Origin of the sequence: uncultured Cohaesibacter sp. (assembly GCF_963556055.3) — a bacterium.
Classification (GTDB): Bacteria; Pseudomonadota; Alphaproteobacteria; order Rhizobiales; family Cohaesibacteraceae; genus Cohaesibacter.
The window spans coordinates 285,887-342,460 of record NZ_CAUVYE020000012.1; the positions used below are offsets into that span (position 1 = coordinate 285,887).

The following is a 56,574-nucleotide window of genomic DNA, read 5'->3' on the forward strand; positions in this document are numbered from 1 at the left end:
CTTTCCTTTGGCTATATCTATTTTTTCCGTGGCACGCCCCTTCTGGCGCAGCTTTTTCTGCTCTATTACGGCTTCGGTCAATTCCGTCCATTCTGGCAGGATGTTGGGCTTTGGTGGCTGTTCCGTGACAGCTGGTCGATCGCTCTTTTGTCCTTCACGCTCAACACCGCGGCCTATCAGGCTGAAATCCTGCGTGGCGCGATCATGAATGTCCCCAAGGGGCAGGTTGAAGGGGCACAAAGCCTTGGCCTTTCAAAGCTGGTTACCTTTTTCAAGGTTGTTCTGCCGCAAGCCATGATCGTCGCTCTCAGACCCTACGGCAACGAAGTCATTCTGATGATCAAGGGGTCTGCCGTGGTCTCAATCATTTCCGTCTATGACTTGATGGGCCATACACGCCGCGCCTTCTCGCAGACCTATGACTTTCAAGCCTATATTTATGCCGCGATCTTCTATCTGCTGTGCGTCGAAATCCTGAGACGTCTCTGGGACATGCTTGAGAAACGGCTGACGCGACATCTCAAACGGGACAATGGCTGAGCGACCTCCGTTTGGCAGCCTCTGATCTGCCCAATGCAGAGAAACCCATTCGATAATCAGACAGAGGAAAGCGGTTGTCTTTCCCCTGTCTTTTCATTTTCCTGCACTGTTTGCGGCCTCTTCTGGCATGAGTGGACGACAAAGATGCGACCGTCGCGTTTGCCTATCTTTTCTGCTCACCTGACACATGGAGCGCAAGAAGACATGCAGATGCGCAACTGATTGTGCGCATTGTGGCGGCATCTCGCCATTTTTCGCATTTTATCAGTGACAAATTCGCCCTGTCTTGTTAGAGCCTTGCCCTGTCTCTTTGGTTTTGCTGTTGGCAACTCATGGAGACATCATGAGAACAGGCCGCATTTGCCTTGATTGAAAAATCGTACAAATTGCGCTAGTTCACAATTCCGAATTGCTATCCGATAAATCCATAGATCGAGACCACCATGCCAGACCTTCTGCTTGAGCTATTTTCCGAAGAAATTCCGGCCCGCATGCAGCGCCGCGCGGCTGACGACTTGAAAAAAATGATCACCGGGGGTCTGGTGGAAGCCGGTTTGACCTATGAGGGCGCAAGAGAATTTGCAACACCGCGGCGACTGGTTCTGGCGATCTCCGGACTTACGGCTTCATCGCCGGACATTTCAGAAGAGCGGAAAGGTCCGCGTGTCGGTGCACCAGAGAAGGCGTTGCAAGGCTTTCTGCGCGGTGCAGGCCTTTCCTCCATCGATGAAGCGACCATTCAGTCAGATCCCAAAAAGGGTGATTTTTACGTCGCCGTGATCAACAAGGCCGGTCGCAAGGCAGAAGACATCATCGCCGATCTCGTGCCAGACGTCGTGCGCAAGTTTCCATGGCCGAAATCCCAGAAATGGGGTCAGGCAGGCGAAGGGGCCCTGCGCTGGGTGCGCCCATTGCATTCCATTCTCTGTACGCTCAGCGACGGCGAAGAGGTCAAGACCGTTCCCTTTGAAGTGGAAGGCATCAAGAGCGGCAATGAAACCCGAGGGCACCGTTTCCATGCCAAGGAAAGCTTTGCAGTCAAACGCTTTGACGACTATGTCGCGGCCCTCAAGGATCGCAAGGTCGTTCTTGATCTTGATGAACGCAAGGAGATCATTCTCAACGACGCCAAGACCCTTGCCTTCGCGCAAGGTCTCGAGCTTGTCGAGGATATGGGCCTTCTTGAAGAAGTCGCAGGGCTCGTTGAATGGCCGGTGGCCTTGATGGGCGAGTTCGAAGAAAGCTTCCTGGACATGCCCGACGAGGTCATTCAGACCTCGATCAGGGAGCATCAGAAATGCTTTGTTCTCAAGGATGGAAAATCCGGTAAACTTGCCAACAAGTTCATTCTTGTGTCCAACCTTTCAGCCCCGGATAAGGGCGAGACGATTGTTGCCGGGAACCAGAAGGTGGTTCGTGCGCGTCTATCAGACGCCAAGTTCTTCTGGGAAACCGACCTTAAGACCGGCCTGGAAACCCGGCTCTACAAACTCGACAGCATGGTCTTTCATGAGAAGCTTGGCACCCAGAGCGAGCGCGTTCAGCGCCTTGTTGCGCTTTCGGAAAATCTTGCTCCGATCGTTGGTGCCGACAAGGCCCTTGCCTCGCGAGCGGCCAGACTGGCCAAGGCCGACCTTGTATCCGACATGGTGTTTGAATTCCCTGAGCTGCAAGGTCTCATGGGACGCTACTATGCATTGGCACAGAATGAAGAGGCTGCGGTCGCCGATGCGATTGAAATGCATTACAAGCCTCAGGGACCAAGCGATGCGGTTCCCACCGAGCCGGTATCGATCGCGGTATCCCTTGCGGACAAACTTGATTTGCTCACAGGCTTCTGGGCCATTGATGAAAAGCCAACCGGCTCGAAAGATCCGTTTGCGCTGCGTCGCGCAGCCCTTGGTGTCATTCGCATTCTTGAAGGCAACTCTATTCGCATGTCACTTCAGGACATTTTCCTCAAGGCACGGCCAGACTTCCAGCAGGCGGATGATCTGCTTTCCTTCTTTGTCGACCGCCTCAGTGTCCATCTCAAGGACAAGGGGGCTCGCCATGACTTGCTCGATGCGGTTTTCGCCCTTGGTGGTCAGGATGACATCGTCATGATTGCCAAACGCGTCGAAGCCCTGGGCAGTTTCCTTGCCAGTGAAGACGGAACCAATCTTCTGGCAGGCTACCGCCGCGCTGCCAATATCCTGCGGGCCGAAGAGAAGAAGTCAGAGACAAGCTTTGAAGGCACCATCGAGGGAGCACATTTGCATGAAGCGGAAGAAGTGGCCCTCGCTTCAGCTATTGAAAAGGCCCGTGTTGCGGCTGAAGAAGCAGTCAAGGCAGAAGGCTTCGAAGCTGCGATGTCTGCCCTTGCCACCTTGCGTGCACCGGTCGATGCCTTCTTTGAAAAGGTTCTGGTCAATGACGAGCGTGAAGAGGTGCGCGAGAACCGCCTGAAAATGCTCAACCAGATCCGCGCAACCACTTTGACGGTTGCGGATTTCTCAAAGATCGCTGGCTGATCAAATATGCGGGGCGGTAGATGAACCGCCCCTTTTCCATTCCGCAGATGTTCTTTTTGCGTTTTCACTTTGAATTAGGGGTATTAGATAATGGCTAAAGTTGCTTTTCTCGGGCTTGGTGTCATGGGCTACCCGATGGCTGCCCATCTCAAAAACAGAGGCGGCCATGAGGTGACGGTCTATAACCGCACTCTGGCCAAAGCTGAAAAATGGGCTGCCGAGCATGGTGGTGCTTTCGCTGAAACCCCGGCAGACGCGGCAAAAGACGCCGATTTCGTTTTCTGCTGCGTTGGCAATGATGATGACTTGCGCGAGGTGACCATTGGTGAAGCCGGTGCCTTGTCAACCATGAAAGCCGGTTCCATTTTTGTCGATAACACAACGGCCAGCGCCAAGGTGTCGCGCGAGCTTTATGAAGTCGCAAAAACGCAGGATGTTGCATTCATCGATGCGCCTGTTTCGGGTGGCCAGGCGGGTGCCGACAACGGAGTGTTGACCGTGATGTGTGGTGGGGATGCCGCCGATTTCGAAAAAGCAAAACCTGTCATCGAATGCTACGCCCGCATGGTTGGCCTGATGGGACCATCCGGTTCAGGCCAGTTGACCAAGATGGTCAATCAGATTTGTATTGCCGGGCTCGTGCAGGCCCTTTCTGAAGGCGTTCATTTTGCCAAACAGGCCGGGCTTGATGTCGAAGCCGTTGTCGATGTGATTTCAAAAGGCGCTGCCGGTTCCTGGCAGATGGAGAACCGCGCCGGTACCATGGCCAAGGGCGAGTTTGATTTTGGCTTTGCCGTGGACTGGATGCGCAAGGACCTCTCGATGGTACTGGATGAAGCACGCAGCAATGGTGCGCGCCTGCCAGTAACCGCAGCGGTCGATCAGTTTTACGCGCAGATTCAGGCCATGGGAGGCAATCGCTGGGATACCTCCTCGCTCGTTGCTCTGCTGGAAAGAGACAAGTAAGCGCCACTGCACAATGAGCTTGTAAAGCGGGGCAGCACGGTATCAAGCCCGCCACCATGGCTCTCACAAAGAAAATGACAAAGCCCGCACCTGAACGGATGCGGGCTTTTCAATTTGCAAATGGAAAGGGCGGCTCATTCGCCGCCCGCGTTTCGAACGCCTATCTTGCTTCTTTGTCCGGCAGATAGTTCAAGGGCAGTGCCGTGGTGTATTTGATCTGCTCCATGGCAAAGGTCGTTGAAATGTCCCCCACCTCGATCCGGGAAATCAGTCGCTTGTAGAAGTTGTCATAGGCATCGATATCAGGCACGGCGACCCGCAGCAGATAGTCAACCTGACCCGCCATGCGATAGAACTCAACCACTTCGGGAAACTCGCGGATGACATCGGCAAAGCGCTTGAGCCAGTCGGACGAATGTTCGTTGGTTGTGACCGCAACAAAGGCCGTTACCTTGGCATTCACCTTGTTTGGATCGAGCAACACAACGCGTCCGGTTATGACGCCCTCCTCCTCCATTTTCTGAATGCGTCGCCAGCAGGGCGTTGTTGAAAGCCCGACCCTTCTGCCTATCTCGGCCACTGGCATGGTCGCGTCTTCCTGCAAGATTTGCAAGATGCGTCTATCCAATCGATCCAACATGGAAGCCTCCCTTCGCTCATTCGTGATCCCGTCTTGTTGAGCAAGACAAATTTTTCTTCCAGATTGCAATTTCACCAATAATAACGAAAGAAATTTCTAAGCACAATGGCAATTATAGGCAAAAAACCCTCATCCTTTGGTTTAGACCGGAAAGTTGAGCAATTTATTTTATACAATTCAATCCAGTTTTCGAGCCACTTCCTGACGTAACAATGGCAGGATTTTTTCTGCAAACCAGGGATTGGTTTTCATCCAGGCCGTGTTACGCCATGAAGGGTGTGGCAGAGGAAAATATCTGGGACACGAGCTGGCTTTGTATATGCTTTCCGCGTTTGAAACGGTTTGTGTGAGGGTGGATTGACGCAGCTTTCCCAAGTGATATTTCTGCGCATATTGGCCAATGACAAGGATCAGCTCCAACTGGGGCATCGCGGCAAATATGCGATCATGCCAGTGCCGCAGACATTCCTTTCTCGGAGGCAAATCGCCTCCCTTGTCGTCATTGCCGGGAAAGCAGAAGCCCATCGGCACAATCGCAATCCGGGTCTTGTCGTAGAAAATGTCACGACCGATTCCCATCCAGTCCCGAAGGCGATCCCCTGAAGGATCATCGAAGGGCAAGCCGCTGAGATGAACACGACGACCGGGTGCCTGCCCTGCAATGCAAATCTTCGCCGTGCCAGACAAATGAAGAACAGGACGCGGCTCATGAGGCAAGGGAGCCTTGTCCGGCGTATCAACACACATCCGGCAAAGGGCTATAGCCTGCTCAAGTGCAACAAGGGTCTCGTTCATATTCGCGCTTTTGAAACTGTCTTCAGATGCATTTCGTCATCCTTGAGCATGACACACAAACTCTATTTATAACAACACCTTATAGAGACAAACAAACAGTCGCAATGACCGGACGCAATTCGCACATCAAGACTTCATTAACCATTTTTCTCAGCATGATTTTAAGACAAATAAGGGATGATGCTCCTTGAAGCAATTTGCATAAAATGAAGGGCGTCATTCATGGCGGGTGTCTCGAACACTCAACGTTCAAGCGCGAACAACCGTGATATCAACAGTGCACGTGCAGCCAAGCGCCGCGCGGTGCTTCGTACTGTGCATGACGTCCGTGAGCAACTCAACAACAAGAATGGCTATCGTCCCTCGTTTCGTCACGAGCTGATGATGATGTATGCAAAAAACAGGGCTTCGGCCATTTTTGCCATTCCCGTTCTGTTGCTGATCTCCGGTGCGATCTCTACGCTATGGGCGGAGCCTCTTCATTCGCTGATCTGGATATCAGTGACCTTTGCGGTTCATCTGATAAAGAGTTTCCTTGTTCATCGGTTTGAACATGCTTCGGGTGAAGAAATCGACCTCGGGGCATGGCAACGCAGATTCATTTTCTGGGAAGTTGTTGGCGGGCTTGCCTGGGCGGCCATTCTGCTTTTGCCGACGACGAAGGAACTGAGCTATCTCGAGGAGTATCAATTCGCGATCATGCTGGTCGTGGTCGCCCTCACAACAATGCTGAATTTCCCCATTCCATCGACGGTCTGGGCGGGGTCGTTGCCTATTGCGCTCGTCATAAACTACACGATCCTGATTCATGCTTCGCAGGTAGACACAACTCTGTCGCTGATGTCGATTGGTGCGATTTTCTTCTTCTTTCTTCTGTCCAAGCAGCTCTATAGTTCTACACTTGCGATGCTCAATTTCCGTGTTGAGAAAGACTTTCTCATCACCGAACTGGAACAGGCAAAAGCGATATCTGACGAGTCGCGTCGACAGGCAGAAGAGGCCAATACGGCCAAAAGCCGTTTTCTGGCGACCATGAGCCATGAGCTGCGGACCCCGCTCAACGCGATCCTCGGTTTCTCGGAAATGATGAAGAATGAGGTCTTTGGCCCCCTCCCCAATGACAAATATCGAGAATATTCAAACGATATTCATGCTTCGGGGTCTCACCTTCTCAACCTCATCAACGAGATCCTTGATCTCTCCCGCATCGAGGCCGGACGCTACAAGCTGAATGAGGAAGCGGTTTCCCTGTCGCTCATTGCAGAAGACTGCGAAAATCTCTTGCGTATTCGCGCCAGCGCCAAGGATATAGCAATCGTGCTCGATCTGGATCAGACCATGCCCAAGCTCTGGGCCGATGAGCGGGCGATTCGACAGATCATCCTCAACATCCTGACCAACGCCGTGAAGTTCACACCCAACGGCGGCAAGATTACGCTTTCCGCCAAATCCACTGAAGATGGTGGCCAGATGGTCACTGTACTGGATACAGGCATGGGCATTCCGGAAAATGAAATCGAGACCGTGCTAAGTGCGTTCGGACAAGGCTCTGCGGCTATTCAGATGGCCGAGGAAGGATCGGGTCTTGGTCTTTCCATCGTTCAGGCACTGGTCAACATGCATGATGGCAAGTTTGACCTGCAATCGGAACTGAGGAAGGGAACCAAAGTTTCGGCGATCTTCCCCCCGAGCCGCGTCATGGATGTCATTAAGCCGAAGAAGAACCGTATCCTGCTCAAACGGGCTGTCTGAAGAGGCCTTGTCGCTCACGCATCATAGCCGCGAGCGACGCGGTCGTTTCAGCTTCGGTCTTCACGAGATCCTCATGAGGTCGCCAAAACCGACACCCCTGCCAGGATGACGAGAGCCAAGGCAAGGCGTCTGCCAAGCTGCCCCTCCCCCAGTACAAGACTACCCAGCAAGACCGACAAGACGACGCTGATCTCACGGATCGGAGCGACGTAACTGACCGGAGTGAAGGTCATGGCGACAAGCACCAGAATGTAGGCAAGCGGGTTAAAAAGTGCAATCACGAAGACCGGGCCCTTATGCTCCCGCCAAAGCCTTTTCACGTCGGTTTTTCTCTTTGCTGCAATCGGCGCAAGCAGCATGACCCGCCCCAGACTCGATGCATAATCGAGCAATAGAGGGGGCACCATCAGCACGGATACAGTATAGGCATCCCAGACCGTGTAGCTGCCGATCATCAGCCCCGCTCCGATACCGAACCGCAGGGACTGGGCTGCATTTCCCTTCATGGTGCCGATCCCGCCAGAGAGCATGAAGACACCAAAGATGATCACCAGGCCGCCGGCGACTCCTTGCAAACTTGCATGGTCGTTCAAGAACGCTATGGAAAACAGCGTCGACAGCATCGGCCCCGTCGCTCGAGCCGTCGGGTAGACAATGGAAAGCTCGCCTTTGCGATAGCCCTGTTGCAGGAGAAGAAAATAGCCAAGATGAATGAGACAACTGGCGAAGATGAAGCCAAGGGCTGTCGGATCGAGCGCAGGGCCCTGCCAAAGAAACCAGGCCGCCAGAGGGCTATAGATCACGATTGTCAGAAGGGAGAAAAGCCAGACGAGTTCCGGACCAGCATTGATCTGTTTGACAAAGAAATTCCAGACGGCATGGCAAGCGGCTGCCGCAAGAACAAGAAGAAAACCAAGAGAGGTCATCATACACCTTCAAAAGACATTTGGATTGGACACAAAGGTTCGTGCCTTGTCCATCCCCCCTAGTCTTTTGGTCTGTAAGGTGTCTGCCCTACCGGGCTCATAGCAGCGCTCGGTCCTGACCTGTCGGAGACAGCGGAACCCTAGCTGAACATGGATAAGCCATTGAGAAATACCATCCCGAGAGCAGATTGTAAATCACATGCGTGGCATGGCTGCGCAAGGATGGTGCAAGACAGAAAAGCCGGCACAGATGCCGGCTTCTCCGCAAAGTGTCTGATGTCATTGCCAAATACCGAGCCGGTAAAAGGCGAGATGGCCTTAAAGGCCGACGTCGGCGAAGGTCGCCATGCCATTATGTGCCTGGCAGGCTGCCTTGACGATGCCGGCAGCAACAGCAGCACCGGTCCCTTCACCCAAACGCATACCAAGATCAAGCAATGCGGTTTTGCCCATATGATCAAGCGCCTTGCGGTGCGCCCCTTCGGCGGAGCAATGGGAGAAAATGCAATGGTCGAGAGCGGCAGGGTTCAGTTTGTGCAAAACAGCAACCGCCGCTGTTGTGTTGAAGCCGTCAACGATCACCGGAACCTTGTTCAGGCGCGCGGCAAGAACGGCACCGGCCATCGCGGCAAATTCACGTCCACCGAGACGCGCCAGGATTTCCATGAGGATTGTCGAGATAGTCCTTGTGGGTTTCAAGCGCCTGATTGACGAGATCGATCTTGAGCTGAACACCTTCGTCATTCACGCCAGACCCACGGCCACACCACTCGCTGGCATCCCCACCGAATAGCGCCGCAAACAGAGCAGCAGAAATCGTGGTGTTGCCGATGCCCATTTCGCCCAGGCACAACAGATCGGTGCCGCCAGCGATTGACTCCATGCCATAGGCCATGGTCGCGACACAGTCCTTTTCGGTCAAGGCGGGCTCAACGGAAATATCACCGGTCGGATATTCAATCGCAAGATCAAAGACTTTCAAGCCCAGATCGTTTGCCGTGCAAAGCTGGTTGATCGCGGCTCCGCCATCACTGAAATTCTTGACCATGATCTGGTTCAGTTCCTGAGGGAACGCGGAAACGCCACGGCTGGCAATGCCGTGCTGGCAAGCAAACACGGCAACCAGTGGCCGATTGATCTGCGGTGTTTCGGTGCGCTGCCAAACGGCAACCCACTCAGCCAATTCTTCGAGCTTGCCAAGCGAGCCTTGCGGCTTGGTAAGCACTGCTTCTCTTTCTCTGACCTTGGCACGCACGTCTTCGTCGGCGGCCGGCATTTGCTCGATCAGAGCAAGAATGTCGTCAAACGGATGTTCGGAATCAGATAGTGTCATTTTCAAACCTTCTTAAAATTTAATGGTCCGAGCGCACACAATGTAGGTGGCCCAGAAAGAGAATGCTTTGGAAATCAGCACTTGGAGCGCACCGCTCACAAAAGGCCTGTTGCAAAGTCACAAATCGCTTGCCTTCCGTGATCGAATTTGCTCATTTCAAATCACTCCATCACAGAGATATACTGAGCGGCGTTTGCCTGAGCAACAAGCAAATTTTCGCTATCTCACCAAAAGGGGGATTTTATGGCTGATAACATGACCTCGAGTGAATCCCAGACAAAAATGCAACGGCTTGTTCGCTCGATTACCAATTGGCATCAAGACTTTATCGATTGCCTCGCCTTCTTTACCCGCATGCCGGTTCCTGCCATTTTCGGGTCGCGCAAATGAAGGCATGCCGACCATGTATCGCACTGCTCGGGCCCTTCCGCTCGTAGGGCTTTTTGTAGCTTTCATTGCACTCGTACCCGCTACGGTTTTCGACGTTCTTGCCCTCACTTCGCCCTTGCCGTCCTACATGCTTGCGGCGCTCACGATCTCCATGACAGTCATCCTGACCGGAGGCCTTCACGAAGATGGCCTTGCTGACGTGGCGGACGGCTTTTGGGGGGGGCATTCGATCACGCGCAAGCTGGAGATCATGAAAGATAGCCGCCTTGGCAGCTATGGCGCCCTTGCCCTGATGCTCAGTCTGTTTTTGCGGATCAGCATTCTTGGCTATCTCGTTCGAGAATTATGGCGTCAGCACCGGTGGGCTCGCCTTTCTCGCCTCGGCGCTTGCGTCGCGTGTTGCAATTCTTCATGTCTGGCACACTCTGCCCGCCGCGCGCGTCTGAATGGGTTGTCAGCCAGCATAGGCCAGCCCTCGACGCTTACCTATGCGATCGGCATTGCCATGGGTGCCCTTGTAACCGCGCTTATAGTCGTTCCTGTTTTCGGCCTTCTTTCGGGTGTTTCGGCTTTTTGGCATGATGGCCCTTTCAAGCTTGCTTGTGGTTTATCTCGCGAAATACCACATCAAGGGGCAGACAGGCGATGTGTTGGGGGCATCACAGCAGATTGGCGACATCTTCTTCATGATCGGCCTCTTGCTCTTTGCATCTGTTGGCTAAGTCTTCCCCAATTTCATCTTTTACCAGAGATTGAAAACACGTCCCTTTTTCGGCCGCAGGAAGCGACAGTTGCCGGTGTTGCCTGCTGGTCCATGGATTTGACACATTGCTGCCCCTATATCTCCATGAGTGAGTTTGTCTGTCTGGAGATATTTCATCGTGTTCTATGTCTTGATCGGAATTGTCGTCACCACAGTCGCGCTGCTGGTGTTCAACCATGACGCCGGAGAGGTCTTCGGTTATCCGATCGAAACAGTGGGGAGTGTCGCCCTCCTTTCCACGCTTCTGCTGTTCCTGCTCAGCGGACGGAACCAGCGCAAGGGAACGATCCTCAAATCCGTGAAATATCTTTTCATGTGGCTACTGGTCGGCCTTGCCCTCATGCTTGGCTACAGTTTCAAGGATGAGGCCAAAATTCTCGTCAATCGTGTGGCCAGCGAGCTGTTACCCGGTTCGGGCGTTGTTGCCAACAATGGCGAGGTTTCCTTTCGCCGCACGCTGGACGGACATTTTCAGGTCCAGGCAGACATCAACGGTTCGACCATCCCCCATGATGGTCGATAGCGGGGCGAGTTCTGTGGTTCTGACCCACGAAGATGCGCTCACCATTGGCATAGACACAGCCAATCTGAACTATGCCTCTCCCGTCAACACCGCCAACGGCAAGGCCTACACGGCCAGAATTTGGCTCAACAAGATATCGGTTGGCGGGATTGAGGCCAAAACACGTGCCAGCAATGGTCGCGCAGGAACAGGCCCCTCAGCGAGAGCCTTCTGGGCATGAGTTATCTCGACCGTCTGCAAAGCTGGACCGTTTCGGGCGACAAGCTGACAATGAAGCCGTGAGGCCCTTTTGATGCCAGCGGATCAACGAACAGCGTCAAGGGCCTCTTTGATCAAGGCTGATGTCGCTTCGGGCTTGACGGAATCAACCGTCAGGATTTGTCGCCATCTGCGTGCGCCGGGGCGGTTCTGAAACAGCCCGAGCATGTGACGGGTGATCTGGTTGACACGCCCCGCCTTTTGTAACATGGGGCATCGATATAGGGGATCATCTGTTCGGCAACGGAAAAGAGATCCGTCACCTCTTCCTTCACCATAGAGCGCGCTGTCTACGTCTGCCAGAATGGCCGGGGACTGGTAGGCCGCGCGGCCGAGCATCACACCATCAAGATGCTCGAAATGCTCTTTGGCGTCGGCAATCGTCTTGATACCGCCATTGATGCTGATGTGTGTCTGAGGCAGGTCGCCGTTTCAACCGATAGACCCGATCATAGTTGAGCGGTGGAATATCGCGGTTTTCCCTTCGGGCTCAGGCCATCAAGCCAGGCCTTTCTTGCATGCACCGTCAGAGCATCGCAGCCGACGCCAAGCACCTGATCAACCAAATCATCAAGCGCCTCTTCCTCATTCTGGTCGTCGATCCCGATCCGGCATTTCACGGTGACCGGCAGATGGGTGGCGGCTTTCATCGCCTCGATGCAGCGCGCCACCAGATCGGGTTCAGCCATGAGACAGGCCCCGAACTTGCCAGACTGGACACGATCGGACGGACAGCCGACATTGAGATTGATTTCATCATAGCCTCGATCCGTGCAGATGCGGGTCGCTTCGGCCAGCTGATCCGGCTCTGACCCGCCCAGTTGCAGCGCCACAGGGTGTTCCTGCCCGTTGAAACCGATAAGCCGGTCCCGATCCCCATGAATGACCGCCGGCGCGGTGACCATTTCGGTATAAAGCAGGGCTCTTCTGGACAGCAAACGATGAAAATACCGGCAATGCCTGTCCGTCCACTCCATCATGGGCGCGACGGAGAAGAATTTTGTCCCGGAGATGTATTGGTCTTTCAGAGTTTCCAATGACATGCCGTGCCTTTTGTTAGTTGTTGGTGTGTTTGCCGCTTATGGGAATCGCTCTCTTCTAGCGGCAATTTCGGCTCCCGGCCAGTCCGATTTGACAAATAGCGACATGACAGGATCTGATTTGTCTCATTTCCCGCTATGGAGACAAGGCCAGATCAATCGGTCAGGCTTGGGGATGCTGCAAAGCTCTAGTCAGGCGTCTTGGTCATGCCTTCGGAGGCTATCTCAAGCAGGCCATCGACATCAAGGAATTGGGCAAGGTGATCGGCCAATGCGTCAAGGGTGTCCTCGACCATCTGGTGATAATTGTGCCCGCCGGTTGATGCGCCAAGCCGTTTCAGGAAGGCAGACCGGAAAGCGTCGCTGTTGAACAGCCCATGGATATAGCAGCCCATGATCCGGCCATCGGGTGATATTGCGCCCTCGTCCTTGCCCTCGATGTGGAACAGGGGCCGGACACAGTCCGGGCCTTCGCTGCGTCCGACATGAATTTCATAGCCGGACATCTCCAAACCGCTGTCGACATGCGTGCCCGAAACCTGCACGGTCCGTTTTTCGCCTGCCATCACGGTTTCCAGATCCAGCAGCCCGAGGCCATCGCAGACCGAGCCTTTTACCGTCTCGACACCCTCGGGGTCGGCGATCTTTTTGCCAAGCATCTGGTAGCCGCCACACAGGCCAAGCACAAAGCCACCGCGCCTTGCATGGGCCAGAATATCGACATCCCACCCTTCGGACCGCAATGCATTCAGATCGGCGATTGTTGACTTCGAACCCGGAATGATCACCAGATCGGTGTCAGCCGGAATGGGCGTTCCCCGCTCGATCATTTGCAGGGTTACACCGGGTTCGGATTTCAGCGCATCCAGATCGTCGAAATTGGCGATGCGCGGGAAAACCGGAACTGCGATCTTGAATGAGCCGCTCGACTTCGGCCCCTTTTTCTCGCGGCCAAGGTCTTCACTGTCTTCGGCAGGAAGGCGGACAGCATCGTCGAACCAGGGCAAAATGCCATAACTTTTCCATCCCGTATGTTCGGAAATGATATCAAGGCCTGAGTCAAACAGGGTCTCACATCGCCACGAAACTTGTTGATCAGATACCCCTTCACCAAGGCATGATCCTCTTGCGGGAGCAACCGTTCGGTACCGACAATGGACGCGATCACACCTCCGCGACTCAATGTCACCTATCAGTGATGACGGGGATATTTGCCGCTCTGGCAAATCCCATATTTGCGATGTCACCGGAACGAAGATTGACCTCGGATGCACTGCCCGCCCCTTCGACCACGACAAATGTCGGCATCCTCGCCCAATCGGTGATAGGATTGCATGACCGCTTCGAGCAGGGTGCCCTTGTTTTTCGCGTAGTCGCTGGCCTTCATCTGCCCGATGACCTTGCCCTGCACCACAACCTGAGAGCCGACATCACTCTGGGGTTTGAGCAGAACCGGGTTCATGTGAATGCTCGGCTCCAGTCCGCAGGCGATGGCCTGAAGGCGCTTGCGCCCGCCCGATTTCGCCTCCTTCAGCGGTAACCGCCGCATTGTTTGACATATTCTGCGGCTTGAAGGGAGCAAACGCGATATCCACGGCGGGTGAAAAGACGGCAAAGACCTGCAACCAACATGGATTTTCCAACATTGGAGCCGGTTCCCTGAAACATGATTGCTTTCATTTCGCTACCCTCATTTTTTTGTTCTCGTCGCCCGGTCGCTTCGTTTCCCGATTTATTGAAGCTAAACACCAACACCCTGTTTGACAAATGGTTCTTGAGCAGAATCAGCGGTTTAGCCATGCGTTTGCAACCAGTCCAAAATCGATTCAATGTCGTTCAATTCAGAACATGGTGGCAAGTGCGGCCGCCTCACCATTATGACCTTGATATCGAATGCTCCGGCAGCAAGAATTTTGTTGTAGGACAGGTCCGACCCGGAGTTTTTGGACACCAGATACTCGATGCCATGCGTGCGAAACAGGTCGGATTCCTGTTGAACAGAGCCCCCCCGGTGCCCCCTTCACGATATGCATGTGAGCTTTCCGCGAAAAGGCCGGGTCGACCAAACTGCGCGCCATGAGCTGACAGTCAGATCGCTTGAGGAAAGGGGCAATCGATTGGCTGCCGAGCGCAAGAAACACCCTCGCCCCTTCGGGCAAGGCGGCGGCGGCGGCGTCAAGATCCTCGACCTCGAGCCAATTGTCTTTTGTAGTCGGCTGCCAGGCTGGACGGACGAACCGGACAAGCGGAACGGAAGCGAGCCTTGCGGCTTCACATGCATTGTGGCTCATCCTTGCGGCATAGGGATGCGTGGCATCAATCATGCTGTCGATGCCGTTCACGAGCAGATAGTCCCTCAGCCCTTCTGCACCACCAAATCCGCCAACGCGCAGCTCGAGATTTGTTTTGTCACACTCACCGAGCTTGCGGTAAAAGGACGCCCTTGCCTCATCCCCCAATGCACCGGCCAGAGAAAAAGTTACCCTGACGGCTCCCTTTGCCAGAAGAGTTGCAACAATCCCACGCGCCTCGCTCGTGCCACCCAAAATCAGGACATGTCGCAAATCAGGCATCTTGCGAATGACCTTTCGGCTCTGTGTCCTGACCAGCGCGCGCGATTATGTCGCCTTTACGGGACACGATCACGATATCGAGCGCGGCGTCAGGATTGCGCAGAATGTCAAGCGCTCTTGCCTTTGCCAATTGTGCAATCTTGTTGGCGATATCAAGTCCGGCAGCGTCTGCCATTTGCAGCACGGCGAGAGCCGTGTTGGCGTCTCGGGCCTGTTGTTGCATCTGATCATCGCCGCCCAGCTCTGCTATGCGTTCGGCCATCCAGTCAAAATCCACTTGCGAACGACCGGAATGCAGATCCATATGGCCCTGTGCCAATTTGCTCAGCTTGGCAAATCCTCCGCCGATGGTGATGCGAGGCACTGGATGCGTTCGTAGGTATTTCAGCATTCCGCCGACAAAATCGCCCATGTCGAGCATCGCAAAATCGGGTAGCTCATAAAGCTGGCGGACCGCTTTCTCGGATGTCGAGCCGGTGCAGCCGGCAACATGGGGCAGCTTCTCGGCGCGGGCGACATCAATCCCGCGATGGATCGAATGGATCCATGCGGAACAGGAAAAGGGAATCACAACTCCGGTCGTACCCAGAATCGAGAGCCCACCGACGATACCTAGGCGCGGGTTCCAGGTGTGTTTGGCGAGCTTTTCACCGTTGCGGACAGAAATCGTAATGTCCATGTCAGGAGCGAAGTCATATTTACTGGCAAGCTCATTGACAACCTCCGTCATCATCTGGCGCGGGACCGGATTGATCGCAGGCTCCCCCACCGGCAATGGCAGTCCGGCACGGGTGATCGTACCCACGCCCTCCCCGGCAAAAAAGCGAATGCCATCTCCCCTGGCCCCGAACCGGACCTTGGCCTTGACCAGTGCTCCGTGGGTCACATCGGGATCATCTCCGGCATCTTTGACGATTCCGACCTCGGCCTGATTCTCCTGTATGTCTTCATAATCTAACGCAAAAGCGGTTTTTTGACCCTTTGGCAAAGTGATTTCGACTGGGTCGGGAAAGCTGCCTGTCGCAAGCGCGGTCAAGGCTGCCTTGGTTGCAGCGGTTGCGCATGCGCCCGTCGTCCATCCACGCCGTAATTTTGAGCTTTGTTTTGTGTTTTCTGTATCGTCTGACATAGACACAGATATATAGGACGTTTAGTGTTGTGGCGATAGACAAGTACTGGAGCCAGCAAAAAAAATGACAAGCAATCTGGTGGATGATCCATATAGTCAAGTCCTGTTTGAAGGACTGCCCGAATTCCTTCCCGGATGGGTTTGGCTGGTTGGTGGTGGACCCGGAGATCGGGGATTATTGACCCTTCACGCAGTGAATGCCCTCAGGCAGGCTGATGCGATCATCTATGACGCCCTTGTCGATAAAGCCATCCTCTCTTTCGCGCGCCCCGACATTCTGCTCGAATTTGCAGGCAAGCGCGGCGGGCGTCCCTCTCCCAAGCAAAAAGACATCAATCTGCGTTTGATCGAGTTGGCCAGGCAAGGCAAAAGGGTCTTGCGGCTGAAGGGTGGAGATCCATTCATTTTCGGCCGCGGTGGCGAAGAAGCCCTGCAATTGGTGGAAGAGAAAATCCCTTTTCGAGTGGTACCCGGCATCACTGCGGGGATCGGCGGGCTCTGCTATGCAGGCATTCCTGCCACCCATCGCGAGATCAACCAGTCGGTGACGTTCCTTACCGGCCATGACCACACGGGCGAGATGCCTACGGCGCTCAACTGGGATGCCATTGCAAAAGGATCGCAGGTCATTGTCATGTATATGGCAATGAAGCATTTGCACGGTATTACCGACAAGCTGTTGCAGGCCGGGCGCAGACCCGATGAAGGGGCTGCGGTGATCTGCAACGCCAGCACACCCGCACAGCAGGTTCTGATATCGACTGTTTCGGAAATTGCAGAGGCAAGCGAGCATTCTCATATGAAACCGCCCGCCGTGATCGTGATTGGCGATGTTGTCAAATTGCGTGGTGGTCTTGATTGGCTCGGCCATGCCAATGACGGCAAAGAGCTGATTTCAGATCCATTGCGTGCCTCCTTTCCACCAACCACAGAGGATTGATGGAGCCCATGCCGACACATCCAAAGGGTCTCATACTCGCCGCCGCCAATTCCAATTCAGGCAAGACGACCCTGTCGCTTGGGTTACAGCGTCTGTTCAAGCGCAAAGGCATCGACATCTCTCCTGCCAAATGCGGACCGGACTATATCGACCCCGTCTTTCACGAGATTGCTTCGGGGCGAACATCGATTAATCTCGACCCTTGGGCGATGTCGTTGATTGATGTTCAGATGCGCGCCCGGTCACATGTTCCTCAGGGCGAAGCGCTGTTTGTCGAAGGGGTGATGGGACTGTTTGACGGTGCGGCGGGAGGCCGTGGATCAACGGCAAGCCTTGCGCAAATGCTCAATCTTCCGATCATCCTCGTGCTTGATGTCAAGGGACAGGCCCAAACCGCTGCGGCTATTGCCCAAGGGATCAAGGCCTATGACCGGTCCTTGACGATTGCAGGCGTTCTGCTCAATCGGGTCGGTTCCATGTCCCATGAGCTTCTCTTGCGCGAGGCTTTCTCCGACATGGACATGCCTGTTGTCGGTGCAGTTCGGAAATCGGATGCGCTTGAGCTGCCGTCCCGGCATCTTGGCCTTGTTCAGGCCGAGGAGCTGAAGGAGCTGGACAGGATCATCGACGGGATTGCCGATCATATGGAACCGGACATCAATTTCGACGCGATCGTCGAAATTGCTCATAGGGACCGGCCTCGTTCCGATAATGTCTCTTTGCTGGAAACCGCTCTCAAGCGTCTGCCTCCGCTTGGAAAGCATATTGCCATCGCCCGTGATGAAGCCTTCAGTTTCATCTATTCTCACATTCTGGATGACTGGTGGCATCAGGGCGCGGAAATCAGTTTCTTCTCGCCCTTGCGCAATCAGATGCCCTCAATGCAGGCCGATGCGATTTATCTTCCGGGCGGATATCCGGAATTGCATCTTTCTGCGCTTGAGGAAGCCAACTATTTCAAGATCAGCATGCAGCAGGCAGCAAATCGCAATGTCCTGATCTATGGGGAATGCGGTGGCTACATGGTTCTGGGGCAGTCCATCGTCTCCAAACATGGCGAAGTTGTGCCGATGCTTGATCTTCTGCCTCTCCAGACCAGTTTCGAGAAACGGCGCCTTTCCCTTGGATACAGGCAAGTTTCCCACGACTCCGCCCTGCCCTTCGGGCAACAGCTGACCGCGCATGAGTTCCACTATGCAACGGTTTTGTGGCAGGACGAAACCGACGCCCTGTTCGAGGCCACGAACGCGTCCGGCAAACCGTTACCGCCCATGGGCCAGAGAGTGGGAACGGTGCATGGATCCTTTGCCCATGTCATCGCTCCCACAGGTCGATAGGGTCTTAGCCCTTCTCGTTGGCGGCTATTCTCAAAATATGTGAGAAATCCGCATCATATAGTTTTGAATCCTCGAATTTCCGTGCTCCCAATGCAGGACCGACAAGGATAAGGGCGGTTCTGGTCAGTTTCGCTTCGCGGATCTTTTCCTTGATGGTGCCGAGCGTGGCGTGGATGAAAGTCTGATCTGGCCAGCCTACGCGATAGGCGATCACTGCGGGACAATCGGTACCATAGTGCGGGGTCAGTTCCCTCTCGATATGGGCTGCATTGCGCACCGACAGATGGATGGCCATGGTCGCCCCCGCCTTGCCCAGGATTTCAAGGCTCTCGCGCTCGGGCATGGAAGAGGATTTCATTGCGGTGCGGGTCAGAATGATCGTCTGGGCGATGCCCGGCACTGTCAATTCGGTGCCAAGGGCCGCAGCCGCAGCCGCAAAGGCGGGAACACCGGGCACAACTTCATACTCGATATCCAGATCCTCGAGCCGCCGCATTTGTTCAGCCGTTGCACCATAGATGGAAGGATCTCCGGAGTGAACCCTTGCCACATCCTTGTTTTCTTCATGGGCAAGCCGGATATCTTCGATGATCTCGTCCAGATTCATCGCGGCGGTGTCCTTGACCAATGCACCTTCGGGTGCTTCGGCAACGATTGCCTCGGGAACCAGCGAGCCCGCAAACAGACAGACAGGGCAACGCTGTATCAGTTTCAGTCCGCGGACCGTGATGAGATCCGGTGCGCCGGGGCCTGCCCCGATAAAATAGACCGTCATTGTTCTTTTTCTCCGTCAATTCTTTTTGCATAGCCGCGTGGCGTGTAGGCAAGCCAGCCCTCATCGCCTATCGAGTGGTCACCGGACCGCCAGACTTTCGACTGGCTGGAGCCGACGAGAACCACCGTCAGCATATCCACTTCGTTGATATCAAGATTTTCAAGGGTGCGCAGTTTAAGGGCCTCATTGTCGCGCCCAAGGTTGGAAGCGAGCAAAACAGGGGTATCCGCTGGCCGTTCGGTCATCAGAATTTCCCGAGCCGTAGCCAATTGGGTGCGCCGCTTGATGGAAACGGGATTGTAGAAGGCAATCACGAAGTCCCCTTTGGCGGCGGCTTCAATGCGCTGCAAGATCGTTTCCCATGGCGTAAGCAGATCGGACAGGGAAATCGTGCAGAAGTCGTGTCCAAGCAAAGCACCAAAGCGGGCGGACGCTGCCTGAAGCGCAGAAATCCCAGGCACATGGGTCAGGGCAACGCGTTTCGCATCATCGCTCACACCGCCATTTTCCAATGATCTGTCCAGCAATTCCATTACCAGAGCACCCATGGCGTAGATGCCGCCATCACCCGAGCAGATGAGAGCTACATCATAGCCCTTGCCTGCTTCCTCAAGCGCATAACGGCAGCGTTCCTTTTCACTGCCCATCTTGAAATCGCAGCGTCTTTCCTCGTCTGCCATTGGTCCCAGCAGGTCCAGATACAGGCGGTAACCGACGAGTTTGTCTGCCGATGCGATAAGGTTTGTCGCCTCCGGGGTGCGCCATGCCGTCTGCCCAGGCCCCATGCCGATCACGGCGAGCGAGCCGCGTTTTTTGCCCGGCAGGTCCTTGCCAAAGGGCTGTTCTGCGAGACCGATGGCGCATGTTGCCTTGTCCGATTTCACCTTGGCGACGAGCAGTTTGCCCGCAATACCTGTAGCGGCCAATGCGGCCCCTTCCGCGACACCGTGACAACCGACTTCCGCGAATACGATATCGGACGGATTTTGCAGACGATCCTTTTCAGCATCCAGTGTTTTGGCGTCGAAGAAACGGGCCGGAACACCGAAATTGGCAGCCGCCTGATGGATGGCATATTCATCCATTTTGAGATCGATGGAGGCAACAAGTCCAATGGCCTCCGGCGCAAGTCTGTTATCTGCAAGCACCTGTTCGATATGGGCAATCAGATGCTCGGCAGAAACTCCACGCTCACAGCCGATGCCGATGACGAGTTTTTGCGGTGAATAGGTCAAGGCGCTCTTTGCCGTTTCCTTTTCCACCGGCGCAAGACTTGTTGTCAGCTTTATCTCGGCACTGTCTGCACGCAACAGCTCACTCTCGTCGAGCCAGTCCAGATCGGAACTGACAGAAACCGCCTCGCCTTCCACAAGTCTGGCCATGATAGAGGCTGCTTCTCGCGGATGCTGCAATTTCCAGCCCTTTGGCGGATTGTCGAGAGCAAGACGGTAACGGCAATCGCCCGCAGTCGTGATCGCGGCATGGCATTCAAGTCCCTCAGCAACCGTGCGGGCAAGTTCGTTGGCGCCATGATGACCACCAAGAAGCGGAATGACGGAAGACCCGTCACGCGCGACAGCCACCACCGGCGGCTCTTTGAACTTGTCATCAAGCATGGGCGCAAGAGCGCGGATCACGATGCCACTGGCGTAAAACGCAAGGATTCCATGGCCTTCAGCATACAGCTCCTTCAGGTGCTGACGCGTATCAACATAGAATAGGTCGACACCCTCGATGTCGCCCTTGCCATGCAATTGCACCTGATATCCGGCTTTTGCAAGAATCGCCTTTACGGACAATGCCAGATCCTTTGCCGTCAGGCTTGGAAGGAGAATGACAACAGACTTCACTTTTTCCATGTTTCTTCTCCGTCATAAATCAGGATCATCGAGAAATAGGGCACGGCGTCCTCACCCAGCTCCTTGAGCGGCAGGACCCTTTCATTCGACAAGGTCGCGCGTTCGACGTAACCAGCCTTGTCAATCAAATCGAGTTTTTTAAGCAAGGCGCGGATGCGGGGCAAATGACGCCCGAATTTCATGATCGCAAACGCTCCGCCCATGTTAAGTCGTGCTGTCATGGCGTCGTCATCCATGGATCCGGGCAGAACCGTCAACACATCATTGCGACCGGTGAGCGGCTGTTGCAGACGGCTGGCGCAGGCTGAAACCGAGTTGACGCCGGGAATGACTTCTGCTTCGAAATCGGCTTGCAAGCGCTCGAACAGATACATGAAAGAGCCATAGAAAAACGGATCGCCCTCACATAGCACGACGACATCTTCACCCGCTTCCAATTGCTTGCGAATGTCTTCTGCGCCCTTGTCATATGCGGGCTGGGCCGCAGCCCTTTCGGGCCGCATCGGGATTTCAATCGTGATTTCCCTCGCCTCGGGGGAGATGTGATCCTTTACAATTTGCCGGGCGAAGCTTTCTCCCCCTTGCGGTGCCGGATAGGCGATTATTCTGGCAGAGGCAATCAATCGGGCAGCTTTCAGAGTCAACAGTTCAGGATCTCCTGGCCCTACTCCCACGCCATAAAGGCGGCCAAGATGGTCAGTTTTCATTGCTTTCTTTCTCGCTCTTGTCGTGAGCTATTGTTTTGTGAAGGTCCATTGCGTGACAGGCATTGCGGGACGCCAGCCAAACAGAGGCCCAACCGGGGTTGCTTTGGAAATTTCAATTCGTGTGAGCTCGCCGCCATTCTGTTCGAACATCGCGGTAAGCAGCCTTTCGGAGCCCAACGTCACGGCATGGGCCACCAAGTGGCCGTGATTTTTCAGCGCATCAAGGCAATAGGTTATCACCTCTTCCGAGAGGCCTCCGCCAAGGAAAACGGCGTCTGGCCTTTCCATGGCGTGAAGCACGTCAGGCGCGCGACCATCAACCAGTTGCAGATGGGGAACACCCAGCATCCGGGCATTGTGCTGCGCAAAGGCCCGACGCTTTTCGAGCGGCTCAAAGCCAATGGCCCGACAGGTGGGATGCATCCTGAGCCATTCTATCGCAACCGAACCGCATCCCGCCCCGATATCCCAGAGCAGGGCATTCGGTCGTGGGGCAAGCTTGGCAAGGGCGGTGGCGCGGATTTCCCGTTTGGTCATCTTGCCATCATGCTCGAAGGCTTCGTCTGGCAAACCGGGTACCAGCGGCAGCCAGTTTTCCATCTCGTACGGCAGGGCAATCGCGAGAAGATTGAGATCGGCAAAACGCGTCTCGTCCTGCGCTTCGGCCAACGCCCTGGCATTGGTCTCGATGATCCGTTCACGCTTCCCGCCCAGATGCTCAAGAATGATCAGTTCCGTCTCTCCGGCGTCCCTCTCGCAAAGCTGGATCGCGACTTCGCGCGGCGAGGCACCATCGCGGGAAAGCACCAACAGTCTGGCACCCGGCAGATAATGGGGAACAAGCGCCTCGATGCTGCGTCCGTGGATTGTCAGCATCTGGCATTTGTCCATTGGCCAGCCTATCCGACTTGCGGCCATGGAAAAGGAACTGGGCAAGGAAAGGATCCGCATTTCCCTGCGTTCAAAACGCCTTTGCAGAGTGCCGCCTATGCCGAAATGCATGGGATCACCACTTGCGAGTACAACGACCTGTTTCCCTCGCAAGGCTTCAAGTTCTTCGAAACATTTGGAGAAAGGGCTTGGCCAGCTTCTGCGTTCCGCCTTGACGCATTGATCCTCGGGAATCATGGCGAGGTGCCGTTCTCCGCCATAGATCACCTCTGCGCCCTCGACAAGAGATCTGGAAAGAGCGCCAAGGCCGTTTAGGCCGTCTTCACCGATGCCGATAACATTCAGCCAGGGGTTATCTGTCATGATCTTCATAGCTCCCCTTTGCGCTAGAGCGGCTGATTGTGATGGCCAAGGGCCATGATCGCCAGCGCATTGACCGCAGAACTCGCCATTGGCGTCCCACCCCGTCGGCCCATAAGGCTGATATAGTCGAGCTCCAGCTCTGGAGCCGCTGCGACAAGGGCTTCTTTTGACTCCGCCGCACCGACGAAACCGACAGGAAAGCCAAGCACGAGCGCTGGTTTCGGAGCGCCGGAGCGAAGCATTTCGAGCAGATAGAATAGAGCCGTCGGAGCATTGCCGATCGCCACGATGGCCCCGTCAAGCTGATCGCGCCAGAGTTCGATAGCCGCAGCGGAACGGGTGGTCTGCTTTTGGCGGGCAATCTCGGCGACTGCCGGATCATTCAGTGTCAGCAGAATGTCATTGCGCAAGGGGCCGTCTTCCTTGCGGAAGAAGCGCTTTGAAATGCCACCGGCAACCATTTGTGTGTCCACCAGAATCGGTTTTCCAGCCTTGAGGGCAGCGATCCCCTTTTGTGCGGCGGTCTCGCTATACCGCAAATCCGGCACGAGATCCGTCATGCCGACCGAATGCATCAAGCGCACGGCGACCGGCTCCAAATCGTCAGGCAGAGCGCCGAGCGCCTCGGCAGCCTCTTCCCTGATCGTGGCGAAAGACTGCGCATAGATCGCGCTAGGATCCTTTTCGTAGTCGAATGTCATCGTCCCATTTCTTCCCGTTGATGGCTGGCTCCGGCTCACAGGACCGGAGCCGACCGGATCAGTCTTTCTTGTACATGCTGTTGGGACCCAGAGGGTGGTCAGCATGGGGATAGGGATGGTGATGATGATCATGCCCGTGATCGTGATCATGGTCGTGACCATGGTCGTGCGAATGCCCGTGATCATGGTCGTGATCATGCCCGTGATCATGTCCGTGGCCATGATGGTGATGCGCGTGTTCATGGTCGTGATCGTGCCCATGTGCATGCCCATGCGCATGGCCATGATCATGGTGATGATGATGATGTCCGGCGGGCTCCATATGCTTCAGGCACTCGTTGGTGCATTGATTGTCTTCGCAATATTCGCAGTCCTTGGTGTCCACCCCTTCCACATGGTGATGGTGGCTTTCCTGCTTGAGGCCGACTTCTGCTTCAAAGCCCAGCACCTGCGCGCGATATTTGCAAAGCTGGCAGTTCATATTATTGGTGCCTTCGAGGATTTCCTGAACACGATCCTCAAAGGTTTCTATAACATAGTCCTGATCGTTAAGGTAATCGGCCTTGACGAACTGGATGTCGGGATGACGGGCTGCAACTTCGTCGGTGAAGTTATAGATGCGGCGCACGAGAATGCCGGTAAAGAGGAAGTACGGGAAAACGATCATGCGTTTGTAGCCGAGCTTGGCAGCATGTTCGAGGCCTGGCTCAACCAGGGGGAAGGTCACGCCTGAATAGCAAACCTCACCCCATCCGAAGCCCATTCCTTCCCAGAGCATCCGCATCAGCTTGTTAACGTTCGAGTTTGCATCAGGGTCCGATGCACCGCGCCCGACTACCATCAGAAGGGTGTCAGTCATGGGCACCTCGCCTAGCTCTTCATTGGCCTTGTCAACGGCCTCCTGAATGCGGGCCGCGGCAGCCTTGATCATCTTGCGGTCAAGACCAAGCTCACGGCCATATTCGATGGTCACGCCTTCGGTTTTGGCCTGATAGGCGTTGAGCACTGAAGGAATGTCATTCTTTGCGTGGCCTGCGGCGAACAACATGCCCGGCACGGCCAGAATGCGTGTGCATCCCTGGGCAACCAGATTGTCCAGACCATTGGCGATCACCGGGTTGGCAAATTCCAAATAGCCATAATCAACGGGCCAGTCGGGAAAGCGCGGGCGCAGTCGCTCTGCCAGTTTGGCAAACTGGCCAACGGCGTCCTTGTTTCTGCTGCCATGGCCGCAGATCATAAGGCCAAGTTTTTCTTCTTTGCTGGAACTGGTCATTCTGGTCCCCTCCATTCGGGTACGAGCCTTCCTTGCAAGACTCTCGGTTAAATCAAGCAGGGGAGAATGGAGAACCGGAAAACCCGGATGGTCCTATCAATCCTGCAGGCCAGACTTGGTCTCCTGATTGGATCGACCTCACTGACATGTTTTCAAGCTCTCTTCAGGGAGAGCACTGCGGTTGAGAAAAAGACTCTTTTCTCGTTTCGAAAGAGGAAGGGCTAACTCACCACTATGCCGTCTTTCATTGAAATCACTCTGGTTGTGACAGCCTCCCGAAAGGCACGATCATGACTGACAAGCAGCATCGTCTGTGGCAGCCCGATCAATATCTCGATCAGCCTCTCGCGGGTGTCTTCATCCAAATCGTTGGTTGGTTCGTCAAGCAACAGGATCTCCGGCCGCATGGCCAGAACCGTTGCCAGAGAAACCAATCTCTTCTGGCCACCGGACAATTTGTGTGTGACGCGATCACGCAGGGCAGTCAGCTTCAAAACGTCAAGAATCTCGTCCACGATCTTCATGGCGTCGGCTTTGCCATAGCCCAGATTGAGCGGGCCGAAAGCGATGTCCTCGGCCACTGTGGGGCAAAAGAGCTGATCGTCGGCATCCTGAAAGACCAATCCGATCCGGCGCCGTAACAGTTTGAAATCCTCTTCTGTCTGAAATTCCCGACCGAATGCGACTATCGAGCCTGATGTGGCCTTGTTCAAGCCGACCATAAGGTGAAGCAGAGTGCTCTTGCCTGCTCCGTTGGCACCAACCAGTCCGAGTCTCTCGCCAGTCTGCAAACAGAAAGACACGCCGTTCAGACAGCTTGGCTGGCCGTAATAGCCGAAATGGACGTCCCTCAATTCAAACAATGGCGACATCAAGGACCTCCAATGTCAGCATTGCCACCATGACGGCAGCAGCAATTGCTGAAAAGACATAGTCACTGCGTGAATAGTCAAACTCCTGCAACAAATGAAACTGTCCGTTGAAACCACGGCATTTCATCGCCTTCATGATGCGCTCAGAGCGTTCGAAGGAGCGGATCAGCAGCATACCGACAAGATATCCGAAGGTGCGATAGGTGTGCCAACTGTTGGACGGGGAAAAGGCCCTGCATTTCATGGCTGTGCGCAGTCTCCGATATTCGTCATGCAGAATCTCGATATAGCGGATGGTGAAGAGCAGCAGATGAACCAGTCTTTCAGGGACATGGATACGGGCCAGCGCGTGGCCGAAGGTTGCCGGATCAAGGGTTCCCAGAAGCGTCAGGGATGCCATGACGATGGCATTGGCTCGCAACAGCACGACAACTGCCTGATGGACGCCTTCATAGCTGGCAGAAAAGCCCCAGATGCTGAACAACTCGACACCGGGCGTGGTGAAGGGCAGCATCACGAGAATGAAGATGATGAAACTGTCCATCATCGCAACCCGCTTGACCGATGCCCAGAATTGCAATTGGGCTTTGACCATCAAAATCAGCGAAAGCAGAAGCGAGAAAGCCAGAAGAGGCAGGCTGGTCAACTGAATGACACAGATGGAATAGGCAAAGATCACCAGAATGCGAACGCGGGGGTCAAGCCCCCGAATCCACGTCTGTGTGCTATGCGGATAGCTCCCCTCGCTCACCGAGGGTGCGCTGGCCGCTATCCTTGCCCGTCCGGCTTCTTCCAGCAAATCGCTCATTTTGTTTCTCCAGACGCAAGCTTGCCCTGTTTAAGCTTGCGATTGGCAGCAACATAGAAGCCAACACCAAACAATCCGATAATATATCCGATCCCACCCAGAACAGACTGCAAGTCATTCTTTTCCATATAGGCGGTCACGACTTTGCGCAGAGGTTTGGTTTCGGCACGCAAGGCTTTTGAAACCTCTGGCTTGAATTGTTTGAGTTGTGCGCTGACTTCCTCGGCAACAATCGCCTTGAGCATGGCAGGATCAACGCTTTGCATCTGCCCTTGCGGTTTGGCTGGCGCGGGCGCGCTTGCGTCAGAAGCAACCGGCTCGGATTTTTCGTCTGTTGCTGCTTGCTGGGGCTGGTCAGCGGCACCGGCTATCTCGGGCAGTTCATCCACTTCCATTCGATAGCTGGCAATGTGGCCAGCACCCAGATTGGAGCGAAAAATGTGAACGATCTTCTTTGTCGGTTTATATTGGAAAATACCATCCTCATCGGTGACGGTTTCACCAATTTTGTTATCATTCTCATCAAAGACTTCAACAACCGCATTCACCGCCATTTCCCCGTTGGAAAATCCGATTTCTCCTTCGATCACTTCCCCCTCGGCAAAGGCAGAAGCAATCACCTTGTGGGCATAGGCCGGCATTGCAAAGGTTGCAAACATGATGAGCAGGAGACCGGCGAAAAGCTCTTTAAAGTGTTTCACTTGGACACCTCTCGACTCATGACGCGAAGCAACTCGGGCTTCACTTTGTAAATCAGATAAATGGCTGCGGCAGAGAGCAGACCCTCAATGATCATGATGGGAATATGAGCAATGAAGACCAGCTTGGCCTGAGCAACCAGATTGTCCCCGGACAGGGCCAGAGCGAGCGCAACGCACAAAGTTGTCACCGCGACCGCCAGCCCACCAGCAATGCCACCAATGATCGCAGCGCCGATTGAAGAGCCGGACCGGATAATCAGCGGCTGGGCAATAAGGCCGACCAGCACAGCAGGTGCTGCGATGTTGAAAGTGTTGACACCGAGGACGGATATGCCGCCAAAGGCGAAAAAGACCGCCTGAAGCAGAAGCCCGACAAACAGGGCTGGGAAAGCAGCCCAGCCGAGAATAATCCCGGCCAGACCGTTTAAAATGAGATGCACACTGGAAACGCCAATGGGCACATGGATGAGTGAGGCGACAAAGAAACTGGCGCTTAGCACACCCGCAGCAGGAATCAATTCCATGTCGAGTTTGCGCAAGCCCATTGCCAGCCCACCGGCAGTCAATGCGGCTCCGGCAACAACCACTTCCGTTGCCAGTGCTCCGTCAACAATATGCATTGTGCGACCTCCCGGAGACGGGCGTCAAACTATTTGAGATCATAGGCTTTGATCCAAATAACTGCGTCCTGAGACAGTTCCTTGCCTTCATGCTCTTTCACCGGGCCAGAACCCAGAGCCGCAAAGCCCCAATATCCGGCTTTTGGAATACCGAAGGAGAAATATCCGTTTTCGTCAGACAGCGCGACAACAGAGCCGCCAGGAGCAGGTTCTGTTGTGGCTTCCTGCGGGATGTTTTTGTCCATGTCAGGCTCTGCTGCCATATATTCAACTTCAATTTCGGCACCAGCCACCGGCTTGCCTTCTGATAGGACACGCCCCGTGAAGGTCGAACCGGCCAGAATGTTGGTTGGTTTGTTGAGCGGCAGGATTTCCGTTGGCAGACCGGCAGGCTCGTCCCAACCGGTCGGAATGCCACCCTTGTTGAGATAGGCCTTGGTGATCTGCTGAATGTATATGTCTTCGCTGCCTTCAAAATAGGGAGCAGGCTGAACGACAACGATATAATCGCCGTTTCGTTTGAGCTTGATAGCTCCGTCATAGGCGGCGGCTTCGTTGCCCGTGCCTTTGAAGGTGATCGGCTTGAGGCTATCCATCAGGTCGATTTTCTTGCCTTTATGGATGGCAAAGAAGGCTTCTGGCGTGCCCATATCCATGACATGGCCATTCTCGAACGGATGCCAGAAGATGAGCTTCAGAGGCACGATTTCCGATTTTTCGAAATTGACTGTCGGCGTATAGACAAGCTGGAAATGCGCATTCGCAGCGCTTGAAGCAAGAAGAGCGGTTGCCACAAAGGCACCGGCCAGAAAGTTTTTCATATTTGTATCTCCGTTGGCTGACTCGATTGCGAGCCAATTTGGGAGACGCAAAGGGAATGAAGTTTTCGGCAGGCGATTTTTCGGTTTTATTGAACCCGGTACCGATCCATCTCTACCAAACGCACACCCCGGCGTCCTGTTTAGAGTTGCCACATTAGCCTAGAGTGCATCATGCGGCTGTCAGATGGCAGGTCTCCTGGCTCACGGGTCATTGTCGAACTTCCGAACCTTCCCAACGCTTGTTTGCGCCAGTGGCATATTTCGAAAGGCAACTCGCCGTTTACAGTTGCGGGGGCAGCCATGGCCTCAACTCCCTGATGGGTAAGCTTCACCATGTTCCCTTTTCATTTTCCCATCACGCCTGGAAGGGAAAAAACCATCAAACAGTTTTTGTCTAGGACCCTATTTTCCTCGTGTCAACCAGGAGGTAACGCGCACCAGACAAAAGCACCAGTTATCTTCAGATTTTTTGTCATATCTGATACTGGATCAATTTCGAGCTTCGCTCAATATTCAATTCCTTCCTGAGCCTTGATGCCGGATCGGAATGGATGTTTGATTAGTGTCATTTCGGTAACAAGATCCGCAATTTCAATCAGCTCGTCCTTTGCGTTGCGTCCGGTAATGACGACATGCGTATCCTCAGGTTTTTCCTCTTTCAGGAAGCGGGTGACCTCCTCAATCGGCAAATAATCGTATCGCAGGACAATGTTCAGCTCATCGAGCAGAACGAAACGGATATCAGGATCTAGAATGGCTTCCTTGGCCGCCGCCCAGGCCTTATGGGCGTTTTCGGTGTCCTTCTGCCGATTCTGCGTTTCCCAGGTAAAACCTTCGCCCATTGCCTTGATGGTGACCAGATCGGGAAACCGCTCAAGAAGTTTCTTCTCGCCGGACTCCCATCCGCCCTTGACGAACTGGATCACCGCGACCTTGTGGCCATGTCCGATTGAGCGGAAGGCCATGCCGAAAGCGGCGGTCGATTTGCCCTTGCCCTTGCCGGTATGAACGATGATCAGACCCTTTTCGATGGTCTTGGTCGCAAGGATCTTTTCTCTAGCCGCTTTCTTCTTTTTCATCTTTTCCGTATGGCGGGCATTTTGTTCGTCTTCAGTCATGTCCTTTTTCATGGGATCACCTTTCGTCATTGGTTTGGCTGAGGCGCTGGATCTCGGAGAGCCAGAAAGCCGCACTGTTGGATCTTGGGGTCCATAGCCCACGGTCGATGGCTTCAAGGAACCGCTCTACCATATCGTCGTAGGCAGGGCGGTTTTTGTCCTTGAGAAAGTCCGCCACCGTTTCATCCTCGATATAGGCTTGATAAAGCTGGTCGAAATGATGGTCGGACACCGAATTGGTGGTCGCTGCAAAAGCAAAAAGATAATCAAGGGTCGCGGCAACCTCGAACGCCCCCTTGTAGCCATGGCGCATGACGCCGGCGATCCATTTCGGGTTGGCCGCCCTGCCCCTGACAACGCGGGCGATTTCCTCGTCCAATGTGCGGATTACGGGACGTTCGGCACGGGAATGATCGTTGTGATAGATTTTCGGGGCACTGCCCTTGAAGGTCTCAACGCTTGCGGCAAGGCCACCCTCGAACTGGTAATAGTCGTCGGAGTCCAGCAAGTCATGCTCGCGGTTGTCCTGATTCTGGATGACGGCATCGACCCGTGACAGTCTTTTCTTGAGACTCTGGGCTGCCTTGTCACCATATTTGCCAGCGCCATAGGCATACCCACCCCAGGCAACAAAGGCATCGGCGAAGTCGGACCGCTTGTTCCAGATCTTCTCATCGATCAGGGCTTGCAGCCCGGCCCCATAGGCTCCGGGCATCGAGCCGAAAATCCGGAAGGTCGACTGACGCATTGCAAGATCGGGCTCCACACCTGTAGCTTCCGCCTCCTGCTGCTCGCGCCTTGCGCGGGCTGCGAGGGGATTTGCGTCCTCATCTTCCGGCAACTCGGCCACCTGACGCACGGCGCTGTCAAACAGATCGATCTGATGGGGGAAGGCATCGCGGAAGAACCCCGAAATACGCAAGGTCACATCGACGCGCGGGCGGCGCAGTTCGGACAAGGGGATGATCTCTATCCCCGTCACCCGACCCGATAGAGCCTCCCAGACGGGGCGCACACCAAGAAGGGCCAGCGCCTGAGCGATATCATCGCCGCCGGTACGCATGTTGGCCGTGCCCCAGCATGTCAGGACAATGGCCTGCAACCATTCGCCTTCATCCTGAAAATGCCGCTCTACCAGTCTTTGCGCGGAAAGCTCACCGATGGCCCATGCGGTTCTTGAAGGCACCGAGCGCACATCGACAGCAAAGAAATTGCGCCCTGTTGGCAGAACATCGGGCCGCCCCCTCGTCGGCGCACCAGAGGGGCCGGGTGGCACGAAACGGCCGTCAAGACCGGCAAGCAGATTGTTCCGCTCGTGCGGACCACACAACCCGATCGTCGGGCGCAAGTCTTCTTTGATCCAGTCAAGAACGGCTCTGGTCTTCTTGAATTCAGTTGGGCACCGGACTGTGCCAGCCACCAGTTTCTGCGCCAGCAACTCGATCCTCTCGACCGCATCACCACAATGCCGCCAGACACCGTTGGTCTGGTCGGCGAGCAGTGCCGGGCGCTCGCCATCCCATTTTTGTGAAAAATCGCAATCGAGCGGATCAAACGGAGACTTTTCCAGAAGCAAGCCCAGATCCAGACTGATCGCACGATGCAACGAGGCTTCGCCTTCACTTTCTCCGCGGGGAACGCGCGCGATGGCGACCAGAAGATCGATGAGATATCCACCCTGTGGCGATTGTCCGAGGATATGAAGACCGTCTCTTATCTGTAGTTCCTTCAAATCGCACAAGTGGGCGTCGAGCTGTTGCAGGGCGGTTTCATTGTCATCCTCACCGGCAACACCGGCATCCTTGTCAAGGCCGGTTCGGCTGGCGAGAAAACGGATCTCTTCCAGAAGCTTTGCGGATCGGCGCGGGTCGACCCCTTGGGCGGTGTAGAATTCATCGACCAGCGCCTCCAGTTCCTCCCCTGCTCCGTGGCTTTCGGCCCGCGTGAGGGGTGGCGTCAGGTGATCGATGATGACTGCGCCGGTGCGGCGTTTGGCCTGGCATCCTTCGCCGGGATCATTGACAATGAAGGGGTATAGATGCGGCAAAGGTCCAAGCACGGCTTCGGGATAGCAGGCGCTGTCAAGCGCCAACGCCTTGCCGGGCAACCATTCCAGATTGCCATGCTTGCCTGCATGGATCACGGCATGAATGCCAAACTCGGATCGCAGCCAGAAATAGAAGGCAAAATAATTGTGCGGCGGCACCAGATCCGGGTCGTGATAGGTATCCTTGGGATTGATATTGTAACCACGGGCAGGCTGAACGCCGACGGCAATGTTGCCATAGAGCAGGATTGCCAGTTGGAATGCGCCATTGCGCAGCATGGGATCACGGTCCGGTTCCCCCCAACGCTCGGTAACATCGCGTTGCACGGATTGAGGCAGGGTCGAGAAAAAGGCCTTGTAGCTTTCGAGGGGAAGCTGAACAGAGCTTTCCCGTTCGGCTTCGCCCAGAGCATTGGTCGGGCCTTTGAGGATTTCCTGCATCAGGTCATCGCCATCGGCGGGGCTGTTTTCAACATGATAGCCCCGTTTTTGCATCTCATGCATAAGCTCGGCGACAGATGCCGGACTATCAAGGCCAACCCCGTTGGCAATGCGGCTGTCCTTGTTGGGATAGTTTGCCAGAATGATCGCAAGCTTGCGCTTGTCACTGGCACTTTGGCGCAGTCTGACCCATGCGGCCGCGAGAGAGGCAACAAAACCGATGCGTCCCACATGCGGCACCAGCCGCACAGGCTTATATTCGGTCAGTTCATCGCGCTCGTCTTCCTGCTTGAAGGCGATGGTTCGGCTCAGGATACGTCCGTCAAGCTCTGGCAGCACCACATGCATCGCAAGATCGCGGGCAGACAGGCCACGCGGGCTTTCTTCCCATGCCTCGCGGCTGGATCCAGAAAGAATGACCTGTAGAACAGGGCAATCATATTGATCGAGCAGTGTCGGCGTTCCCGCTTCGCCTGCCTTTGACAAGGCAAAGGCGGTCGTATTGAGGATCACCGAAGGTTTGTAGATCGCCAGAACATCCTGAAGAAAGGCCGCAGCCTCGAAATCCTTGAGGCTCGGCAGAAAAATTGGCAGGGCATGAAGGCCAGCCTCAGACAAGTGATCGGCGAGCAACATGAGCGGTTCGGTCATCGCACTCTGCACATAGGAGCGATAAAAGAGAATTGGCACGACCGGACAATCAGCCTTTTGAGAGGCTGCTTTCTGATAGTCGGAAACCCCGTCCACACCGCTATAGCTTTTTGAGCCTCGCAAAATGCCAACGCGGGGGAGCGGCACCGGATGCGTGACACTCTGGGGCTCTCCCCTCAGCATGGCATCGGCAAATTGGAGCGCCAGCGCCATATTCTCCGCACCGCCCTCGACGCAATAACGCCAGAACTGACGCACATCGGAAAGGGGCTCACTGGACCAACTGGCCAGCTTTTCGTCCCATTTGTCGTCGCCCGGCATGACAAGAAGCTTGATGCCATAGCCGCGTGAAAGCCGTTTGAGCTGCTCAACGCCATAGGTCCAATATTCAACCCCGCCAAGCAGGCGCAGGATGATCAACCTGGCATGACGTGCCGTGCGTTCAATATAGATATCGACCGAATAGGGATGGGTTAGGGACATCACGTTGGCAAGGCGAAGGGAGCGAGTGCCACTCTCTTGCCGCCTGACCTCACCTTGCCGGGCAGCAGCAGAGAAAGCGGATAATTCGCTATCGGCAGCGGACAGAATGAGGATATCACCGGGGCTCTGCTCCAGATCAACGGCATCCTGTCCATCGTCAATGCGTCCCGCCTGCGGGGCTAGAATATGCATTTATTGGCCTTCATTCCCATGTCCGATTTTCTTTGGCTCGTCACCCCGGCTATGCAAGGCTTTTGCTTGCCAAGGCCTGATCGAAATCCTTGAGGCCAATGACGACAAGGCCGGTCCCCTCACCCGCAGAGCTATCATACCAGCATTCCACACGGCGACCGACAGCTTGCACGACGACGCGAGCCTTTTTACCGGCAATGGCAGCGTGACCCTTGACGCGCAGAATACCGGGAAGCTCCAGCGCTTCGGATACGGCTTGCCTGATCTCGTCCATCGAGCCAAATTCGCGCGGCTTCATGGAAATTGACAAAAAGTCGTCATGGTGATGATCGTGGTGATGGTGGTCATGATCGTGGTCGTGATCATCATCATCATGATCATGATCGTGGTCGTGGTCGTGATGGTGATGGTGATGATGGTCATGGGCTGCCTTGCGGCTTTCCATATCATCCTCTGCGCCGGACCCGAGCCCAAGCAGGATTGCTGCGGAGACCGAACCATTATGTGACTTGATCAGCTTGACCCCATTTCGGGCATGTTCGGCAATCTGTTTTTCAACGATGCTCATGCCATCTTCGTCAACCAAATCTGCCTTGGAGATCACGATCATGTCGGCGCATTTGAGCTGGTCGACAAACAACTCGTCAATGGGACTTTCATGATCGATGGAATCGTCCTGCTCACGCTGGCGAGCAATGGCCTCTTCGTTCTGGGCGTAATGGCCTTCGCTGAGCGCCACCGCGTCGGCAATGGTGATGACGCCATCAACGGTAACCGAGGCCCGCACACTCGGCCATTGGAAGGCCTGAACCAATGGCTGAGGCAAGGCAAGGCCGGATGTCTCGATCACAATATGCTCAGGGCGGGGGTCGCGCGCCAGCAGCATTTCCATAGTCGGCAGGAATTCGTCTGCGACCGTACAGCAAATGCAACCATTCTTCAGCTCGACCACATCCTCTTCGCCACAGTTGGGATTACCGCAGCTTGAGATCAGTTCCCCGTCAAACCCCATATCGCCAAATTCATTGACGATGAGCGCGATTTTCTTTTCACCTGCCTGCTCGATCAGGTTGCGAATGAGCGTTGTCTTGCCTGCTCCCAGAAAGCCGGTAACGACAGTTGCGGGGATTTTGCCATTGGTATTGCTGGATGGAAACGACATGATGAACCTCTGATTATTCATTATTGCAATTTTGGGAAATGGGGTGGAGACGCGCCAGCGTGTTCTTGCGAATATGCTCAGGCCTTTCGCGCCAGACAGGCAAGCCGTCCTCGGCATCGAGATAGCTTCTGACAAAGGCCACCATGTCGGCAACACGGTCGTCGCTGTCGTCAAGATCTCCCAGAACGAACTGATATTTGCCTTCAGCGCGCACGGCTGCTACGCAGCCTTTCTTGCAGCTGCTCATGCATTTGACCGGTTGCAAGTCAATCTGGTCAGCCAGTTGCGGATCATCCTTGAAGCGGGCCTTCAAGGCATCCAGCAGTTGGGCGCCGTCATTGCTTGTTTTTTCGATTGTGCCGGTTTGCACTGATGGCTTGTTGCAGGAGGTGCATATCTGCAAAACAGCCTTTGCCATTGATGATTCCTTTGTAACGCCCGGTCCTGTTGCCCGAATCCGTCATGAATTCAGGCATGCCCCGGCCAAAGGAATAAAAAAAGGTGCAAGCAAGCCGCTGCATCCCCCGATACACCCCGACCGGTCGTGAAACAGTTGCGGCTGGCAGGTCTCCTGGCTCGCGGTTTTGCGCCTTTCCCCCTTCCCGAACGGGCGTTCAGTGGTGATGGGTCAGGCAATCCGCTTACAGTTGCGGGGGCAGCCATGGTTTTGGCCCCGAGTTGGGTCGTCCGCACCATGTTCCCTTTTCATCTCCTTCAGTTTTGACCAAAGAAGAACCATCCGAACATCTCTTGTGCGTGATTGCCGGTAAGATGTCAATCGGCCTTACCATCTACCGATACTGATTTTAGGCGAACACCCGCTATACATCCAAGGTGCAAAGCGGGTGTCGGAATCACGGAATGTCCGGCTTCACTTGCGCTTGCCACGGCGCGGGCCATAATCGAGTTCTGCGGTTTTCGGTCCAAAGACCTTGAGGGTTTCAGGGGCATCGAACGGGTCAAGATGCAACTCCACGAAGCAGGCGCAATCGGCTGAATCGCAGGCCCTGAGGGCGTCCTGAAGCTCGCCCTCGGTGTGCACTGACGCGGTGAAGCTTTCGACATCTGGCGCAAAGACCTGCATCAGTCTGGTATAATCCCAGTTGGCAACATCATTGTAGATGGCATGCATGCCCTGAATATAGCGCTCGATCGTGTAGCCGCGATTGTTGAGGAGGAAAATCACCGGCTTGAGACCTTCTCGCAGAATGGTGGACAGTTCCTGAGCTGTCAGCTGAAAGGAGCCATCACCGATAATTAATATGTGACGTTTGTCCGGCTCTGCGAGCATTGTTCCCAAAAGGGCAGGAAGCGAGTAACCAATCGACCCCCACAGCATTTGAGAGACATAGTTTACGCCTTCAGGCAGCCGCACATCTGTAAGGGCGATATTGGAGGTGCCATTTTCTGCAAGGATAACATCCCCTTGCCGGAAATAGTCGCCGAGCATTGGCCAAAGGCGTGCCTGTGTCAGCGCTTTTTGCGGATCGGGAACAACGGTTGCGGGCGCAGGCACCGCCAGGCGCTGGTCTGTCCGAGGCTTTCTGCTGCCCAGTTGCACAATCTTTTGCAGAAGTTCATCCGCGGCAACGCCCTCGAACACTTCTCCATCGACGGTGCAACTGTGTGACCGGATGGAAACAAGACGTTCGGAAGGCATCTCATCGATGAACGCCACTGTGCTTGCCTCGACAAAACTCGGCTCGGTCATGATGAGGCAGTCGGATGGTTCGATTACGTCGCGCACCGGTTGGCCGGAGGCCGCACCTTGATAGATCCCGGCATAGAGCGGAGACGCTTCGCTCAGAATCGCCTTGCCGGAACGGAATGCGGCATAGGGAATCTGAAAGGCTTCGACCAGACCTGCAAGGCTGTCTTGATAACCGGAACGGTCCACATCCATGTCAACCAGTAGCGCGGGCCTTTTTGCTTCTTCAAGATGGTGCCGGATGCGATTTGCAGCCGCATCCAGCCGCTCGGCATCGCTTTTGGGCAAGCTCATATCAAGCGGCCGGTCCGGTGCCTCGATTTCCAGATAGGAGATATTTGACGGCAACTGGATGAGAACCGGTTGCCGCTCCAGCCAGCAAATTCGCAAGATCCTGTCGATTTCCATTGCGGCATTGACGGGTGTCAGGCGGGTCTGGGCAACGGTGAATTCCCTAATGCTGTTCATGACATTGTCGAAGTTGCCTTCGGCAAGCGTATGATGCACACGAAGCCGCTGTTCCATTGCATAAAGCGGTGGTGCACCGGAAATGAAAACAATCGGCACATGCTCGGCGCAGGCTCCGGCGACACCGCAAAGTGCTGAAAGATCGCCAACCCCATAGGTGGTGATCAAAGCCGATATCCGGTTGAGCCTTGCATACCCATCCGCCGCATAGGCAGAATTGAGTTCATTGCAGGTCCCCACAAATTCCAGCCCATCGACATCCTCGATCTGGTCCAGCATCTGAAGCGTAAAATCGCCCGGGACACCAAATACATGGCCAATGCCCATTTCCCTCAAACGCTGAAACAGATAATTGCCTATCGTCGTTTTCATCAATCATTCCCGATATTAAATGTTCACGCCGGGACCAAGCCCTTGCGGTCAAACAAAAAAGCCCGAAGGGATCATGACGATACCCTTCCGGCTTGTCCATAAGCATTTGACCGAAGGGCTTAGGTAAATCCAACAGGTTCAGTCAGCATCAACGAAGAGACGCAAGCAGCTGGTTGATGTGATCCGGCCCGGAGGGGCGAATGCCATTCGGATTGAGCGCCCTGATCGAATAATAACCGCGCGTGATATGGTCCATATTGACGGTGTCAATGACGCCGGGCAGACGCAGAATGCGTTCCATATAGGCCTGTAGACGCGGATAATCCTTGATCTGTTTACGGTTGGTCTTGAACAGCCCGTGATAGGCTGCATCAAAGCGGATCAAGGTCACAAAGGTGCGGATATCGGTTTCGGTAAATCGGTCGCCAAACAGATAGTCCTTTTTCAATTTCGATTCCAGCAGGTCAAGCATGTCGAAGACATCGTCTACCGCTTCGTCATGGGCTTGCTGGGTGGTGGCAAAACCGGCACGATAGACACCATTGTTGAGGTCTTCGTAAATCTGCTTGTTGAGCGCGTCGATTTCTGCCCCGATATCTTCAGGATAGAGCCTGATGTCCGAGGGCACCATATGTTCGAAGGCGGTGTCGAACATGCGCACGATATCGGCGCTCTCATTGTTGACCATGACATTTCGCTTCATGTCCCAAAGCACCGGCACGGTTGCTCGGCCCGTATAGTGCGGGTCGGCTCTGGTATAAAGCTCATGCAGGTGACCCGCCCCGAAGAGCGGGTCCTTATCCGCTCCCGGATAGCCGCCAAAGGCCCACCCCTGATCGGTCATGGTCGGATTGACGACTGTCACGGGAATGATTTCCTCAAGACCCTTGAGTTTCCGCGCGATCAGAGTGCGCGAGGCCCAAGGGCATATGAGTGCGACATAAAGCCGATAGCGTCCGGCTTCAGCCTTAAACCCGCCTTCCCCGGTGGGGCCGGGGCGGCCATCGGCAGTTATCCAGTTTCGGAAACCCGAAATCTGGCGGACAAAGCGCCCCTGCTCATCCGATTTCTGAACCGGTTGCCAGTCTTTGGTCCATTCTCCATTCACAAGCATCGCTATTCTCCTTACTCGCCTTGACCGCTTTACGCGCCATGAAAGATGAAAGACCGCATCGAAACCGATCCAAGATCGATGCTTTCGGTCATGAAGGTCAGATCATCCTTTTCGTCTGACGCACCAGCAATGGTCAGTGCGGGCAGATAGTGATCGAAGGTCGGGTGGGCCATGGTCAACAGGGACCCCAGCGCATCACGGTCAGTGAGAGCCTTGTGGTCGCGGTCACTGAGCTTGTTGGTGAACAGGGTGTCGAACTCGAGAGCGAAGTCCTGAGCCTTGCCACCCCAACGCATGGCCCGCAGATTATGCACGACGTTGCCCGAGCCCAGGATCAACACGCCTCGCTTGCGCAATTCGGCAAGGCTTTTGCCAATGCCCAAATGCCAGTCAAGCGGCTTTGTCATGTCGATGGAGAGCTGGAAGACGGGAACATCAGCTTCCGGAAAAAGGAATTTCAGAATGGTCCAGGCACCATGGTCGAGGCCCCAGCGGTCATCTTCCTGCGCGTGATGGCTGGCGAGCAGGGCGACCACATCGCGCGCCAGTTTCGGATCGCCATGGGCCGGATATTGCTGGGAAAACAGCTCATCAGGAAAGCCGTAAAAGTCATGGATGGTCTTGGGCATTTCGGACACATCAACCAGCGTGCTGCCACTTGTCATCCAGTGGGCAGAGACGACCAGAATGGCTTGCGGTCTTGGCAGGGATTTGCCAAGGTCGCTCCAGCTTCTGCTGTAGATGTTGTCTTCGATGGCATTCATCGGGTTGCCATGGCCCAGAAAGACCAAAGGCATTTTGTCGGACGCCTTGAGGCTGTCGCGAAGCTGCTGAAAAGAATGAGAGACGGTCATGATTTGCTCCAGTTCAATCAATCTGTTGAATTTCTGTGTTGGAGCTAATATGACCTCCCTTCAATTGGAATGAAATGGCGATTATATTGAATTACAATATCCATTTTGTTCTTAATCAGATCGGACAGTTTGTCTTGATGTCTTCAATGGTGAAATCGATCAAGGCCCTCACTTTCCGTGGCAATACCGTGCCTTCGAGATAGACGGCGCTCAGTGGGGACAGGCCACTGCTATAATCGCCAAACAATTGCACCAGCCGGCCGGTTGCCAGATCTCCGGACACGATGAAGCGGGGACAATTGGCCACCCCCTCACCTGTCACAGCCCAGTCGCGGGCAACCTTGGCACTATTGACCTGAAAGCGGCGCGGGATGGACAGGTCGCTCGTTTGGCCATTTTTCTCAAAGCTCCAACGATGCGGATCTTTGCGGTTGGTATCAATAATGCAGGCATGGCGAACAAGATCCTGTGGCACTTCGGGCGTACCGTGACGGCTGAGATAGTCTGGCGAAGCAACAACGCAGGAGCCAATATCGCCAAGCTTTCTCATCCTGAGGGATGAAACACTGGATGTGCCGATGCGGAAAGCCAGGTCGATGCCATCTCGAGCAAGATCGACATAGCTGTCGCTTAGCCGCAGATCGACACTCATCTCTGGATGTGGCTGCATGAAGCGGCGGATCATGTCGCTGATATAGATCTCACCAAAGGTAACCGGAGCGGAAACGCGAATGTGGCCAGACAGGCCCTTGGATTGCTCGCCGACCGCGCCGATAAGGTCATCCAGCTCATCCAGCAAGGCCGGAGCGCGCGCCAGAAGATCCTCCCCTGCCGGGGTCAGGCCGACTTTGCGCGTCGTCCGCTGCAACAGGCGTGCACCGATCCGCGTTTCCAGTTCAGCCACATATTTGGAAGTCAGCCGGTTCGAGATACCCATTCGCTCGGCGGCCTCCGTGAAAGAGCCGGTCTGAGCTGTCGCAACAAAGGCCTTCAAGCCATCAACAAGATCCATTGAGCCACCCTTTAAGAACAAATTGCGGATTATAATAACCGATATTCTTAAAAGCATGGAAAATCAAGAGAGCGTTCACTCGGAGCTCGGAGAGCCTGTCCCATGTTGCCCCGATGCATCAAAGAGACGGTGAAAGCGATTTGCTGCCTTTGCCGGATGCTAAGCCATGGCTAGCGCTGAGTGACAAACGCTGAGTGACAAGCAGAAGGTTTCAGCGTTTGCGGGCGGCCAGAAGGCCGCTGACAAACTCTCTTTGAGCCTTGGCTTTTCGGGCATTCTCTAGCGCATTTCGGATCTTGGGAGCCGCGCCCTCAAGGCTTGCTGTCTGCTGCGGATAGATCTGTTCGCAATGAAGGATGTGAAAGCCGGCTTCAGTCTCGACCACATCACTCACCGTCTCGGCCTTCATCTCGAACAGGACCTCTTCAAGCTCTGTAAACAGCTTGCCCCTTGGAACGCGCCCCAGAAGACCACCATTCATGGCCGTGGGACATTCGGAATGACGCAAGGCCATTTCGGAGAATTGCCTTGAAGAACCGTCAAGCTCTTGCAGGATTGCCCTGATACGTCTCTGCGCTTCCTCTCGGCTGTTTTCCTCAAGCTCTTCATTGACGGTAATCAGGATGTGGCGGGTCTGGCGCGTTTCGCCGATCGTGAATTTCTCGGGATGGGCATCGAAATAGTGCCTCACATCTTCATTTGTGACGACAGCGGCTCCCAATGCCACCTTTTCAAGGGTTGCATCAGCCTTCAGCTCTCGTTCGAGCGAGAGGCACAAGCTGTCTTCGTCAAGCGCATTGGCCGCAAGATCAGCGGTGAACTCGCCCCTGTCGGCGAAGCGCTCTGCAATGCCATGGAAGGCGCGGTCTATGACCTGATCTGGAATAACGACATCTCGAGCAACGGCGCTTTCAAGAACCAGTGTTTCAATCATCAGAGCCGTTTGCCCCTGTTCCAGAACGCTTGTCTTCTGGGCGGGTTCAAGCTCGGCAAAGCGGCACTGATATGTTGCAAGCGATGCCCGCATCAGGTGATAGGGCAGATTTGGCTCTTGCTTCATTCTGTTTCGTCCGATGTTGCTTCGAGCATTGGTTCAAGCAGTGCATCTTCTGGAACTTGCAATGTGCGTCCGGGGAAGCGGACATGATAGGCGACCGTGCCGAGCGCCTTCACCACCTCTTCGTCACGAACAACCTTGATCACTTCGCCCTCGTCACCGGCCCTTGCCACCACGTCTCCCTTGATGCCGAGCGGTATCCGCGCCTTGACCATTTCACCAAACTCGAACAGGCTTGGCGTCCAGGGAGCATCGACAGGGATAAGTTCCTTGTCCCGGCATCCAACGATGATGTCTTCCACCGTAAAGTGCACGGAATAGATAACCTGATCTTGCAGAAATGTGCCGATATCCCTGACAATCCCGGTCGAGCCACGGCGGATCAGAAAGGCACCACGGTTTTTGCCCGGAAAGGTTCCGTCATTGCGGACATTTCTGACCACTCGCACTTCGTCACCATAGTCATATCGCGGTGGGGGCGTCGACTCCATCATGACAGCAACAAATCCTCAAGGGGCACGAAGGTCGGTGCCTGAGTTTTGAAAACCTTGAAAACCTTCTCGGTCTGAGCATTGGAACGCACGAAATCCTGATAGGCCTCTCTGAGCTGACAGGTGTAGAAATCCCACCAGGACTGCCCTTCGACCGGATGCCTGTTTTTCGCTTCCAGATAGTCATGAAATCGCTGGAGAATATGCAGTCGATTGACCATGACCACACGGGGTTCATAGTCGATGTCGAAATAGTCCAGAAACTCCTCTGCACTGACAAGGTCCGACAGTTCTGCATCTATCTCTTCATTTCTCATGATATAGATCCTTTTTCTGGCATCCCGCTTTCGAGCCGAGAGCTGTCCGGGAATGCGCTAGTGGTTGGCACCGACAGGACTGCCCTTGCCCAACAACATTTCCTGATAGAGGCGCAATAGATCCTGTTGCAAGGGTGTTCGTTTGAAGGTTTCGGCAAAGCCGCGAATGTGGGAAAGAAGGGCCTTGGCTTCTGGCAAACTCATGGCGACGCCAAGTTCACCATAGACATGCAGGACGGCCTTGGTGCCGGAATGCTTGCCCAGCACCAAATCATGTTTGCGGCCAAGCCACTCGGGATCCACACCCTGATAGGTCTCCTTGTTTTTCATGAGCCCATCGACATGAATGCCGCTTTCATGTGTGAAGACCGTCGAACCAACGAGGCTCTTCTGGTGAGGAATCGGCCGCCCCGAAGCAACAGAGACCATTTGTGACAATGCATCAAAATGGCGGATATTGGTCCCGGTCCGCACATTGTGCAGCCGCTCGATGGCGGTGGCAAATTCTTCAAGCGATGCATTGCCCGCGCGTTCACCAAGGCCATTGACGGTGGTGTTGACATGGGTGGCACCACCCAACACCGCGGCCAGCGAATTGGCCGTGGCAAGGCCATAATCGTCATGGGCATGCATCTCAAGTTCCAAATCGCTGTTGGCCCTCAGCTTACGGAAGATTTCGGCCGTTCCGAAAGGCTCCAGGATTCCCACGGTGTCGGCGAAGCGGAAGCGTCTGGCCCCTGCTCTTTCGGCCACCTCGATGGCCTTGAGTACAAAATCAAGATCGGCGCGTGAGGAATCCTCGCCTCCCACCATTACGTCAAAGCCCTTGTCGAGAGCCTTGGGTACCATGGTGGCTATTTTCTCGAGCACATAGCCTCGGTGGCGTCCCAGCTTGTAACGGATCTGGCCATCCGACATGGGGATGGAGAGGTCAATAATGTCCACGCCAAGGCCGAGTGTGGCGTTAAGATCGGCGTCGCACATGCGACACCAGACGACATGACGAGCGTCAAGACCAAGCGAGGTAATCGCGCGGATGGTATCCCGCTCCGCCTCGCCCATAGCAGGAATGCCGATTTCAAGCTCCGGCACACCCGCCTCGACAAGGGCCGTCGCAATGCGGCACTTTTCCTCGTCCGTGAAGGCCACGCCTGCGGACTGTTCACCATCGCGCAATGTCGTGTCATCGATGATCACTTGCCGGATGTCATCCATCGTCCATTTCCTTTTTCGTCATTCCCAATCACGCAGCAAAGCTTTTGCCGCAAGCACACATTCCGGCAGTGTTCGGATTGGCAAAGGTGAAGCCGGAACCACTTTCCTTTTCTTCGAAATCGATGACGGTGCCGATGAGAATTTCAGCATTCTCCGGCACTACATAGAGATTGATGTCACCGCATTCGACGATGTGGTCATCATCCTCCGGGTTTTCGACCAGAGCGAGACGATATTTGATACCGGCACAGCCCATCATGTCTGCCTTGATCCTCAGGCCGGTCAGGGGCTTGTCCGCCTTCTCGATCAGGCCCTGCAATTTCTCTTTTGCATTTGGTGTCAGTGTCAGCATTGTTTCGCCCTCATGTTGGCTTTTCTCTCACCACATTCGCTTCATGACCATACTTAGCAAAAGCTATGCCAATGGCTGAGAAGGCTTGTTTTGCGCGGATTTTGGCCAGTTCCGAAGGTGCTCTCCATGACCATCGACAAAGTCTCGCGAGGCTTTGTCGTGAAAGCGACAATCCTGTCTGAAAGTTTTGTAAGGCTGCCATATCAACAAAAATGCCACTCCTTGAGAGTGGCATTTTTCCATCCGGGCACGTTCAATGTTCGCTCCATTACCCGAGCGACCTCCAATGGCCAAACGCTCACGCGGCTTCAACAGTCATGTGCGTGAAGCAGCCTTTGGGGCAGATTTTTGAACAGGCTTCGCAGCCGATGCAATCATCGCGGTCCTTCAATGTCATCACCATGCTGGTGTCGTCGGAAAACCCGTCATCATCGTCGTCATCACCGAACGGATCATCGTCATCGAAATCCTCTTCCTCGTCATCGAGATCAAGGCTTTCGCGCTCCACCAATTCGAATACATTGCGTGAGCAAACCCGGAAACAGCGGCCGCAGCCGATGCATTTCTTTGAGTCCAGTGCTTCCACAAACTGGGGCGTCCACTCACTGCCACCAAGGGTCAATCCGACAATTGCGGTCATATTTTCAGTCCTCTCAATTTGATGCCTGGGCTGCCTCATGGGCAGCTTCTGCGTCTTGCCATGCCTTGCAGGCGGCATAGGTTTCTTCTGCCAAAGCGGGTAGGTCTTCAAAGGCGGCTGGCAGGCGGTCCTCTACCAGATCATGCAATTCCATCGCTTTCTCTGAAGCGATCCGCTTGGCCTTCTTGACGGCCTTGCTCAAAGCTTTCAATTCTGCTTCATCCATTGCCGTCTCCTAGAGTGTCGCAACGTCACGATGGGATTCGATCAGCTCGGCAGCCTTGCTGATGATCTTTTCAGCCTCCTGCTGCATGTGATCGAGGGACTTGAAGCCGAAGCGGTGAACATCGCGCAAATTCTTGTCAAAAACGATCAGTTTGCCGACAGCAATGACGACACGGCCAAAGCCTTCATAGGTCAGATGAACAAGAGGCACGGCCATCAGTCCCGAACGGGCCTCGATGCTGGCTGACAGGGCGTTGTACCAGGCCTTTATGCGGGTCACGATATCTTCATCCGGATCACCGATCACCGGCAGCTGACGCTTGCGTTCTTTGGTCAGGATGTAGGGGTCGATGATTTCATGATGCCCGGACTTGTCCCAAATCCCGTAAGAGTCAACGGCTCTGATCTGTCTCAGCATTTCCGCGATGAAAGGTGCCTCCAATGCAGGATCTTCCTTTTCGACAACCAACTGGTCCCAATCACTCATAGCGTCCTCACTCGTTCCAACCTTCGTTTTCCATTTCGTCAAAGCGCTGCGCATCTCCGCGAATTCCCTTGACGGTTTCAAGAGCCCGAACCATCCAGAGTGGAGGCTCGTTTTTCAGGTCTTCCTGCAACTGGTTGAGTTGCTGCTTGATCGGCATGCCATCTGCCGTCTTGATCGGCTGAACGCCGATCTGCCTGATTTGTGCGATCGCGGCGGCTCCTACCGCCCGGCAATAGACCGCCGCACAGCCTTCAAGGGCATCAATCCGCACCTGTAGCTTGCCTTCTGCGCCATCCTTTTCAGCCTTTTCAAAGGCAATGGACTGATGGAAATGCACCTGCTCACCGGTCACCATGAAGATTGCAAGGCTTTCGCATGTGCCAAAATGCTGATCGATATGATGTTGATCGCTGGTAGCGAAGGCGATTTTCAGGGCGCACCCCAGAAAGTCGCGTTCAATGGTGCCGTCGACCAGAGTCAGCATGCGGGTTATCTGCCCCATAATGCTCCTCCTCCTTGTCCTGAACCTGAGCGTAAATCGACCGGTAGGGCTCGAGCATTCCTAACTCGGCCTCAAGCAACAGATTGGCCAGATCGAACAGCGTCTGGCGCGAGCCGCGATAGCCGATCCAGCAGCGGGATGCGGCTCCGAACCGGTCATATTGCGGAAAACCGGCGCGCAACAACGGCAATTCGAGCCGCTCGGCGCTTGCCGAGCAATGAGCATTGCCGATGATGAAGTCTGCGCGGCCTTCGGTTGCGAATGTCTCCAGTTCCTCAAGATCACCGATCTTGACCTTGTCACAGAAAATCTCCTTCAGGATCGGTGCATTGGACGGCGATATAGCAGCAACAAGCTCACATCCCGCGCCTGCAAGCAGATCACCCAAAGCCTTGAGCAAATCCGGATCTGCGGCAATGGCAGCCCGTCCCATGCCAAGATTGAAATGGGTGTCGAGCATTGCGTCCTGCAATTGCTGGCGCCGCCGCTCGATGCATTGTGGCACCGGCTTTGCCGATAGCTCATGCAGGGTCGTGATAAAGCGATCGACAGCATCAAGACCCATCAGGTGATCAAAATGGAAGTCCGGCACACCCGTGCGCTCATGCAACAGCGTGGCGGCCGGCTTCATGCTGGAGCCGATGACAATCGTCGCACAAGCCTTGTGCAGGATTTCGAAATCGCCTGCGCAGGTGCCGCCGGTCGTCAGCGGATTGTAATCCCTCTCATTGAGATGTCCGTCAAGACTGGTGGAAAGATCCGGCAGCACAAGAGGGATCAGGCCAAAGGCTTCGACCATTTCCTTGATCTCTTCGATATCAGCTGGCGTCAGAGAGGCATTGACCAATATGTTGATCTGTTTGTTGGTGGCGACACCGCCCTTGGTCTCAGCCTCGGGCACGAGACGATTGATCATTTCAGTGACGGCTTTGGCAAAGCCGGTCTCAAGCGAGCCCGCATAGTCGGGCGTTTCCACCGGCACAACGGAGGTCTTGAAGCAATCAGGATGCTGTTTACGGAAAACGGTCACCGCGCCGCTGACATCCGAGCCTTGGGTCTCTGAAAGACCGGTAGTGGGCAGACCGATGAGATCGGGCTGAAATTTGTCACAAAGCGTCTTGAGACCCTCGATGACATTTTCACCCGACCCCATGATGGTGCTGACCTGATCCATCGCCGTGGTTTGAAGCGCGACGGGCTCGCGGAAATGGCCGATCAGATAGATCTTGCCGTAAGCGGTGCAGCCTTGCGCGCCATGGATCATGGCGATGGCGTTGCGGATGCCAAGAAAGGCCAGAGAAGCACCAAGGGTGCTGCTTGCCTTGAGTGGGCTGACCGACAGGGCTTTGTTGCGCTTGATAATCTCTGCCATGGTCCCTACTCCGCTGCCTCTGTGTTGATGCTTTTGTGCCATGGCGCCGGATCTCGGACCGCCTTCCAGATCGGGCTTTCAATCGCCTGCAAGATCTGTTCGGCAAAGGTGATCATGCCGTCGTAGCCCGCATAGGCGAGTTCACGTTCCTGATTGATATGAAGAAAGGGAATGCGGGCCTTGAGCGCGGTATACATGTTGCGGCCACCTGCGATCAGAATGTCGGTATTGGTGTCAGCCACCATGTCAATAAGAGCGCGCGGCCCCTGGCTTTCGTCGAGCATGGCGGTTTTCTCGCCCATCAACTCGCGGATCCGGGCCTTGTCGGCCTCCGTCGACTTGCGGGTTGAGGTGGCAACGACCTCCATACCCAAATCCTGAAGGGCGGAAATCACGGACCAGGCCTTGACACCGCCAGTGTAAAGCAGCGCCCTTTTGCCCTCGAGACGAGCCCGGAACGGCTCGAGCGCACTGTAAATCCGTTTTTCCTCGCGCTCGATCAGGGCTTCGGTGCGCTCCGTGAGGGAGGGATCATTGATCAGGCGAGCAAAATCGCGCAAGGCCTGCCCCATATCGCGGATGCCGTAGAAACTGCCCTCGAACCATGGCGTGCCAAAGCCCTCTTGCAGTTTGCGGGCGACATTTATCATAGCCTTGGAACAGACCATCATGTTGGCCTCGGACCGGTGCATGGTCTGCACCTCGCGGAAGCGCGCGTCACCTGACAAAGATCCAAGAACACGTAGGCCCAATTCATCAAACAAGGGCAACACATGCCACAGCTCGCCCGCGATGTTATATTCGCCGATCAGCGCGATATCATGTATGGTGATACCATCTCGCTGAAGATGGTCAGGCACGGGATCGGGCTCTCTGGTACCGATCACATGGCGGACCATCCCGTTGCCAGCGATGCGGTTGCCCAGATTTTTGGTACCATAGAAACCGGCAGCATCGACCGGCACCACCGGGGTTCCCCATCTCTCCTCAGCCGCTCTGCAAACCGCCTCGATGTCATCGCCAATAAGCGCGGGCACGCAGGTGTTGTAAACGAAGACCGCTTCAGGATGATGGGTGTCAATGGCCTGCTTGATGGAATGGAACAGACGCTTTTCACCGCGCCCCATGATCACATCCTGTTCAGTCAGGTCTGTTGTCAGGCCGAGCTTGTAGAGCTTTGAGCCGGAAGAAAAACTGCCCCGATTGTCCCAGGCACTACCAGCGCAGGCGATGGAGCCATGAACGATGTGGGCGACGTCGGCAATCGGAAGAAGGGCTATTTGAGCGCCGTCGAAACAACAGCCTCCCGCCGCAGCCCCCGGCTTTGGTCGGGCACATCCGGATTTCGATTTGTTGTTATGCTCACATGCAGGCTCGTCGAGGAGCGCAGCTATTTCACTTTGTTTCATCGAAGGCAACCTTGCTCGGATCTTTTGACTATCGTTATCCTAGCAAGGTCCATGCCACGATTTAACTTATTGATTTCATGCAACTAATCATCATTCACCAATTGTAACAAAGCTGACAAAGGCCCATTTTGTCAGATTAGTGACGGAAGTCTATTGAGGCCGAAACTATAAGGATAGCGGATCCAGTTCTCCAGAATCTCGAGATCCTTTTCCGGCAGATAGCGATAATTGCGCTGGTGATCGGTATAGACGGCCAGTGCAATCTGGGGCCAGATTTTCTGTTCAACCAGCATGTTGAAATACCAGGCAAACGGGAAACCGGCATTCTTGTCATATTCCTTGAGGAAATTGGACAGGGCCGTTCCGCTCATACCTGCGATATTGTCCGCTGGCACGGGCAGTTTTTTGACAGGCACCGGAGTGGCCTCTGTCTTGCGTTCGCCGAAGCGGTCAAGGAAAGGCAAGAGTTTGAGGACAAAGTGGTCACAGAAACGCAGTTTTCCGCCGGCAATCGAGTTGTCCCATTCTTCCAGAAAACGGATATAGCGCAGATCTGAGCCTTCCGATGCGACCTGCTTGCCGACCAGTTCGCTGATGTCGGTCACCGAATGGAACTCATAACGAGGCGGGGTCAGCTCCCTTGGTTCAACCCGAGCCTTGAAGGCACCATGGGGATCGAGCAGATCCTCAAGATCATCAGGTATCTGATCATTGACAAAAAGCGGATGGTCAACAACTTCGGTGAGTTCCTCCACCTTGAGCTGAACAAAGTCGGACGCGCCCTTTCCGGTCGGAGCAACAAAATAGTGGCACTGTCCATCAAAGCGCGTGGTGTAATAGTCCGACGCGCCATATTTCTCGTAAAGCGTGAACATGTCATGATCGGATTCGCTTTCGGCCCATTCACGCAGACCAGCCGCGATGCGATTGCCATCCGCATCGACAAGCCCGCCAAGTCGGTACCAACCCGAAAGGGTCGCGCGATAGCGAAATGGCAAGTCGGGCAAAATCGTGCTGACCGCCTCCACAAGCGAGACATGATGCACGCCCGGCTTGATTTCATGACAAATCTGTTTCAACTGCTCAAGACGCGGTTCAAAATTGGTCATTCTTCTTCCTCTTCCCCCTCCTCGTCTTCAATCTCGGCAACAACAATGCCGGTTGCGCTGTCCGGCTCGGATGTGAAATTGATGCATCCCCCGCCACCGCTCACCAGATAGAGATTGAAATCCTCATGCGTCCTTGCAGGACGCGAAGCGCAGACATCATCATCGAGACAATATGTAAAATGGATGTCCGGCCATTGCTTGCGCAGATCAAGCGTGATCTGTTCGTTCAACGCGCTCTCTGCAACCTTCGCAGCGATCTCATCAAGGACAGCCTCGGCGATCATTCCTCTTTTTCCTCAAGAAATCCGGCCAGCGTTTTCGCTTCCTGCCCCATGACGCGTGCCAGCCATGGTGGCGGTGTTCCTGCCAGCACCTTTTGCAGATCCGAGAGGATATCGCGAGCCTGTTTGCCTGCCGGATGCTTGATTGGATGAATGCCCGCCCGAACCACCTTGGCGGCGGCTGGGCCACCGATTGAAATCACATGCAGCACATCGCAATCGGAAATGAGCGAAGCGCGCCATTTGTTCTTGTCCTCGACCTCTTCAGGCTCTTCGGTATAGCGCACATCGATCAGACGGATTTCATCTCCGGAGAGTTGATAGACAAGGAATTTTCGGCAAGAACCAAAATGCCCGTCAAGCTCTTCCGCGGCGTTTGACGCACAGGCGACGCGAATGGATCCGGGCATATCACCGTCTTCATAGGGCTTGATGGGAAGATCTTCCTCGGTCTGCCCCACCCCTTCACCCTTGAGGATTCTCAGGGCGGCCTTGAGATGGTCGGACGGGATCTTGAAAAAGGCCTGGCCACCTGCGGCACGGAAATGCTTCATGCCCAGATTGCTGAATTTGTCTTCGGTTATCGGCAGACCGACAGCCTCACCAAGGATGGTGATCAACTCCCCGACGCCAACGCCGGGCAGTCCGTTTGCGGCAAGGCCTATTCGCAAGGCCAGTTCACGCGACAATGGGGCGGTCATTTGGGACCTCCGAACAAGAGTTGCTCCCTGAAATTGGAATAAAAAAGGGGCGCGCCATCGAAGAGGAACAACAGGCTGCGGAAGATGAACGCGCCCCGCCCGGAGTTTATTCAGCCGGGACGATGCATCCGTCTTCAAAGCATGCATCCATGCATTTGGGGCTGTCGAAAGCCCCTTCACATTCGTTGCATTTATTTGGATCGATTGCGTATACGCCTTTTTTCGGCGAGATGGCACCGGTGGGACAATCCGGTTCGCAGTCTCCACAAGCGGTGCAAATATCGGACATAATCATCATGGCCATGGTTTGTCTCCTTCTGGTCTCGAGACGTTGGTGCAATTTCTGCGGCCGCGAGAAACACACCGTGAGGTTTGACGGCCCTTTCAGGCTGGTTTGTTCAAAGGGGCATTCAGCCCCGCTTGAATCGCAAGGTCGTTGGAAAGTCCGGGCGCGGAGAAATCGGGTCGATGAAAAACCTGTCCCCGTTGGACAGCTCCACCGTTCCACCCCAGGCATCTTCGGTATCGGTCTCGACCGAGGCAATCACCTCTTCGAGATCCTTTTTGGCGACATAGAAAAGCAGCTCACCCTTGTCATTATGTCTGAGCATTACGCTTGGCATACTGGGCTCCTTTGCGCCTCCCACTCCCCCCGCCATCACAAGGGACGACGAGGGGGTTGAGGGAGAGGTCAATTGATATCCGCTTAGCGGATCAGGTCGAAGTTGAAGTCCGTGACAGCCATGGTCATGGTCTCTTTGTCCAGCTTCTCAAGAACGGCATTGGTCAGGGTCGTCAGAATGGTCATCGCGCCTTCATAGCCCAAGGTCGTCGAGCGATGCAGATGGTGACGATCAAAGATCGGGAAGCCGATGCGGATCAGCGGCACATGGAAGGCTTCGCCCTTTCTGAAGGTGTCGCGCTCGATGAACTTGCCGTGGGAATTGCCGATCATGAAATCGGGTTTGTTGGAGAAGATCAGGGAGCGCATGTGCCACAGATCCTTGCCGACATGGACTTCGCAATCCTTGCCGTAAGGGCTTTCAGCGAGCATCTTGTCCATGGCCTTTTTCCAACGCTTGTTGGCGTGGTGACAGAGAATGTGGGTCGGCTCTGCGCCCAGCTCCAGCAGGAAGGCTGCCATGCCCATGACGAAGTCGGCATCACCCCAAAGGGCATATTTCTTGCCATGCAGCCAGGCGTGACTGTCCGTCATCATATCAACAAGACGGCCGCGTTCGATCTCAAGGCTCTGAGGAATCTCTGTTCCTGCGATTTCCGCCACTTTCATCAGGAAGTCATCGGTGGCTTTCAGCCCTATGGGAATACCGATTGCCGGGGTTTCGTGTTGCCATGTGCCTTTGGTGAATTTGCGGGTCTTGACCAACTGCCAAGGCTGCAACAGCAAAGTATCCATGGCGTTTGGTGCATCCTTGACTTCTTCCTGGGTTGTGCCACCCGAATACATCCGGTATTTGCCGTCGGCAGGTGTGTCCAGCACATCAGACGGATCACAAAGCAAGGTGTAACCGACACCCATTTCTTCCATATACCGACGCAGAACGCGATAATCTCCGAGATAGGTCATGAAGCCCGGCACGATATTGATCTTGCCGTTGGACCCAACCTCCTTGTCATCCATGGAATTGAGGGTGAAATATCGGATGGTCCCCTCGAACATATTGTCCCAACCGGTGGTATGGGAACCGACAAAGCTTGGCGTGTGAGCAAATGGAACGGGGAAGTCTTCCGGAATGTGACCTTCCTTGCGGGAGTTGCCGATAAAGGCATTGAGGTCATCACCGATCACCTCGGCCATGCAGGTGGTGGAAACCATGATCATTTCAGGCTTGTAGAGTGCCTTGGCATTCTCCAGACCATCGAACATGTTTTTCTGGCCACCAAACACCGCCGCATCTTCAATCATGGAGTCAGATACGCAGGCAATCGGCTCCTTGAAGTGGCGGTTGAAATAGGTGCGGAAATAGGCAACGCAACCTTGGGATCCATGCACATAAGGCAAGGCATTCTCGAACCCCAGAGAGCAAAGCACCGCGCCCAGTGGCTGGCAGGCCTTGGCCGGGTTGACTGTCAGAGCCTCACGGGAAAAGTTTAGCTCCTTATACTCATCGGTGGTGGTCCATTCGAAGACCTCATCGACCTTGCTTTTGGGAGCAAGTTCTTCAAATTTCTCTCGCTTTTCATCAAGTGACTTTTGATAGTCATCATCCAGAAACAGCGGATAACTGGGTTTGATATTGTCAACTACTTGGTTCATGTCGTCCTCCTTCGCGCCACCAATCTGTGAACGTGCGAAGTTTTGGCAAAGTGTTGGCGATCATCTCGCGTGTCTGATCAGAATTATTCCGCCGCAATGGCAGCTTCTTCACTCGGCTTTTTCCAAGGCGGTGTCATGTTGTCCCAACAAGGATTGTTGAGCGTCATGTCCATGTCGCGAGCGAAGATCGCGAAGCCGTCATAGCCATGGTAAGGGCCGGAATAATCCCAGGAATGCATCTGGCGGAATGGAATGCCCATTTTCTGGAAAATGTATTTTTCCTTGATGCCGGAGCCGATCAGGTCAGGCTTGACGCGCTTTACAAATTCTTCGAATTCATAGCCGGTGACGTCGTCATAGATCAGCGTTGCATTGCCCATTTCAGGGATCGTTCGGTCATAATCGTCGTTATGAGCGAACTCATAACCGGTGCCGACCACTTCCATGCCGAGATCTTCGTAAGCGCCGATGATATGGCGAGGACGCAAGCCACCAACATAAAGCATGACGCGTTTGCCTTCGAGACGCGGACGATATTTGTCGACCACAGCCTGCCATTGCGGCTTGTATTTCTCGATGACTTTCTCTGCGCCGTCCTTGATTTTGTCATCAAAGTTGGCAGCAATCGCCCGCAGGGATTCCTCGATCTTGGTCGGACCAAAGAAGTTATATTCCATCCAGGGAATACCGAACTTCTCTTCCATGTAACGGGAGATATAGTTCATGGAGCGGTAGCAGTGGAGCAGGTTCATCTTCGCTTTTGGCGTATTTTCCATTTCCGCCAGCGTGCCATCACCAGACCATTGCGCAATCACTCTGAGGCCCATTTCTTCAAGCAGAATACGGGACGCCCAGGCATCGCCGCCGATATTGTAGTCGCCGATGATGGTGACATCATAATCGGTTGCTTCAAACTCCTTGCCGGTTGCCGGATCAATGACCCAATCACGGATCGCATCGTTGGCAATATGGTGACCCAGAGACTGGGAAACCCCGCGGAAGCCTTCGCAGCGAACAGGAATGATCGGCTTGCTGAGCTCGGCAGATTTCTGCTTGGCGACCGCTTCGATATCGTCACCAATCAGGCCGATCGGACATTCGGACTGGATCGAAATACCCTTGGACAGCGGGAAAAGCATCTGGATTTCATCGACGATCTTTTCCAGCTTCTTGTCACCACCAAAGACGATATCCTTCTCCTGAAAGTCGGAGGTAAAATTCATCGTGCCGAAGGTGTCCACACCGGTCGAACCAACATAATAGTTGCGGCGACCAGCGCTCGAATACATTCCGCAGCCAACAGGCCCGTGGGAAATGTGGACGGTATCCTTGACCGGTCCCCAGACCACACCTTTCGAACCAGCATAGGCGCAGCCGCGAATGGTCATGGTGCCGGGTACGGACTTGCGGTTCGAAGTAATGCATTTGCTCGACTTGTCCAAGGACTGGTCATTGACTGTCAAATGCTTGGCACGTTCCGTCTTGGCTTTCTCTGGATAGACTTCAAGCACCTCCTGGATAAGGGCTTCGGTCTCTTCTTTCGTCATATCCGACATGGTTTTCTCCTGGCAAAGGTGAGAGCCCATCTGCCCTACACCTTGTTGGACGAATTGGGTCAAAGGTCCTTAGGCGACGGCGGTATCTGCGGTCTGGCCGACGATGCTTTCGTCTTCCGGTTCCATGATGCCGAATTCCATCAGCAGGTCTTCCAGCTCATCCATGGAGCAAGGGGACGGAATGACAAATTTCTGGTTCTCGATGATCTTGTTGGCGAGCGAGCGATATTCGTCGGCCTGTTTGCAGGTCGGATCATATTCGATCACGGTCATGCGGCGGATTTCAGCATGCTGAACGATGTTGTCGCGCGGCACGAAATGGATCATCTGAGTGCCCAGCTTGGCGGCCAGCGCTTCGATCAGTTCATCCTCACGGTCCGTGTTGCGGGAATTGCAAATCAATCCAGCCAGCCGGACGGAACCGGAATTGGCGTATTTCACAATGCCTTTGGAAATGTTGTTGGCTGCATACATGGCCATCATTTCACCGGAGCAAACGATGTAGATTTCCTGCGCCTTGTTCTCACGGATCGGCATGGCGAAGCCACCGCACACAACGTCGCCCAGAACGTCATAGAAAACAAAGTCGAGATCGTCCTCATAGGCACCCTCTTCCTCAAGGAAGTTGATGGCGGTGATCACACCGCGACCTGCACACCCGACGCCGGGTTCCGGGCCACCGGATTCAACACATTTGATGTCGCTAAATCCGACTTTGAGAACGTCTTCAAGCTCCAGATCCTCGACAGAGCCCGCTTCGGCAGCAAGATGCATGATGGTGGTCTGTGCCTTGGCATGCAGAATGAGGCGCGTGGAGTCGGCTTTCGGATCGCAACCAACGATCATGACTTTCTTGCCAGCTTCAGCGAGGCCAGCGACGAGATTTTGCGTGGTGGTGGATTTCCCGATACCACCTTTCCCGTAAATTGCGCATTGACGAAGTGCCATAGGTCTTCTCCTTGAAGGCTTGTTGATCTGTCTGGTCCCACAAACGACGGGTTCGCGAAACGTTGGATTGTCAATGGATTTGCAAGGGGTGTGCCAATTTGTCGATATTTTTCCATCTTGTTGTTTTAACTGCATTTATTCTCTTTCGACCAGATTTTCACTGCGTCTGATCGCCTCCATGGAGAAACGCGATTGTCGGATAGATGACAGGATGTTTGTCGGGATTGTTGTCGCTGTTTGTCGCGCCTGCGCCATACAAGGGTGTGCGCTGAGCCGGTCATGGAGAGAAACGCGCTCCGATTGCCGTGCTTTTAACCAAGCGAACCCGCAGATTGCCCGTTTCGTAGCGGAAAGGCCCCGTTTGGCAGCCCTAAACCCATCTCTTGACGGTAGTCTTCATGGTTGGTTCGAAACTTGCTTGTTGTCTTGAAGATCATTGAAGAGTCGCAAGGACAAAAACATCAAGGACATATTGTTATGGCTGATATGGATGACATTCTGGAAAAGATTACCGCTGGTGATGTGGTGCCCTATCTGGGGCCGGGCGTGTTACAGGATGTAAAGCATCTTGAAACCAACGAGCCCATGCCTGCGGACAGCGACAGTCTTATACTTGCGATGAACAGAGGCCGCCCGATGGCGCCCAAGCTGATGTATGAATTCCCGCGGGCTGCAATGAATCTGGAACTCAAGCGGGGTCGACGCTTCATCGAGCAATTTCTGACAAAGACCTATGGCCAGGAAGAGTGGAGCCGATCGGCTGTTCACGACTGGATCAAGGCGATCAGCCCGCGCTATGTCATCGACATCAATCGCGACCTGCAACTGCAACAAAGCTACAGCGACAAGCCGCATATTCTGGTGCAGGGCGTTTCACGCATTGGCGGCACCGACTATCGCTTCATTCTCAACGAATATGACGGCACAAGCTATCACCCCATCCCCCCCGAAAAGATGGGGCCTGATCTGCCGATCCTGTTCAAACCGCTCGGGTCCCCCCGGCCCAACCCGGCCTATGTCGCATCAGACGCCGATTTTGTCGACTATCTGACAGAATTGATGGGAGGCTTTGGGGTGCCCGCCTACCTCAAGCGCTATCGGGTCGGGAAACAATATCTGTTTCTGGGGATGCGGTTTACGCGTGACACGGAACGCATGGTCATGTCGGACATCACACATGACGCGGGAACACCTGCCGGC

54 protein-coding genes, 5 pseudogenes and 2 riboswitches (2 of these 61 only partly in view) are annotated in these 56,574 nt (G+C 54.7%); of the genes and pseudogenes, 12 read left to right on the plus strand and 47 right to left on the minus strand.

The genetic code is table 11. The features are described from left to right. The 3 genes from ACHZB8_RS07725 to ACHZB8_RS07735 form a co-directional block, all read left to right on the plus strand. Window positions 1-540, plus strand: the 3' portion of a protein-coding gene (locus ACHZB8_RS07725; RefSeq protein ID WP_394706140.1) for an ABC transporter permease. It extends 324 nt beyond the left edge of the window; only the last 540 of its 864 coding nucleotides appear in the window; its start codon lies beyond the left edge, outside the window; the stop codon is at window positions 538-540. A gap of 443 nt (window positions 541-983) precedes the next feature. Next, a complete protein-coding gene (gene glyS / locus ACHZB8_RS07730) occupies window positions 984-3,053 on the plus strand; it encodes a glycine--tRNA ligase subunit beta (RefSeq protein ID WP_316859678.1) in 2,070 nt (689 codons plus the stop codon). Window positions 3,054-3,143: 90 nt separating this feature from the next. Further along, window positions 3,144-4,019 (plus strand): NAD(P)-dependent oxidoreductase, encoded by an 876-nt coding sequence (locus ACHZB8_RS07735; RefSeq protein WP_316859679.1) that lies wholly within the window; start codon window positions 3,144-3,146, stop codon window positions 4,017-4,019. 160 nt (window positions 4,020-4,179) lie between these two features. Here the strand turns inward: ACHZB8_RS07735 and ACHZB8_RS07740 are convergent, their stop codons facing one another. Together ACHZB8_RS07740 and ACHZB8_RS07745 are read right to left on the minus strand one after the other, a co-directional pair. Further along, on the minus strand, window positions 4,180-4,656 hold the full coding sequence (locus ACHZB8_RS07740) for an Lrp/AsnC family transcriptional regulator (protein WP_316859853.1): 477 nt from the start codon (window positions 4,654-4,656) through the stop codon (window positions 4,180-4,182). 180 nt (window positions 4,657-4,836) lie between these two features. Further along, window positions 4,837-5,454 (minus strand): uracil-DNA glycosylase family protein, encoded by a 618-nt coding sequence (locus ACHZB8_RS07745; protein ID WP_316859680.1) that lies wholly within the window; start codon window positions 5,452-5,454, stop codon window positions 4,837-4,839. A gap of 222 nt (window positions 5,455-5,676) precedes the next feature. On the opposite strand from ACHZB8_RS07745, the gene ACHZB8_RS07750 reads away from it, so the two are divergent. After that, window positions 5,677-7,206 (plus strand): ATP-binding protein, encoded by a 1,530-nt coding sequence (locus ACHZB8_RS07750; RefSeq protein ID WP_316859681.1) that lies wholly within the window; start codon window positions 5,677-5,679, stop codon window positions 7,204-7,206. Between the two features lie 71 nt (window positions 7,207-7,277). Here ACHZB8_RS07750 and ACHZB8_RS07755 read toward each other — a convergent pair whose 3' ends face one another. Then, window positions 7,278-8,135 carry a DMT family transporter gene (locus ACHZB8_RS07755; protein ID WP_316859682.1) on the minus strand — a complete coding sequence of 286 codons (858 nt, stop codon included), beginning with the start codon at window positions 8,133-8,135 and terminating at the stop codon, window positions 7,278-7,280. Between the two features lie 315 nt (window positions 8,136-8,450). After that, window positions 8,451-9,465 (minus strand): annotated as a pseudogene (gene cobT / locus ACHZB8_RS07760) (nicotinate-nucleotide--dimethylbenzimidazole phosphoribosyltransferase). Between the two features lie 243 nt (window positions 9,466-9,708). On the opposite strand from cobT, the gene ACHZB8_RS07765 reads away from it, so the two are divergent. From ACHZB8_RS07765 to ACHZB8_RS07785, 5 genes and pseudogenes are all read left to right on the plus strand, one after another. Beyond that, a complete protein-coding gene (locus tag ACHZB8_RS07765) occupies window positions 9,709-9,855 on the plus strand; it encodes a hypothetical protein (protein WP_316859683.1) in 147 nt (48 codons plus the stop codon). Between the two features lie 13 nt (window positions 9,856-9,868). After that, window positions 9,869-10,315: pseudogene (locus ACHZB8_RS07770) on the plus strand (adenosylcobinamide-GDP ribazoletransferase); the annotation flags it as partial. A 121-nt stretch (window positions 10,316-10,436) separates the two neighbouring features. After that, window positions 10,437-10,577, plus strand: a complete 141-nt coding sequence (locus tag ACHZB8_RS07775) for an adenosylcobinamide-GDP ribazoletransferase (RefSeq protein WP_394706149.1) — start codon at window positions 10,437-10,439, stop codon at window positions 10,575-10,577. Between the two features lie 159 nt (window positions 10,578-10,736). Further along, window positions 10,737-11,141: a hypothetical protein gene (locus tag ACHZB8_RS07780; protein WP_316859685.1), complete on the plus strand. Its 405-nt coding sequence runs from the start codon at window positions 10,737-10,739 to the stop codon at window positions 11,139-11,141. Then, window positions 11,128-11,361 (plus strand): TIGR02281 family clan AA aspartic protease, encoded by a 234-nt coding sequence (locus ACHZB8_RS07785; protein ID WP_316859686.1) that lies wholly within the window; start codon window positions 11,128-11,130, stop codon window positions 11,359-11,361. The genes ACHZB8_RS07780 and ACHZB8_RS07785 overlap by 14 nt, the downstream gene beginning before the upstream one ends. A gap of 83 nt (window positions 11,362-11,444) precedes the next feature. Here ACHZB8_RS07785 and dusA read toward each other — a convergent pair. From dusA to ACHZB8_RS07810, 5 genes and pseudogenes are all read right to left on the minus strand, one after another. Next, window positions 11,445-12,442: pseudogene (gene dusA / locus ACHZB8_RS07790) on the minus strand (tRNA dihydrouridine(20/20a) synthase DusA). A 185-nt stretch (window positions 12,443-12,627) separates the two neighbouring features. Then, window positions 12,628-14,119, minus strand: a pseudogene (locus tag ACHZB8_RS07795) (cobyric acid synthase). Window positions 14,120-14,231: 112 nt separating this feature from the next. Then, window positions 14,232-14,390, minus strand: a complete 159-nt coding sequence (locus ACHZB8_RS07800) for a precorrin-6A/cobalt-precorrin-6A reductase (RefSeq protein ID WP_394706141.1) — start codon at window positions 14,388-14,390, stop codon at window positions 14,232-14,234. 97 nt (window positions 14,391-14,487) lie between these two features. Then, a pseudogene (locus ACHZB8_RS07805) lies at window positions 14,488-15,012 on the minus strand (precorrin-6A/cobalt-precorrin-6A reductase); the annotation flags it as partial. After that, window positions 15,005-16,141 carry a cobalt-precorrin-5B (C(1))-methyltransferase gene (locus ACHZB8_RS07810; RefSeq protein WP_316859688.1) on the minus strand — a complete coding sequence of 379 codons (1,137 nt, stop codon included), beginning with the start codon at window positions 16,139-16,141 and terminating at the stop codon, window positions 15,005-15,007. The gene ACHZB8_RS07810 and the pseudogene ACHZB8_RS07805, both read right to left, overlap by 8 nt. Window positions 16,142-16,205: 64 nt before the next feature. Between ACHZB8_RS07810 and cobA the strand changes: the two genes are divergently transcribed. Both cobA and ACHZB8_RS07820 read left to right on the plus strand, forming a co-directional pair. Beyond that, the gene (cobA, locus tag ACHZB8_RS07815) at window positions 16,206-17,081 is read left to right on the plus strand and encodes a uroporphyrinogen-III C-methyltransferase (RefSeq protein WP_316859689.1); all 876 of its coding nucleotides are present in this window, start codon (window positions 16,206-16,208) and stop codon (window positions 17,079-17,081) included. 8 nt (window positions 17,082-17,089) lie between these two features. Further along, on the plus strand, window positions 17,090-18,418 hold the full coding sequence (locus ACHZB8_RS07820) for a cobyrinate a,c-diamide synthase (protein WP_316859690.1): 1,329 nt from the start codon (window positions 17,090-17,092) through the stop codon (window positions 18,416-18,418). A gap of 4 nt (window positions 18,419-18,422) precedes the next feature. On the opposite strand, the gene cobM is transcribed toward ACHZB8_RS07820, so the two are convergent. The 38 genes from cobM to nifH all read right to left on the minus strand — a co-directional run bounded on the left by cobM (window position 18,423) and on the right by nifH (window position 55,374). Beyond that, a complete protein-coding gene (gene cobM, locus ACHZB8_RS07825; protein WP_316859691.1) occupies window positions 18,423-19,193 on the minus strand; it encodes a precorrin-4 C(11)-methyltransferase in 771 nt (256 codons plus the stop codon). After that, a complete protein-coding gene (gene cobJ / locus ACHZB8_RS07830; protein ID WP_316859692.1) occupies window positions 19,190-21,052 on the minus strand; it encodes a precorrin-3B C(17)-methyltransferase in 1,863 nt (620 codons plus the stop codon). The genes cobM and cobJ overlap by 4 nt, the downstream gene beginning before the upstream one ends. Then, window positions 21,040-21,759 (minus strand): precorrin-2 C(20)-methyltransferase, encoded by a 720-nt coding sequence (cobI, locus tag ACHZB8_RS07835; RefSeq protein ID WP_316859693.1) that lies wholly within the window; start codon window positions 21,757-21,759, stop codon window positions 21,040-21,042. The genes cobJ and cobI overlap by 13 nt, the downstream gene beginning before the upstream one ends. A gap of 27 nt (window positions 21,760-21,786) precedes the next feature. Beyond that, window positions 21,787-23,013, minus strand: a complete 1,227-nt coding sequence (gene cbiE / locus ACHZB8_RS07840; protein WP_316859694.1) for a precorrin-6y C5,15-methyltransferase (decarboxylating) subunit CbiE — start codon at window positions 23,011-23,013, stop codon at window positions 21,787-21,789. A 23-nt stretch (window positions 23,014-23,036) separates the two neighbouring features. Next, the gene (locus tag ACHZB8_RS07845; RefSeq protein ID WP_394706142.1) at window positions 23,037-23,714 is read right to left on the minus strand and encodes a precorrin-8X methylmutase; all 678 of its coding nucleotides are present in this window, start codon (window positions 23,712-23,714) and stop codon (window positions 23,037-23,039) included. 58 nt (window positions 23,715-23,772) lie between these two features. Further along, entirely contained in the window at window positions 23,773-24,990 is a 1,218-nt protein-coding gene (locus ACHZB8_RS07850; RefSeq protein ID WP_316859695.1) for a sirohydrochlorin chelatase, read from the minus strand. A 221-nt stretch (window positions 24,991-25,211) separates the two neighbouring features. Continuing rightward, window positions 25,212-25,862 carry an ABC transporter ATP-binding protein gene (locus tag ACHZB8_RS07855; RefSeq protein WP_316859696.1) on the minus strand — a complete coding sequence of 217 codons (651 nt, stop codon included), beginning with the start codon at window positions 25,860-25,862 and terminating at the stop codon, window positions 25,212-25,214. Continuing rightward, on the minus strand, window positions 25,846-26,670 hold the full coding sequence (gene cbiQ, locus ACHZB8_RS07860; protein ID WP_316859697.1) for a cobalt ECF transporter T component CbiQ: 825 nt from the start codon (window positions 26,668-26,670) through the stop codon (window positions 25,846-25,848). Before cbiQ ends, ACHZB8_RS07855 begins: the two co-directional genes overlap by 17 nt. Further along, window positions 26,667-27,371, minus strand: coding sequence for a cobalt ABC transporter permease (locus ACHZB8_RS07865; protein ID WP_316859698.1), 705 nt, complete (start codon window positions 27,369-27,371; stop codon window positions 26,667-26,669). Before ACHZB8_RS07865 ends, cbiQ begins: the two co-directional genes overlap by 4 nt. Further along, the gene (gene cbiM / locus ACHZB8_RS07870; RefSeq protein WP_316859699.1) at window positions 27,368-27,991 is read right to left on the minus strand and encodes a cobalt transporter CbiM; all 624 of its coding nucleotides are present in this window, start codon (window positions 27,989-27,991) and stop codon (window positions 27,368-27,370) included. Before cbiM ends, ACHZB8_RS07865 begins: the two co-directional genes overlap by 4 nt. A gap of 29 nt (window positions 27,992-28,020) precedes the next feature. After that, on the minus strand, window positions 28,021-28,812 hold the full coding sequence (locus tag ACHZB8_RS07875; protein WP_316859700.1) for a DUF4198 domain-containing protein: 792 nt from the start codon (window positions 28,810-28,812) through the stop codon (window positions 28,021-28,023). 168 nt (window positions 28,813-28,980) lie between these two features. Continuing rightward, a riboswitch (cobalamin riboswitch) is annotated at window positions 28,981-29,208 on the minus strand. Window positions 29,209-29,318: 110 nt separating this feature from the next. Next, on the minus strand, window positions 29,319-29,930 hold the full coding sequence (cobO, locus tag ACHZB8_RS07880; protein WP_316859701.1) for a cob(I)yrinic acid a,c-diamide adenosyltransferase: 612 nt from the start codon (window positions 29,928-29,930) through the stop codon (window positions 29,319-29,321). 16 nt (window positions 29,931-29,946) lie between these two features. Further along, window positions 29,947-33,744, minus strand: coding sequence for a cobaltochelatase subunit CobN (gene cobN / locus ACHZB8_RS07885; RefSeq protein ID WP_316859702.1), 3,798 nt, complete (start codon window positions 33,742-33,744; stop codon window positions 29,947-29,949). A 49-nt stretch (window positions 33,745-33,793) separates the two neighbouring features. Further along, window positions 33,794-34,906 (minus strand): cobalamin biosynthesis protein CobW, encoded by a 1,113-nt coding sequence (gene cobW / locus ACHZB8_RS07890; protein ID WP_316859703.1) that lies wholly within the window; start codon window positions 34,904-34,906, stop codon window positions 33,794-33,796. Between the two features lie 13 nt (window positions 34,907-34,919). Beyond that, entirely contained in the window at window positions 34,920-35,324 is a 405-nt protein-coding gene (locus tag ACHZB8_RS07895; protein WP_316859704.1) for a DUF1636 domain-containing protein, read from the minus strand. Window positions 35,325-35,449: 125 nt separating this feature from the next. After that, a riboswitch (cobalamin riboswitch) is annotated at window positions 35,450-35,661 on the minus strand. Between the two features lie 116 nt (window positions 35,662-35,777). Further along, on the minus strand, window positions 35,778-37,454 hold the full coding sequence (locus ACHZB8_RS07900; RefSeq protein ID WP_316859705.1) for a thiamine pyrophosphate-binding protein: 1,677 nt from the start codon (window positions 37,452-37,454) through the stop codon (window positions 35,778-35,780). 148 nt (window positions 37,455-37,602) lie between these two features. Beyond that, window positions 37,603-38,568 carry a glutathione S-transferase family protein gene (locus ACHZB8_RS07905; protein ID WP_316859706.1) on the minus strand — a complete coding sequence of 322 codons (966 nt, stop codon included), beginning with the start codon at window positions 38,566-38,568 and terminating at the stop codon, window positions 37,603-37,605. 29 nt (window positions 38,569-38,597) lie between these two features. Next, on the minus strand, window positions 38,598-39,422 hold the full coding sequence (ygiD, locus tag ACHZB8_RS07910) for a 4,5-DOPA dioxygenase extradiol (protein ID WP_316859707.1): 825 nt from the start codon (window positions 39,420-39,422) through the stop codon (window positions 38,598-38,600). 115 nt (window positions 39,423-39,537) lie between these two features. Then, on the minus strand, window positions 39,538-40,434 hold the full coding sequence (locus ACHZB8_RS07915; RefSeq protein WP_316859708.1) for a LysR family transcriptional regulator: 897 nt from the start codon (window positions 40,432-40,434) through the stop codon (window positions 39,538-39,540). A gap of 211 nt (window positions 40,435-40,645) precedes the next feature. After that, window positions 40,646-41,494: a nitrogen fixation protein NifM gene (gene nifM / locus ACHZB8_RS07920; protein WP_316859709.1), complete on the minus strand. Its 849-nt coding sequence runs from the start codon at window positions 41,492-41,494 to the stop codon at window positions 40,646-40,648. Beyond that, window positions 41,491-41,985, minus strand: coding sequence for a nitrogen fixation protein NifZ (locus tag ACHZB8_RS07925; protein WP_316859710.1), 495 nt, complete (start codon window positions 41,983-41,985; stop codon window positions 41,491-41,493). Before ACHZB8_RS07925 ends, nifM begins: the two co-directional genes overlap by 4 nt. Beyond that, complete coding sequence (gene nifW / locus ACHZB8_RS07930; protein ID WP_316859711.1) at window positions 41,982-42,299, minus strand: nitrogenase-stabilizing/protective protein NifW; 318 nt, start codon at window positions 42,297-42,299, stop codon at window positions 41,982-41,984. The genes ACHZB8_RS07925 and nifW overlap by 4 nt, the downstream gene beginning before the upstream one ends. Window positions 42,300-42,356: 57 nt before the next feature. Next, window positions 42,357-43,514 carry a homocitrate synthase gene (gene nifV / locus ACHZB8_RS07935; RefSeq protein WP_316859712.1) on the minus strand — a complete coding sequence of 386 codons (1,158 nt, stop codon included), beginning with the start codon at window positions 43,512-43,514 and terminating at the stop codon, window positions 42,357-42,359. Window positions 43,515-43,542: 28 nt separating this feature from the next. Continuing rightward, the gene (locus ACHZB8_RS07940) at window positions 43,543-43,866 is read right to left on the minus strand and encodes an iron-sulfur cluster assembly accessory protein (protein WP_316859713.1); all 324 of its coding nucleotides are present in this window, start codon (window positions 43,864-43,866) and stop codon (window positions 43,543-43,545) included. Between the two features lie 298 nt (window positions 43,867-44,164). Next, window positions 44,165-44,506 (minus strand): ferredoxin III, nif-specific, encoded by a 342-nt coding sequence (fdxB, locus tag ACHZB8_RS07945; RefSeq protein WP_316859714.1) that lies wholly within the window; start codon window positions 44,504-44,506, stop codon window positions 44,165-44,167. A gap of 13 nt (window positions 44,507-44,519) precedes the next feature. Then, the gene (locus ACHZB8_RS07950; protein WP_316859715.1) at window positions 44,520-44,732 is read right to left on the minus strand and encodes a CCE_0567 family metalloprotein; all 213 of its coding nucleotides are present in this window, start codon (window positions 44,730-44,732) and stop codon (window positions 44,520-44,522) included. A gap of 9 nt (window positions 44,733-44,741) precedes the next feature. Beyond that, on the minus strand, window positions 44,742-45,218 hold the full coding sequence (locus ACHZB8_RS07955; RefSeq protein WP_316859716.1) for a NifX-associated nitrogen fixation protein: 477 nt from the start codon (window positions 45,216-45,218) through the stop codon (window positions 44,742-44,744). A gap of 7 nt (window positions 45,219-45,225) precedes the next feature. Beyond that, window positions 45,226-45,720 carry a NifB/NifX family molybdenum-iron cluster-binding protein gene (locus ACHZB8_RS07960; protein ID WP_316859717.1) on the minus strand — a complete coding sequence of 165 codons (495 nt, stop codon included), beginning with the start codon at window positions 45,718-45,720 and terminating at the stop codon, window positions 45,226-45,228. Beyond that, a complete protein-coding gene (nifN, locus tag ACHZB8_RS07965) occupies window positions 45,674-47,092 on the minus strand; it encodes a nitrogenase iron-molybdenum cofactor biosynthesis protein NifN (RefSeq protein WP_316859718.1) in 1,419 nt (472 codons plus the stop codon). The genes ACHZB8_RS07960 and nifN overlap by 47 nt, the downstream gene beginning before the upstream one ends. 5 nt (window positions 47,093-47,097) lie before the next feature. Next, a complete protein-coding gene (gene nifE / locus ACHZB8_RS07970; RefSeq protein WP_316859719.1) occupies window positions 47,098-48,501 on the minus strand; it encodes a nitrogenase iron-molybdenum cofactor biosynthesis protein NifE in 1,404 nt (467 codons plus the stop codon). 131 nt (window positions 48,502-48,632) lie between these two features. Continuing rightward, window positions 48,633-49,610, minus strand: a complete 978-nt coding sequence (locus tag ACHZB8_RS07975; RefSeq protein ID WP_316859720.1) for a hypothetical protein — start codon at window positions 49,608-49,610, stop codon at window positions 48,633-48,635. Further along, window positions 49,607-49,894, minus strand: coding sequence for a DUF6129 family protein (locus ACHZB8_RS07980; RefSeq protein ID WP_316859721.1), 288 nt, complete (start codon window positions 49,892-49,894; stop codon window positions 49,607-49,609). The genes ACHZB8_RS07975 and ACHZB8_RS07980 overlap by 4 nt, the downstream gene beginning before the upstream one ends. Beyond that, window positions 49,891-50,592 carry a dinitrogenase iron-molybdenum cofactor biosynthesis protein gene (locus ACHZB8_RS07985; protein WP_316859722.1) on the minus strand — a complete coding sequence of 234 codons (702 nt, stop codon included), beginning with the start codon at window positions 50,590-50,592 and terminating at the stop codon, window positions 49,891-49,893. The genes ACHZB8_RS07980 and ACHZB8_RS07985 overlap by 4 nt, the downstream gene beginning before the upstream one ends. A gap of 106 nt (window positions 50,593-50,698) precedes the next feature. Beyond that, window positions 50,699-50,896 carry a 4Fe-4S binding protein gene (locus tag ACHZB8_RS07990; RefSeq protein WP_316859723.1) on the minus strand — a complete coding sequence of 66 codons (198 nt, stop codon included), beginning with the start codon at window positions 50,894-50,896 and terminating at the stop codon, window positions 50,699-50,701. 106 nt (window positions 50,897-51,002) lie between these two features. Next, window positions 51,003-51,215, minus strand: coding sequence for a putative nitrogen fixation protein NifT (gene nifT, locus ACHZB8_RS07995; protein ID WP_316859724.1), 213 nt, complete (start codon window positions 51,213-51,215; stop codon window positions 51,003-51,005). A gap of 83 nt (window positions 51,216-51,298) precedes the next feature. After that, window positions 51,299-52,870: a nitrogenase molybdenum-iron protein subunit beta gene (gene nifK, locus ACHZB8_RS08000; protein WP_316859725.1), complete on the minus strand. Its 1,572-nt coding sequence runs from the start codon at window positions 52,868-52,870 to the stop codon at window positions 51,299-51,301. An 83-nt stretch (window positions 52,871-52,953) separates the two neighbouring features. Next, a complete protein-coding gene (gene nifD / locus ACHZB8_RS08005) occupies window positions 52,954-54,426 on the minus strand; it encodes a nitrogenase molybdenum-iron protein alpha chain (protein ID WP_316859726.1) in 1,473 nt (490 codons plus the stop codon). A 69-nt stretch (window positions 54,427-54,495) separates the two neighbouring features. Beyond that, on the minus strand, window positions 54,496-55,374 hold the full coding sequence (gene nifH, locus ACHZB8_RS08010; RefSeq protein ID WP_316859727.1) for a nitrogenase iron protein: 879 nt from the start codon (window positions 55,372-55,374) through the stop codon (window positions 54,496-54,498). Between the two features lie 477 nt (window positions 55,375-55,851). On the opposite strand from nifH, the gene ACHZB8_RS08015 reads away from it, so the two are divergent. Continuing rightward, window positions 55,852-56,574 carry the 5' portion of an SIR2 family protein gene (locus ACHZB8_RS08015; protein WP_316859728.1) on the plus strand. The gene runs 174 nt beyond the window's last position, so the window shows 723 of its 897 coding nt (coding positions 1-723); its start codon is at window positions 55,852-55,854; its stop codon lies off the right edge, out of view.

Excerpts from the sequence above, each read along its gene's own strand:
- glyS (WP_316859678.1), top strand. The coding sequence starts at position 984 with ATGCCAGACCTTCTGCTTGAGCTATTTTCCGAAGAAATTCCGGCCCGC.
- ACHZB8_RS07735 (WP_316859679.1), top strand. The coding sequence starts at position 3,144 with ATGGCTAAAGTTGCTTTTCTCGGGCTTGGTGTCATGGGCTACCCGATG.
- ACHZB8_RS07745 (WP_316859680.1), bottom strand. The coding sequence starts at position 5,454 with ATGAACGAGACCCTTGTTGCACTTGAGCAGGCTATAGCCCTTTGCCGG.
- ACHZB8_RS07750 (WP_316859681.1), top strand. The coding sequence starts at position 5,677 with ATGGCGGGTGTCTCGAACACTCAACGTTCAAGCGCGAACAACCGTGAT.
- ACHZB8_RS07755 (WP_316859682.1), bottom strand. The coding sequence starts at position 8,135 with ATGATGACCTCTCTTGGTTTTCTTCTTGTTCTTGCGGCAGCCGCTTGC.
- ACHZB8_RS07765 (WP_316859683.1), top strand. The coding sequence starts at position 9,709 with ATGGCTGATAACATGACCTCGAGTGAATCCCAGACAAAAATGCAACGG.
- ACHZB8_RS07775 (WP_394706149.1), top strand. The coding sequence starts at position 10,437 with ATGGCCCTTTCAAGCTTGCTTGTGGTTTATCTCGCGAAATACCACATC.
- ACHZB8_RS07785 (WP_316859686.1), top strand. The coding sequence starts at position 11,128 with ATGATGGTCGATAGCGGGGCGAGTTCTGTGGTTCTGACCCACGAAGAT.
- ACHZB8_RS07810 (WP_316859688.1), bottom strand. The coding sequence starts at position 16,141 with ATGTCAGACGATACAGAAAACACAAAACAAAGCTCAAAATTACGGCGT.
- cobA (WP_316859689.1), top strand. The coding sequence starts at position 16,206 with ATGACAAGCAATCTGGTGGATGATCCATATAGTCAAGTCCTGTTTGAA.
- ACHZB8_RS07820 (WP_316859690.1), top strand. The coding sequence starts at position 17,090 with ATGCCGACACATCCAAAGGGTCTCATACTCGCCGCCGCCAATTCCAAT.
- cobM (WP_316859691.1), bottom strand. The coding sequence starts at position 19,193 with ATGACGGTCTATTTTATCGGGGCAGGCCCCGGCGCACCGGATCTCATC.
- cobJ (WP_316859692.1), bottom strand. The coding sequence starts at position 21,052 with ATGGAAAAAGTGAAGTCTGTTGTCATTCTCCTTCCAAGCCTGACGGCA.
- cobI (WP_316859693.1), bottom strand. The coding sequence starts at position 21,759 with ATGAAAACTGACCATCTTGGCCGCCTTTATGGCGTGGGAGTAGGGCCA.
- cbiE (WP_316859694.1), bottom strand. The coding sequence starts at position 23,013 with ATGACAGATAACCCCTGGCTGAATGTTATCGGCATCGGTGAAGACGGC.
- ACHZB8_RS07845 (WP_394706142.1), bottom strand. The coding sequence starts at position 23,714 with ATGACATTCGACTACGAAAAGGATCCTAGCGCGATCTATGCGCAGTCT.
- ACHZB8_RS07850 (WP_316859695.1), bottom strand. The coding sequence starts at position 24,990 with ATGACCAGTTCCAGCAAAGAAGAAAAACTTGGCCTTATGATCTGCGGC.
- ACHZB8_RS07855 (WP_316859696.1), bottom strand. The coding sequence starts at position 25,862 with ATGTCGCCATTGTTTGAATTGAGGGACGTCCATTTCGGCTATTACGGC.
- cbiQ (WP_316859697.1), bottom strand. The coding sequence starts at position 26,670 with ATGAGCGATTTGCTGGAAGAAGCCGGACGGGCAAGGATAGCGGCCAGC.
- cbiM (WP_316859699.1), bottom strand. The coding sequence starts at position 27,991 with ATGCATATTGTTGACGGAGCACTGGCAACGGAAGTGGTTGTTGCCGGA.
- ACHZB8_RS07875 (WP_316859700.1), bottom strand. The coding sequence starts at position 28,812 with ATGAAAAACTTTCTGGCCGGTGCCTTTGTGGCAACCGCTCTTCTTGCT.
- cobO (WP_316859701.1), bottom strand. The coding sequence starts at position 29,930 with ATGACTGAAGACGAACAAAATGCCCGCCATACGGAAAAGATGAAAAAG.
- cobN (WP_316859702.1), bottom strand. The coding sequence starts at position 33,744 with ATGCATATTCTAGCCCCGCAGGCGGGACGCATTGACGATGGACAGGAT.
- cobW (WP_316859703.1), bottom strand. The coding sequence starts at position 34,906 with ATGTCGTTTCCATCCAGCAATACCAATGGCAAAATCCCCGCAACTGTC.
- ACHZB8_RS07895 (WP_316859704.1), bottom strand. The coding sequence starts at position 35,324 with ATGGCAAAGGCTGTTTTGCAGATATGCACCTCCTGCAACAAGCCATCA.
- ACHZB8_RS07900 (WP_316859705.1), bottom strand. The coding sequence starts at position 37,454 with ATGAAAACGACGATAGGCAATTATCTGTTTCAGCGTTTGAGGGAAATG.
- ACHZB8_RS07905 (WP_316859706.1), bottom strand. The coding sequence starts at position 38,568 with ATGCTTGTGAATGGAGAATGGACCAAAGACTGGCAACCGGTTCAGAAA.
- ygiD (WP_316859707.1), bottom strand. The coding sequence starts at position 39,422 with ATGACCGTCTCTCATTCTTTTCAGCAGCTTCGCGACAGCCTCAAGGCG.
- ACHZB8_RS07915 (WP_316859708.1), bottom strand. The coding sequence starts at position 40,434 with ATGGATCTTGTTGATGGCTTGAAGGCCTTTGTTGCGACAGCTCAGACC.
- nifM (WP_316859709.1), bottom strand. The coding sequence starts at position 41,494 with ATGAAGCAAGAGCCAAATCTGCCCTATCACCTGATGCGGGCATCGCTT.
- ACHZB8_RS07925 (WP_316859710.1), bottom strand. The coding sequence starts at position 41,985 with ATGATGGAGTCGACGCCCCCACCGCGATATGACTATGGTGACGAAGTG.
- nifW (WP_316859711.1), bottom strand. The coding sequence starts at position 42,299 with ATGAGAAATGAAGAGATAGATGCAGAACTGTCGGACCTTGTCAGTGCA.
- nifV (WP_316859712.1), bottom strand. The coding sequence starts at position 43,514 with ATGGATGACATCCGGCAAGTGATCATCGATGACACGACATTGCGCGAT.
- ACHZB8_RS07940 (WP_316859713.1), bottom strand. The coding sequence starts at position 43,866 with ATGCTGACACTGACACCAAATGCAAAAGAGAAATTGCAGGGCCTGATC.
- fdxB (WP_316859714.1), bottom strand. The coding sequence starts at position 44,506 with ATGACCGCAATTGTCGGATTGACCCTTGGTGGCAGTGAGTGGACGCCC.
- ACHZB8_RS07950 (WP_316859715.1), bottom strand. The coding sequence starts at position 44,732 with ATGGATGAAGCAGAATTGAAAGCTTTGAGCAAGGCCGTCAAGAAGGCC.
- ACHZB8_RS07955 (WP_316859716.1), bottom strand. The coding sequence starts at position 45,218 with ATGAGTGATTGGGACCAGTTGGTTGTCGAAAAGGAAGATCCTGCATTG.
- ACHZB8_RS07960 (WP_316859717.1), bottom strand. The coding sequence starts at position 45,720 with ATGGGGCAGATAACCCGCATGCTGACTCTGGTCGACGGCACCATTGAA.
- nifN (WP_316859718.1), bottom strand. The coding sequence starts at position 47,092 with ATGGCAGAGATTATCAAGCGCAACAAAGCCCTGTCGGTCAGCCCACTC.
- nifE (WP_316859719.1), bottom strand. The coding sequence starts at position 48,501 with ATGAAACAAAGTGAAATAGCTGCGCTCCTCGACGAGCCTGCATGTGAG.
- ACHZB8_RS07975 (WP_316859720.1), bottom strand. The coding sequence starts at position 49,610 with ATGACCAATTTTGAACCGCGTCTTGAGCAGTTGAAACAGATTTGTCAT.
- ACHZB8_RS07980 (WP_316859721.1), bottom strand. The coding sequence starts at position 49,894 with ATGATCGCCGAGGCTGTCCTTGATGAGATCGCTGCGAAGGTTGCAGAG.
- ACHZB8_RS07985 (WP_316859722.1), bottom strand. The coding sequence starts at position 50,592 with ATGACCGCCCCATTGTCGCGTGAACTGGCCTTGCGAATAGGCCTTGCC.
- ACHZB8_RS07990 (WP_316859723.1), bottom strand. The coding sequence starts at position 50,896 with ATGGCCATGATGATTATGTCCGATATTTGCACCGCTTGTGGAGACTGC.
- nifT (WP_316859724.1), bottom strand. The coding sequence starts at position 51,215 with ATGCCAAGCGTAATGCTCAGACATAATGACAAGGGTGAGCTGCTTTTC.
- nifK (WP_316859725.1), bottom strand. The coding sequence starts at position 52,870 with ATGAACCAAGTAGTTGACAATATCAAACCCAGTTATCCGCTGTTTCTG.
- nifD (WP_316859726.1), bottom strand. The coding sequence starts at position 54,426 with ATGTCGGATATGACGAAAGAAGAGACCGAAGCCCTTATCCAGGAGGTG.
- nifH (WP_316859727.1), bottom strand. The coding sequence starts at position 55,374 with ATGGCACTTCGTCAATGCGCAATTTACGGGAAAGGTGGTATCGGGAAA.